This is a genomic window from Nocardia neocaledoniensis (genome assembly GCF_029868625.1).
Lineage (GTDB): Bacteria > Actinomycetota > Actinomycetes > Mycobacteriales > Mycobacteriaceae > Nocardia > Nocardia neocaledoniensis_A.
In genome coordinates this window covers 1-51,587 of sequence record NZ_JARWOJ010000058.1, presented here as the reverse complement: position 1 = coordinate 51,587, position 51,587 = coordinate 1, and the positions used below count along the sequence as shown (strand labels likewise).

The following is a 51,587-nucleotide window of genomic DNA, read 5'->3' as shown; positions in this document are numbered from 1 at the left end:
CCCGCGCCACTGGGGGGCCGCCCCGCGCCCGGGGGCCCGCGGCCGGGGGCCGCCTGGGGGGGGGGCGGGGGGGGGGGGGGGGGGGGGCCGGGGGGCGGGGCCCCCCCCGTGCCGCTGGTCTTCACCGTCACCAAGTTCTCGCTCGGCGCCGACACCGTGACGGTGAGCGCGGAGGCCGTGCTCGATCGCCGCCTGCTCGGCCTGCGGGCGCCGGAGTTCCTGATCGGGCGCTGCGTGACGATCGCGATCCACGTGGTCCTGCGCGCGGAGACGCCCTAGAGGTCGGCCAGGGCGAGACCGGTCAGCGGATTGCCGATCCGGACCAATTCGGTATCGGTGCCGCGGCCGACGTCGACGAATCGGATCGAGCCGCCGAGGTCGCTCACGTAGAAGGCACTGCCGAGACCGGCCAACCCGATGGCCTCGCGATAGCCGGTCGAGAGCACCTTCGGCGTGCCGACCTCGGGCTGCACGGTGGCCGCGTAGAGCGCGTTGCCGTGCGGTGCGGCGCCGCGGTCGGTCCAGACCAGATGGCCCGGGCCGTGCAGTTCCAGGTCGATCGGCTCCGGCAGGTCCTGCCACAACAACTCGAGGTCGGTGCGATCGGCGGGGCCCGCGCCGGCGGGCAGGTCGATCGGGGCGCGGAAGATGCGGCCATCACCCGCCTTGGCCGCGCCCTTCTGCGTCCAATAGACCAGGCGCCGATCCATATCCAGACAGATCCCGACACACCAGTTCCGCATCACCCGCGCGTCCGCCTCGCCCCGGCCGGTGACCACGATCGGGCGCAGGTCTGCGCCGTCGAGATCGCAACTGAGCACCGCCATGCCCTCGCGGTCGCACCAGTACAGGCGGCCCGATTCGAAATCGGCGGTGAGCTGCTTGCCGGTGGTGAACGCCCCGACCGGCACGATCGTGGTGCGGTTGCCGCCGTCCAGGTCGACCCGCTCGATCGAGCCGTTGCGGGTGAAGAACTCCGGTTCGGCGCCCGGCGCGGCGCCGGGATCGGGCCTGCCCATATTGGTCCAGTAGATATGGCCGCGCAGCTGGTCGACGACCACGCCGTCGGGAAACTCGTCCAGACCGTCGACGACGGTGCGCAGCGCGCCGGTGCCGAGCGACACCGCGTGCATCGCACGGGCTTTCAGGTCCAGCGCCAGCAGCAGCTCGGTCATCGGTTCGGCTTCGGGTAGTCGTCGTAGAAGCCCGCGCCCGTCTTCACGCCGAGCTTGCCCGCGTCCACGTAGCGGTGCAGGAGTTCGCGCGGGCCCGCGGGTAGGTGCGGGTTCTCCTTCGCGTAGTGCTCCTCGATATCGAGGACGACGTCGAGGCCGACCTGGTCCATCATCCGGAACGGCCCGGCCCGCGTGCCGAAATTGCGCGCGAACATCTCGTCGACGTCTTTCGGGACCGACACGCCCTCGTAGACCACCTCCAGCGCTTCGCGTTTGATCGCGGCCCAGATGCGATTGAAGATGAAGCCGGTGCTCTCCTTGCGGACCAGGAACGGATGTAATCCGTAGTCCGGGAACGTCTTCAGCACGAATTCCAGAATCTCCGGCGAGGTCACGCCGTCGGACATCACGTCGAGCACGGTCGAACCCGGCGGCATGTAGAAATGCGTGTTGAGCATCCGGTCGGCCGTCGCCAGCCCCTCGGTGAACAACCGGCTGGCGTACGACGAGGAATTCGACGCCAGGATCGCGTCGGCATCGGCGTCGCCCTCGAGCTGGGCGAAGATCTTCTTCTTCAGCTCGAGCACCTCGGGTACGGCTTCCACGACGAGCCACGCGCCCGCCACGGCGGTGGCCTGATCCGGCACGTACTCGACCGTGCCGGGAGAACCGCCAGGCACCTTCGCGGCCACGTCGGGGAGCTGTTCCTCGACGAAGGCCACCGCCGCGGCGCCCTGCTCGGCGCCGGGATCGGTGATGCGAACCAGCCCGCCTCTGGTGGCGAACATCAGGGCGATCCGTCTGCCCAGGGTGCCCGCCCCGACGACGGCGACCGGACGATCGAGATGATTGCGCGGAACACTGCTCACGACGACTCCCTCTGCGTGCGACGGCGGCAAGAACGGGTGACGCGGATATCGGTTCGATCAGCACTCCCAGCCTATCGCCGCGCCGAGGGCGAATCGCCCAGGACAGACCGTTCCGCCGTTGACACCCCGTCGCGACCGGTCAGAATGTGATTGCCTTATCCTCACGTTCTTCACGTTTTCGCGCGTCAGCACTAGGGGGCTCCTCGATGACCACACTGGCCTCCGGACTCTTCATCGATTGGGAAGAGCTGACGGGCCAGTCGAAATTCGTCGTCGAGCTGATCAGTTTCCCGATCTTCGCCGCGCTGGCCGGGTGGCTCACCAACTGGACCGGCGTGCTCATGCTGTTCTGGCCGATCGAGTTCAAGGGCTTCCGCGTGCCGATGCTGCACGTGCTCTACCCGTACCTGCCGCGCCGGGTGCAGGTGCTGCCCACGTTCTCCGGTGACGGCCGTAGGCTCGGTTTCCAGGGCTTCATCCCGGCCCGCTCCGAGAAGATGGCCAGCATCTGCGTGGACAAGGCGCTGATGCGCATCGGCAGCCCCCGCGACTTCATCCACGAACTCGACCTGGACGGGATCGGCGACTATCTCGCCGAACGGGCGCGCGATCAGGTGCAGCCCATCGTCGACGAGATCATGTACCGGGAGAACCCCGATCTGTGGCGGTCGTTGCCGCGACCGGTGAAGCAGGCCGTGTACCAGCGTGTCGACCGGCAGCTGCCCGCGCTGTGCAGACGCGCGTTCACCAGTCTCGGCGACAACATCGACCAGCTGCTCGACGTGAAGAACTTCGTCATCCGGTACCTGGAGAAGAACCCGTCGATTCTCAAGGACCTGACCACGACCATCGCGGCCCCGGAACTGAGGTTCATGGTGCGGATCGGTCTGCTCGGCGCGCCGTTCGGCCTCGCGCTGGCGCTGTACCTGCACGTGCATCCGCAGATTCCGTACTGGGGCCTGGTGCCCGCGTGGGTGATCGTGCTGCTGGCCTCGGCCGCGATCGGCGTGATCGTGAACATGATCGCGATCAAGATGGTGTTCGAGCCGGGCGATCCACAGCCGCGCTACAAGTACCTGTGGCGCCAGGCGCTGCTGGCCAAGCGGCAGCCGCAGGCGGCGACCGACCTGGCCCACATCCTGGCCTACCAGGTGCTGACCGTGGAGAACCTGTCGAACGAGCTGCTCGCGGGGCCGAACGGGGACAAGACCAAGCAGCTCATCGAGCGGGTGGTCGCCGAGGAGATCCGCGAGCAGCTCGGGCCGACGGCCTTCATGGTCCGGGCCGCGATCGGGCGCAAGGGCTACGACAACCTGGCCCTCGCCGGGGCGGGCGCCGGCCTGAGCCTGGCGCCGGGGATGGTCGACGACGAGAAGTTCGTCCTCGAGCAGGCGAAGAAGATCGACGCCTTCGCCGGGCGCAAGCTGCAGAAGCTGACGCCGGGGGAGTTCATGGAGATGTTCTACGCCTCGGTGGAGCAGGACGCGTGGCTGCTCTACCTGCACGGCGGCGTGCTCGGCCTCGGTGTCGGCGCCGTCCATCTGATCACCTTCGGCTGGTAGCCGACGAATAACAAGCACGCATGCTTGCATTTTTCTCGGCCCGCTGAGATTCTTGGTGACGAGGCGGACCGGACCTGGTCGCGCCACGATCGGCAAGGGAACAGATGGCTGACCTCGCACCGCTGCTCGACGACTTCGCCGCCGAATGCGCGGATCTGGAACACCTCGTCGCACCGCTGACCGCCGAACAGTGGCGCACCGCCACCCCGGCGCCCGGCTGGGACATCACCACCCAGATCGCCCACCTGACCTGGACCGACGAGGTCTCGGTGATCGCCGCCACCGACGGCGAGACCTTCACCGAACTGCTCACCGAAGCGGCCCCGAAGATGTTCACCTTCGTCGACGAGGCCGCCGAGGAGGTCGCGAAGACCCCACCCGCCGAACTGCTCGAACGCTGGCGCACCGGCCGCGCCGCGCTGATCAGCGCGCTGGCCGCCGTACCCGCGGGCACCAAGCTGCCCTGGTTCGGGCCGCCCATGAGCCCGGCATCGATGATCTCGGCGCGCATCATGGAGACCTGGGCGCACGGCCAGGACGTGGCCGACGCGCTCGGCGTCGACCGCACGCCCACCGCGCGGCTGCGCACCGTCGCCCACATCAGCGTCCGCACCAGGAACTTCGCCTACACCGTGCACGGCGAGTCCGGGCCGAGCGAGGAATTCCGGGTGGAACTGACCGCACCCGACGGCAGCCTGTGGACCTGGGGACCCGAGGACGCGAAGCAGCGCGTCACCGGCCCCGCGCTCGACTTCTGCCTGGTAGCGACCCAGCGGCGCCATCGCGAGGATACCGCGCTCGTCACCGAGGGGCCCGACGCCGAGCACTGGCTGAGCATCGCGCAGGCGTTCGCGGGCCCGCCCGGACCCGGCCGCGAAGCGGGCCAGTTCGCGTGACGACGAAGGAACAGGCGAGCGCCAGTCTCTGAGCGCCATTCGTGCCGACTGCCCCGGACTTCGTTGGCCGGGGGTTGGACCTCCGTGGCAGTCGCGAATGACGCTCGCCTGCTCCCTTGGGTTACCCATCGGGTGATGTGAGAAACAACCACGGCCGAATGGAAGCGCGCTGACCAGGGTGTATAGGTCGCGTGTCCAGGTGTGTGCCTGATCACATCCTTCGGAGAGTGCTAACTCCAGCTAGCACCCCGTACCGTGGAAATCAGCGCGTGGCTTTCAACGATGCGGGCCCCGTCCCCTCGGGTACACCCACAGGCACAGGAAGGACCCGCATCATGACCGCACATCGACCTGCGCAGATCGCGCGTCTGTCCGCCACTGTCGTCGCCGGGGCGGCCAGTCTCTGCCTGACCGTCGCCGCGGGCGCCTACATCGTCAACAACATGCCCGACCTCGCCCCCGCGCCCACCCGGGAACACGCGGAACCCGGCCAGCCACCCGCACCGGGAGGGCATCAGCCCGCGCTCGCCGAGGGCGGATCGCCGCGCTCGAGCAGCGAGTTCGTCCAGCTGGCCGCGTTCACCGAGCGGGCCGTCGCCGCGCCGGCCCAGACCCCGGTGACGACGCAGCGTTCCACCACCGCTGTGGCGCCGAATGATTCGACCCTGGCCGGGCGACTGCGGATCGGTACCACCTATGTCGGCGCGCAGGTCGCGCCGGCGCGCACCGACACGATCTCGTTCACCGTCGACACCAACGTGGTGACCATCGCGTCCAAATACCTCGGCGTGACGGCGGATCCGGCGGGCGTCACCGCGCTGCGCACCGAACTCGACACGCGCCGCGGCGAATTGGTGTTCGTGCTGTCGGACCCGGCGCTCGGCAGCCACACGCTGCGGGTCGAGCGGGTCCAGAAGCCGGGCACCGTACCCACCGACGAGGCGGCGGAACCGGCCGCCGACCAGGCCGAGTCACCGGCCGGCCAGGCGCCGACTACCGTCGGCGTGTGAGTTCTGGCGGCACCGGCGACGGTGTGTACGACTTCTGCGTGCTCGGCGGCGGCATCGTCGGCGTGGCGACCGCGCATCGCCTGCTGACGAAGTACCCCGGCGCGAGCCTGGCGCTGGTCGAGAAGGAATCCGCCCTCGGCGCGCATCAGACCGGGCACAACAGCGGCGTCATCCACTCCGGAATCTATTACCCGCCCGACAGTCTCAAGGCACGGTTGTGCCGCGCGGGCGCGCGCTGGACCAAGGAGTTCGCCGCCGCCAACGGCATTCCGTTCCGCGAGTGCGGAAAACTGCTGGTGGCCACCGACTCCGCCGAACTGGCGCGAATGCGCGAGCTGTACGAGCGCTCGATCACCAACGGCGTCGACGTCGAGGCCATCGACGCCGCCGAGCTGGCGCGGCGCGAACCCGGGATCACCGGCGTCGGCGCGCTGTTCGTACCCGCCACGGGCATCATCGACTACACCGGGGTCGCGGCGACCATGGCCGACCAGGTCGCGGCCATGGGCGGGCGGGTCCTGCTCGACACCCCGATCGAGGCGATCAGCGAAACCGACGCCACCGTCACGATTTCCGGCCCGACGACCTCGATCACCGCGCGCACGCTGGTGGTCTGCGCCGGTCTGCAGGCCGATCGGATGGCGCGCAAGGCGGGCATCCACACCGACTTCCGCATCGTCCCGTTCCGCGGCGAGTACTACCGGCTGCCCGCCGAACGCGCCGGACTGGTCCGCACCCTGATCTACCCGGTGCCCGATCCGGCGCTGCCGTTCCTCGGCGTGCATCTGAGCCCGACCATCGACGGTGAGCTGACCGTCGGGCCGAACGCGGTGCTCGGTCTCGCGCGCGAGGGCTACGCCAAGGGCAGCGTCAACGCGCGCGACGCCATCGACGTGCTGGGTTTCCGCGGCTTCCACCGGGTCGCGCGCACCCACGTTCGCACCGGCGCGCGCGAGCTGCGCAATTCGCTGTTCAAGCGCGGCTACCTGGCCGAATGCCGTAAGTACTGCCCGGAGCTCACCGTCGCCGATCTGCTGCCGCATCGGGCCGGGATCCGCGCCCAGGCGGTGCTGCGCGACGGCAGTCTGGTGCACGACTTCCTGATCGAGCGCACGCCGCGGTCGATCCACGTGCTCAATGCCCCGTCACCGGCGGCGACCTCGGCGATGCCGATCGCGGAATACCTCGTCGACCAGCTCTGACGCGCAAATCGGCAAATAAAGAGGATAGTTGTAGTACTTTTGTGCCCATCCGTGATCAGGGAGGTCCGATGGGCCACATCAAGTATGCGTGCGACGTCGGCGCACCCGTCGACGTCGCCTTCGCCTACGCCGAGAACTTCCGGTTCGTTCCGCACTGGATGTCCGGCGTCAGCGCGATCGAACCCGTCGGCGATCCCGATCGCGGGCTCGGTGCCGCCTTCGCGATGAAAGTCCGTCTCCTCGGGGCGATTCCGGTCCGATCCAGCTGTGAGATCACCGAATACCGGCGTAACGCGGTCATCGGGTATACCCTGCGTGGGCGGGTATACGGAACCGTGACCCTACGGTTCGACCCACTCGGCTACGAACGGTCGGTACTGACCTCCGAAGCCGACTATCCACCACCACGCGGTGTGTTCGGCCGCCTGTGCCACGGCCTCGTCGACGCGGCCGCGAGATCGGCACTGCGCCGGACGGAGTCGCGGTTGCGAAGGGAGATAGAGGCATTCCACGGTACCGATCTTGTCGGCCGCATCGCCTAGGGTGGCGGTCATGATCATCGTGAGCACCGACGGGTCCTGCCTGCGTAATCCCGGTGGTGCCATCGGCTGGGCCTGGGTGAACCACCAGGGACCGGCCGCCAGCGGGGGAGCGGTCACCGGAACGAACCAGATCGCCGAACTACGCGCGGTACTGGAAGCCATCCTCGCCCACCCCGGCGCCGAGCCGATGCTCATCGAGAGCGATTCCCTCTACGCCATCAAGTGCGCGTCCGAGTGGATCACCAGCTGGCGGCGCAACGGGTGGCGCACCTCCACCGGCGGCGCGGTGAAGAACGTCGAGATCATCAAGCAGATCGACCGTGCGATCACCACCCGCGAAGGGCCGGTGCGCTTCCGCTGGGTCCGCGGCCACGTGGGCAACTACTTCAACGAACAGGCCGACACCCTGGCCGGCGCGGCCGCGCGCGAAGCCGCCGCCCGCCCGCCCTCGGTGCCGGAGACCCCCAGACCGCGGACCTCAGGGAAGCCGGTCGAACCGGCCACACCGTCGGCAACACTCACCCTGTTCTGACGGGCAGGCACGACCGGGACGGTCCGCACGAAAAACGCCTCCGGCGGGCAGCGCACAGCTGCCGCCGGAGGCGTCTCGGATCGATCAGTTGCCGGGCGCCGGAGCCGGGGCCGGAGCCTCCTGCGTCGGCGCGGGCTGGCCGGGCACCGCGGCGCCGCCGCCCGCCTGGCCCTGGCCACTGTTCTTGAGCAGCGGCGAATCCAGCTTGCTCACCAGCCACTTGTCGCCGGACTTCTCGAGGGTCATCTCGATCGCGAACATCATCCGGTCGGGTTCGGTCTGGGTGAAGTTGGTCCGGTACTGCGTCATGGTGACCATCGACTTCACGTCCTCGGTGCTGCCCGAGACGTAGGCGCACTGCACGTCCTCACCGCGGGACTTCACCTGCGCCTGCACCATCGCGCCCTTGAGCGCGTCGCTGGCGTCGCTGAACTCCTTGAGGTAGTCGCCGGTGGCGCCCGCCTTCATCTGCTCGATGTAGCCGTCGAGGTTCTGCGAGTAGTCGTAGTTGGCGAGGATGTTGCCGTAGTCGCAGGCCGCCTTGGTCGACTCCGCGATGGCGTCGAGCTTGTCGGCCTTGTCATCGCTCTGCAGGAAGAACACCACGGCCGCGGTGGCCGCGCCGAGCGCGACCACACCGGCGACACCAGCGGCGATCCAGCCCGTCGAGCTCGATTTTCCGGCCGGCTCGGCCGCTGGAGCCGCCGCCTCGGACACGGTCGCCGCCTTCACGGTCGCCGCGTCGTCCTCCGGAGTGGCCGCCGCACCCTTGACGGTCGGGGCCGACTTGGCCAGGTCGGGCTTGTCCGCCGTGGCATCGTCCTTCTTGCTCTCGGCGTCGTCGCTGGTCATCGAATCAATCCTGCTCTTTCCCGGCACACGTATCGCACCGATTTCCTTCGCGGACCCGTGAGCCGGGCCACACGCTGTTCTCGTGCGAGTATGCCCGGTCCGGTGCGCGAGCGACCGGACCGGGGCAACAACTCACTTCACCGGCAGCGGCGTCCGTTCGTTCGGATCGACACCCGGCGGCATCTGCGCGCCGTTGTTCGGCACATTCGGCCGCGGCGCGTTCGCCGAACCACGGATCTGCTGGTCGGCGGGCGGGTTCACGCAGTAGTTCCACTTCGGGATGGTGCCGTCCTGGACCTCTTCGTTGCGGCGGTACTCCGTCGCGTAGTAGCAGGTCGGGCGGGGCCAGATATCGATGATGGTGTGGAACTCGCCGTCGTGGGCCGGGGCGCTGATCGAGCCGAGACCCAGCGCCAGCGACGGGAAGAGCAGCCGCAGGGCGGGCGTGCGCAGCTGCGCCGCCTTGGTGATGGCGACGAAGTTGGCCGCCAGGCTGCTGATCGGATCGGCCGTCTTGTCCAGCACGGCGCCGAGCGCCTCGAACTGCGCGGGCGCGTTGTCCAGGACACCCTGCAATTCGGCGTTGGCGTTGTTGAACTGGGTGAACAGCGTGCCCGAATTGCTGGTCAGGGTCTGCAGATCCGGCTGCGCGTTGGAGGTGGTCTCGGCGATCACCCGCAGGTTCGCGATGAGGTTCACCGTCTGCGGCAGCAGGTTGTCCAGCCCGGCCACGACCAGGCTGACACCGTTGATGAGGCCGCGCAGCTGATCGGGACCGCCGCCGAGCGCGGTGTCGAGCTCGGTCAGGATGGTCTTGAACTGCTGCGGGTTCACCTGCGAGATCAGCGCGCTGGTGTCGTCGAGCACCGCCCACACCGGGACCGGCGTCTTGATCTGGTCCGGGTTGTACTCGATCACCGCGCCGTCGCCGAGGAACGGGCCGACATCGGACTTCGGACGGAAGTCGATGTACTGCTCGCCCGCCGCCGACAGCGCCGCCACCTGGATCATGGTGTCGACCGGGATCTTGTAGCTCTTGTCGATCTGGGCCTTGGCCGCGATCGCCTGACCCTGGTTGATCAGCTCGACCGAGGTCACCTTGCCGATCCGGTGCCCGCGCAGGGTCACGTCGTTGCCCGGCTGCAGACCACCCGAGCGGTCGAGGGTCACCGTCACGTCGTACTCGGAGCGCAGCGGATTCACCCGCATCACGTTCACCAGCAGGTAGGTGGCGCCGACGATCAGCACGAGCACCAGCGCGGTGTTCGCCAGCACGATCTTGCTGCTGAAGAACTTCTTGGCCTTGCTCATCGGTGGCCTCCCACCCGGCCCTGAACGATCTGCAGCACCTGGATGAAGGTGCCGACGAAATCGTTCACATCCTTGAGATCCGGGAACTTGCTGTTCTCCGGAGCGGTGAGCAACCCGATGTCGAGGTTGGTCAGCGTCGCGTACGGCGCGAGCGACTTGCCCTTGAAGGTCTGGTTGGCGCCGGGGCGGATCGCGTGCAGCTGATCCATGACGTAACCGAAGTCGTCGCCGGTCGCGGCGAGCGCGTTCATCAGGTTGTCGAGATTGGTGAGCAGCTCGGAGAGCTGGTCACCGGTGGTGTTGGAATAGTCGCCGAGCGCGGCGCTGGCGGTGGAGACCTTGGTGAGCAGATCGCCGATGGCCCTGTTGTTCTCGGCGATCGCGCCGATCGCCTGCGGCAGGGTGTCGGCGACCTGGCCGAGCTGGGTCTTGTTGTTCTCGATCGTGTTGGCCAGGGTGTTGAACTCGCCGAGCACCGTGTCGATGCGGTCGCTGTTGTTGTTCAGTTCCCCGATGACCCCGGTCATCTCCATGATCAGGTGCGACAGGTTGCCGCCCTGGCCGTTGAGAATCGACCCGAGCTCGGTGCCCAGGCGGCTCAGACTCGCCACACCGCCACCGTTGAACAGCATCGAGACCGAGATCAGCAGCTCTTCCACCGTGGCGCCGGCCGAGGTGAACTCGCGGGTGAGGGTGTCGCCGTCCTGCAGCGAGGCACCGCCGCTCGTATCGTTCTTCGGCTTCGACAGCGCGATGAACACGTCACCGAGTGGCGTCGCCTGGCGCAGCTCGGCCGTACTGCCCTTGGGCAGCACGATGTCCTTGCTGATCTGCATGACGATATTGGCCTGGAAGTTCTTGGTCGTGATGCCGGAGACCACCCCGACATCGGAACCACCGATCTTCACCTTCGCCTGGTCGGGCAGGTTCAGCGCGTTGTCGAACTCCGCGTTGAGGGTGTAGGTGTCGCCCTCGGCGCCCGGCTTGGGCAGCGGCAGGTCCTCCACAGTGAATCCACAGCCGGAGGTGATCGCCACCGTGGCCACCGCGGCCGCGGCAACGACCGCGCGGCGGGCTTTCATCGTCATTCGTCGCGTCATTTCGTCAGTCCAAGGAGTGCGGCGGTCAGACCGTAATCGGGGCCGAAGTCCTGCATGTTCCCGGAGCGGCAGCCATCGGACTTCATCTGCACCCGCTCGCAGAACACGCTCACGATTTCGCCGGAGAGCGCGGTGCCGATCAGGCCGTGCAGCCGGACGAACCTGCCCTCCTTGTCGATGGCGCCGTCGATGTTCTGCATCAGCAGCGGCACGATGTCGACGATCTCGACCATCGCGCCCGAGTTGGCGCGCAACTGGTTGCTGACGTTGGTCAGCCCCGTGAGCGAGGCGGACAGCTCGTCGGCATGCTCACCGAAGGTGGTCGAGGTGTTGGCCAGGAACTGGTTGAGCTGGTCCAGCGTGGCCTGCAGGCCGGGCGCCTGCTCGGCGAGTAGGCCCGACATGGCGGTCACCCGGTTGCTGAAGTCGCGCACCGACTGGTCGTTGTCGGCCAGCATCGTCGTCAACTCGTTGAGCTTGATGATGATGTTGGAGATCGCGTCCTTGTTGTCGACACCGACCTTGAGCGCCGCCGACAACGCGTCCAGCGTCTCGCGGATCTTCTGCCCGTTGCCGTTGAGCACCGGGTAGAGCACGCGGCCCGAGAGCGGGCCGAGCCCTTCCTGGCCCTCTTCCGGCTTGAGCGAGGCGGAGAACTGGTCGATGGTCTTGATCATGGTGTCCAGCTCGACCGGGGTCCTGGTGCTGGCCTTGGTCAGATGCTGGCCCGACTCCATCTCCTCGCCGCCGGTGTAGGGCGGGGTGATCTCGATGTGCCGGTCGGTGACGATCGAGGGCGAGACGATCGCGGCGATCGCCTCCTTCGGGATCTTCACACCCGCGTCGATGGTCATGTGGACCTCGACGTAGGTGCCCTTGGGCACGATCTTGTCGACCTTGCCGACCGCGAGGCCGAGGACCATGACCTCGTTGCCCTCGTACATGCCCGCGATGTTCTCGAAGTCGGCGGTGATCTTGGTCGTCCGGCCGAGCGCGTCGTTCACCGAGCCGGGCATCAGCGAGCAGCTGCCCAGCGCCAGCGCCGTTGCGCCGATCATCAGGTACCGGCCCAGCGCCTTGCCGCTACGGAATGTCGAAGTCAGTTTCATCCTGCGCACCCCTGGATCACCTGAACGAAGCACAGCCAGTTGTCGGGGAACAACCACGGCAGCGAGACATCGCCGTAGTTACCGTTGCCGAGCGCGTTGTTGAAGTAGCGCGCGGTGGGCTGGCCGATCTGCAGCAGCCGGTCGAGGTTCTCCTTGTTCTTCTGCAGGCCCTCGGCCATCGTGTTGAGCTGGCCGATGGTGCCGCCGAACTGGCCACCGTTCTCGGCGCCGATCTCCTCCAGCTGACGGGTCAGCGTGGCGATGTTGTCGAGCAGCTGACGCAGCAGGTTCTGCCGCTCCATCACCCGGTTGGCGATGGCCTCGCCCTGGGTGATCACCAGCAGGATCGAGTTGCGGTTGTCGGCCAGCAGCTGGGTGACCCGGTTCAGGTCCTTGAGCAGGCTGTCGACCTCGCCCTTGCGCCGGTCGACAACCTTGGCCAGCGCGCCGACGCTGTCGAGCGCCTGCGCGACCAGCTGCGGGGAATCGCCGAGCTCGCCGTTGATGGTGTTGAGCGAGGCGGCCAGCTTCTTGGTGTCGAGTTCCTCGAACTTCGGCGTACCGACCTGCACGACATCGGCGATGTCGTAGGGCACGTCGGTGTTGGTGCGCGGGATCGTGTCGTCCTTCAGGCCCGATCCGTCACCGGGCTTCAGGTCGACGTAGCGAGCGCCGAGCAGCGTGGCCATCTTGATCGAGGCGTGCGCGTCGGGCCCGAACTTCAGCGAGTTGTCGACATCGAGGGTCACCACCACGTGATCACCCTCGATCTTCGCGCCGGTGACGGTGCCGACCTGCACGCCCGAGACCGCCACCTTGTCACCGGTCTTGATCCCGGCGGCCTGCACGAACTCCGCTTCGATGGACTGCCTGCCGATCCCGATGAACTGGTAGATCGTCGAGCCGACCAGCAGCACGATGATCACCAGCGAACCGATGACACCGAGCCAGAAGTTCCGGTTGCCGAGGAAGGACCTCTTCAGCTTGCTCATCGGCACACCGCCGAGTGCGAGTTGCCACCGATCTGGCTGAACAGGCCGCGCGGGAACAGCACGCCGTAGAGCGAGACGTCCAGGCCACACAGGTAGGCGTTCGCGTGGGTGCCCTCGGAGGTCATCCGGCCCAGGTCGGCGAGCATCGAGGGCATGTCGATCGCGGCCTGGTCGAGCTTGGCACCGTTGGCCAGCAACAGGTTCAGCGCCGCGGTGGACGAGTTCTGGGCCGCGGCCAGCTGGGGCTGGATCTTGCCGACCATGCTGACCAGCGAGGTGGTCGCGTCGGCCAGGATGACCGTCGAGTTCTGCAGCGACTGGCCCTGTTCGTAGAGCCCGCCGATCAGCGCCCGGGTCTGGGTAACCAGGGTCTCCAATTCATCCCCTCGCTTGGCCAACCCGGCCATGACGCCGGACAGGTTGGTGATCACGTCGGACAGAATCGCGTCCCGACGCTGGAAATCGGTGGCCAGCTGAGCCGCCTGCACGATGAAGGACGACAGCGAGACGCCGTCACCCTGCAGCGCCTGGATCAGCGTCTCCGACATCGCGTTGACCTGCGCGGGCTCCAGCGCCTGGAACAGCGGCTGGAATCCGTTGAGCAGCGCGGAGATGTCGAACGACGGTTCGGTGCGCTCGAGCGGAATGGTCGATCCGCTCTTCAGCGCCTGCGGGCTGGCCGCCTCACCAGGGGTCAGCGCGACGTAGCGCTGGCCGATCAGGTTCTGGTAGCGGACCAGCGCCTTGGTGTCGTCGAAGACCGTCTGGTCGCTCTGCACGATGAACGAGACCTTGGCGTCGTTCTTGCCGTCGAGCTCGATCTTCTCGACCTTGCCGACCCGGACGCCCGCCATGCGGACATCGTCGCCGGGCCGCAGGCCGAGGACGTCGGTGAAGATCGCGGTGTACTTGCGGGTGTCTCCGTCGACCGTGCGGGCGAGCGTGTTCCACACGACCACGATGACCAGCATCGAGACGAGCGCGAAGATACTGAACCCGATCAGTGGCTTACGGATGCTCATGCGCCACCCCCGTTTTCGGACACTTGCAGGGTTCCGCCCTTCAAAATCGGACCGAGCAGCAGGTATTCGGATGCCGTCGGCTTACGCCCCAGCAGTTGCGTCATCGCCGCTTCGCCCTGGTAGGAGATCGGCTTGCCGGACGGGGCCGAGGCGGGCTCCACCGGCGCGGGCTCCGGGGCGGGAGCCGCGGCCGGGGCGGGCGCGCCGCCGAGGATGCCGGGCAGGCCCGGGATCTGGATCGACGGCACCAGGCCCTCGAGCGGCGTCCCGGCGAACGGCTTGACCTCGGTGCCGTTCGCGGTCTGCATCGGCGCGATGCCCGGGGTGGTGAGGCCGGGGATCGCGGGCATGCCCGGGATCGCCACCAGCGGCGGCAGTCCGGCGGCCGAGTCCAGGGCGCGCGGGCGCACGCTCTCCGGCATCGGCGGGATGCTCACCTCGGCGGGCGCGGTGAAGCAGCTCGGGCCGAGCAGGTCGCCGTAGCGCGGGCATTCGGCGACGGTGTTCGGCTTGTACGGGGTGAACGTCAGGCCGGCGTTCCACACCATCTGCTTGCCGCTCGGGCCGCCGTGGAAGGTCGTGTTCAGCTGTGCCAGCGAGGGTCCGAACACGTCGAAGGTCTTCGTGATCGAGGCCGGATCGTCGGCGACGGCGCCGAGGGTGGCGTTCATGCCGGTGGTGACCTCCTTGCCGACGTCCGGGTTGGCCGCGAACAGGTCGTTGACCCGGTCGGTGGTGGCACTGGCGCCGGCGAGCAGCGCGATCAGCTGGTCGCGCTTGGTCGCGATGGTGTTCGCGGTCTGCACCGAGCTGCCGAGCACGTTGAGCAGTTCCGGCGCCGACTGGTTGAGCGCGTGCGCCGAGGCCGAGAAATTGTCGAGCATGCCGCCCAGGTTCGGCCCCGCGTCGGCGACCGTGGTCAGCCAGTGGTCGAGCCGCTGGATGGTCGAGCCGGGGACGCGGCCGCTGCCGTCGAGGGCCTGGGTGAGGGTGCCGAGCACCCGGCCCAGCTGCACCGGGTCGACCTCGTTGAGGATGTCGCGCACCGTGGTGAGCGTGTCCTGCAGCGCGATCGTGCCCTGGCTGCGGTCCTCGGGGATCTGCGAGCCCTCGCGCAGGTAGTCGTCGGACGCGCCGTTGAAGACCAGTTCGACCGAGGTGACGGCGAACAGGTTGCTCGGCACGACGCGGGCGGTGACGTTGCTCGGGATGTCGCCGGCGAACTCGGGCTTGAGCTCGATGTTCACCTTCTGGGTCTCGCCCTTGTCGACGATCTCGACGTCCTTGACCGCGCCGACGAGCACGCCGCGGAACTTCACGTCGGCGTCGGACGGCAGGCCGTCACCGGTGGTCGACAGGTTGGCGGCCACGTTCACCTTGGGCACGAAATAGCCCTGGTACCTGGCCATCAGGAAGCCGAGGATCACCGCGAAGACCACGAGACCGCAGGCTCCGGCGATGTACAGCTGTTTCATCGTGGGTCCGCGCCCACTGGGATCGATGATCATCGCGCGCCTACCCCGAGATCCTGATTCCGGGGTTGACGCCCCAGATCGCCAATGTCATGAACAGGTCGGCGAACACGACCAGGATGATGCACATCTTGATCGCGCGGCCCGCCGCGACGCCGACGCCCTCGGGACCACCCGAGGCGAAGAAGCCGTAGTAGCACTGGATGAACGTCGTGATCATGACGAACACGACCGCTTTGAGCAGCGAGTACAGCACGTCGGTCGGTACCAGGAATTGGTAGAAGTAGTGCGAATAGGTACCCGCCGCAGTGCCGCCGATCAACTGCACGGTGACCGAGCAGGACAGGTAGGCCATCACCAGGCCGATGCAGTACAGCGGCACGATCGCCATGACCGCGGCCATCATCCGGGTGCTGACCAGGTACGGCAGCGGGCGGATGGCGATGGAGTCGAGCGCGTCGATCTCCTCGGAGATGCGCATGGCGCCGAGCTGTGCGGTGAATCGACAGCCCGCCTGTGCCGCGAACGCGAGTGCCGCCAGCAGCGGGCCGAGTTCACGGGTGGTGGCGAAGGCCGAGATGGCACCGGTGATGGGGCTCAGGCCGAGCAGATTCAGCGAGGTGTGGCCCTGGATGGCCACCGTCATGCCGCCGAAGGCGCTGATGATCAGGATGACGCCGATGGTGCCGCCACCGACGACGATGTTGCCGTTGCCCCACGTGACGTCGGAGAGCAGCCGCCAGATCTCCTTCGGATACTGCTTGAACGCCAACGGGATCGAGCCGACGGACCGCAGGAAGAAGAAGACCTGGTGGCCGAGGCGGGCCAGCATGTCGATGGGCGCCTTGCCCGCGGCCTGGAGTTGCCGTAGCGGGCGCAGCAGGGGAGGTACATATGTTGATGACATGGCTCAGACCACCTGTGGGGGGAAGACGGCGGCGTAGATCTGCGTGATCGCCACGTTGACACCGAGCAGCATGACCATCGAGCTGACGACCGCCGAGTTCACCGCGTTGGCGACGCCACCGGGGCCGCCGCGCGCGTTCAGGCCGGAGTCGCACGCGATGATCGAGGCGATGAGACCGAAGATCACCGACTTGAGCAGCGCCACCGCGAGATCGCGGGTGACCGCGAACGAGGCGAAGGTGCTCATGTAGGAACCGGGCGTACCCGCCTGGGCGAAGATGTTGAACATGTAGCCGGTGATGAAGCCGACGAAGACCACGAAGCCGCACAGCAGGAAGCTGACGAGCATCGCCGCGCCGAGCCGGGGGGCAACCAGCCTGCGCAACGGGTCGACGCCCATCACCTTCATCGCGTCGATCTCTTCGCGGATGGTGCGCGAGCCGAGGTCGGCGCACACGGCCGAGCCGACCGCGCCGGCGATCATGATCGAGGTGACCAGCGGCGCGCCCTGCTGGATGATGCCGAGGCCGTTGGCCGCGCCGATGAACGAGGTCGCGCCGACCTGTCCGGCGACAGCGCCGACCTGAATCGACACGATGACCGCGATCGGAATGGCGACCAGTAGGGTCGGGGCGGCGGCCACGCTGGCCATGAACGCGCACTGGCGGACGAACTCGTCGAAGGGAAAGCGCCTGCGGAAGATCGCGACGATCAACTCCGTGACCGCTTCGATACCCATCGTGATCTGTCGACCGAAGGTCTCGAGTGACTTCTTCGGATGGTCGTCCCAAAGGCCCTTGGTCCAGTCGACAGCTTCACTGACGCGTGAACGGGCGGGCGGACTCTTGGTCGACTGCACTGCTTTTACCCCTCTCGACGCCAGGTCATCAACACCCCGACGACTTGTTTGCTTGACGCACCTTACTACGGAGTAGCGCAGAACACACCACCGACATGTGAGCGCTGTCATAGAGAGAGGTCACTGTCCGGAAACAGCAATGCGTCCTGCCACGTCGGACCATACAGCCCACAATTGTGCGGGTATGGCACTTACGTCAGATGTCGTTTTCCGGGCCGTATCCAGCATTGGCGGCGGTGCCGAATAAATATTGCGGAAAACTGTCATTCATAACGAGACCCCCGGGCGAATACCCCGACATGTCACAGGTTCGTATAAAACTGGACAATTGATCATTTGTATTGATAGAAGCCCGCTATCGCCGAACGTCGCTGGTGGCGGGGCGCGCCCGGGACGGAATACAGGCACGATAGGCAGACCGAATTGATATCGTGCGGACTTCCGACGTCTGGAGGGACATGTTCACCACACTCGCCAAGGTGGCCAACGCCGCCTTCGCCGTCGCCCTCGGTGCCGCGCTGCTCGGCACCGGCGCGGGCACTTCGCAGGCACAACCCGGCCCGCCGGTGATCGGCGGCGGCTCCGGAATCGTCATCGACAACACCTTCGAATGCACCGTCACCACCGTCGGCCACGACGGTGCCGGACGCCTCGTCGGCCTCACCGCGGGCCACTGCGGCGACGCGGGCGCGTCCGTCACCGCCGAGGTCGACCGCGGTTTCGGCGAGATCGGCCGGTTCGTCTACAGCAACCACGAACTCGACTACGCGGTCATCGAGTTCACGCCGGGGCGGATCATCCCGGTCAACCGGATCGGCAATGTCAGCATCACGGGCGTCGGCGGGCCCGCCCAGTTCCCGACGATCGTCTGCAAGGAAGGCCGCACCACCGGCAACACCTGCGGCATCACCTGGGGCGATGTGTTCCAGACCAACACCGAGACCTGGTCGCAGATGTGCGTGGTCGAAGGTGATTCCGGCGCACCGGTGGTCGTCGGCTCGACCCTGGTCGGCATGGTGAACGCCTACCTGGCCGTGGCCTGCTTCGGTCCCGAGGTCGGCACCAACATGAACTCGATCATGGACGACATCAACGCCCGCGGCGGCGTGGGAGCGGGCTACCGGCCTGTGTAGATGGCGGCTGGCGCCGGCGGGTTCGCGGCCCCCGGCTGTCTCGCGTCCGAGGGGCGATACTGCGGCTTCGCCGTTATGTCTCGCCCCTCGGACGCGAGACGGGCCGCGAACGTGGTGGCCGGCCCGAGGTGGTCGGCGCCAGCGCGGGGCCATCGGAGCCCGCGCAGTGCGGGACACAGTCGACCCGCTCCGGCGCTGGCGTCTGACGCGGGACCCGCAGCAGCACACCGGCGATGACGGCGCCGACGAGCAGCAATACCGCGCACCAGCGCATCGCGGTATCGAAGCCGGCGGCGAATCCGACCGGGTCGCCGAAATCGCCGGACAACCCCGCCAGGCCGGGAAGCGCAGCGACAGCGAGCAATTGAGCCGTCCTGGCCACCGCGTTGTTCACCCCCGACGCGATCCCCGCGTCGGCGACGGGCACCGCCGCCAGTACCGCGCCGGTCAGCGGGGCGACCATGACCGCCAGGCCGAGGCCGAAGATCAGCACGCCGGGCAGCACATCGGTGAGGTAGTTCGCCTCGGCGCCGACCCGCTGCAACGCGAACACGCCGACCGCGGCCAGCAGCGGGCCCGCGGTCATCGGCAGGCGCGGGCCGTGCCGCTGCGCCCAGCGTCCGGCGGGCGCCGAGAGCACCAGCATCAGCAGCGTCACCGGCAGACTGGCCGCGCCCGACGCCATCGGCGAATAGCCCGCGACCAGCTGCAACTGCAACACCAGCAGGAAGAAGACGCCGCCGAGCGCGGCGTAGACGAACAGCGTCACCAGGTTCGCGGCGGTGAACACGCGCGAGCCGAACAGCGACGGCGGCACCAGTGGATTCGGGCTGCGCAGCTCGACGAGAACGAACCCGGCCAGGCCGAGGACGCCGATCCCGATCAGCACCGGATAGCCGTCGATCAGGCCGAGGGTGAGCGCGCCGAGGGCGCAGGCGACGATCACCGCACCCGGCACGTCGATCCGGGCCGGCGCGGCGGGATCACGGCTCTCCGGCACCCACCGCACCGCGATCACCGCGACGACCAGCGCCAACGGCACGTTCAACAGGAAGATCGCGCGCCAGCCGACCAGATCGATCAGCCCGCCGCCGAGCAGCGGACCCAGCGCACCGGCGACGCCGCCGAGCCCGGACCACAGGCCGATCGCACTGCCCTGATCACGCTCGTCGAGCGAGGCCGAGATCAGCGCCAGACTGCCCGGGGTGAGCAGCGCGCCCGCGACGCCCTGCAACAGGCGCGCGACGACCAGCATCTCGATGTTCACCGACACCGCGCACAACAGCGAGGTGAGGGCGAATCCGACGATCCCCCAGACGAACACGCGCCGCCGCCCGAGCCGGTCCCCGAGGGAGCCGCCGAGCAGGATGAACGAGGCGAGGGTGAGGGTGTAACCGTTGACCGTCCACTGCAAGCCGGCGACATCGGTGTGCAGCGATTCGCCGATGCGTGGCAGCGCGACCGAGACGACGGTGGCGTCCAGCGACGCCATCGAGGAGCCGAGGATGGTGGCGAGCAGAATCCACCGTCCGGAGGCTGACTTCAGCCGAACCGTCCTGATCGGGGGCACCCGTCCAAACTAGCCGTTCGGCAGACCCGGCACCGGGTTACAGGCTCTCCACACAGACCACGACCTGTCGCTCTTCGTACTTGAAGCCCGAATCGGCGGCGTCGGGGCAGGAGTCGACGCTGTCGGTGCCGTTCTTGATGGTGATCACCTTGACCGGCTCCGAACCCGGCTCGCTGCACTCGATGCGCTTGGGCTCGTCGCCGCCGACGTCCATGCAGCCGCCGACCACCCAGTCGATGTCGAGGCACAGCGCGCCGGTCTCGATGCCGTTGAGGGTCTCGGCGTAGTAGTTGTCGCGGTCGCTGACGCAGCCGCTGCTGGTCGGCGCCTTGCCGATGACCTTGTAGTTCGACGAGCGGCTGCCGCAGGAGGCCTTCTCGATCGTCGCGTCGGTGACGGTGCCGCCGAGCGAGACGCAATCGCCGATGTTGGCCTGGAAGTCCGTGTCGCCGCCCTTGCTCGAGGTCGGCGCGGGTTTGCTCGTCGTCGGCTTGCCCGGCTTCGTGGTCGGGCTGCCGGTGCTGGTCGCGGGGACCACATCGATAGCGGGTTGCGCGTGGCCGTCGATGGTGCCACCGCACCCGGTCGCGACGAACGCGGTCACGGTGATGGCGACGGCGCCGACGATCCGGCCGATGGGCAGGTCTGCAAACACCTACTGTGAATACACCACCGGAGCCACCCGCGTCGACTCGATCCCGCCGGGCGGTCGCCGGTTACCCTTGGTCTTCGGCCTCCCGGCCGAACCTGCATCAGGAGGTGAACCCGATGGTGGCAGCAACGGCGGGAGATTTCGGCCCCCGGACCAGGCGTGGTGGCGAGCCGCTCGCGGCGCCGCGGCAGATGCGGGTGGATCCGCGGTTCATCCGGCTGGCCGATCACTTCTTCGGACTCTTCCCGCAACCCCACCGCGGCGGCGGCGCGCTCGCCATCTATCTGGACGGCAAGCCGGTGGTCGACATCTGGGCGGGCTGGGCGGCCAAAGATCAGCGCTGGAACGGCGAGCACGTCGCACTCACCTTCTCCACGGGCAAGGGTGTCGCGGCCACGGTCGTGCACCGGCTGGCCGAGCGCGGACTCATCGACTACGAGGCGCCGGTCGCGCGGTACTGGCCCGAGTTCGCCGGGCACGGCAAGCACGACATCACCGTGCGCGACGTGCTCTCGCACCGGGCCGGACTGCACCGGGTGCGCGGGCTGGTGCCCGGCCGCGAGGGCATCCTCGACTACGACGCGGTGATCACCGCGCTCGCCGAGAGCCCGGCCGATCCGCGCCGCATCCGGTCCTCGGGCTATCACGCGATCACCTTCGGCTGGCTGGTCGCCGAGATCGTGCAGCGCGTCACCGGCGAACCGTTCACCGAGGTATTGCGCCGAGAAGTGGCCCAGCCCTTGGAAACCGAGGAATTCTGGTTCCAGGTCCCGTCCGCGCAGCGGCACCGGATCGCCAAGATCTTCCCGCATCTCGCGCCGCCGGGGATCCGCTGGAACACCGCGTCCTCGGTGCTGTCCTGGGTGCGGCCGATCCGCGGGCTGGCCGAGGCCGGGATGCCGGAAAGTTTCGACGAACTGGTGCGCGACCCGCGCGTGCACGACGCGGTGATGCCGGGCTGGAACGGAGTCTTCTCGGCGCGGGCGCTGGCCAGGATGTACGGCGCCCTCGCCAACGACGGAGTGGTGTACACCGGCGACGACGAACCGGTGCGATTCCTGCGCCCGGAGACGATCGCGACCGTCAACCGGACCCAGCAGACCGACAGCCGCGACTACGTCCTCGGCCTGCCGCTGCGGTTCACCCTCGGCTACCACCGTCCCGTGCTGATGACCAAGCAGCAGCCGCGACATGCGTTCGGGCACTACGGGATCGGCGGATCGGGTGCCTACGCCGACCCTGATCTGCGGATGTCGATCGCCTTCGTCACCAATCGGCTCGGCAACGCCGTCACCGCGCTCGGTGACGCGCGGCTGGCGAAACTGTCGGCCATCGCGCAGGGCACCGTGCGCAGGCTGCGCGCGAGCGAGCCCTAGCCAACATCGAACCGGTGGGCGCGGCGGACCGTAGTGCAAGGCATGAACGGACGGAGGAGGCGGACGGTGACCTCGCGGCGGATGGGCACCCCGCGTCCACCGCGCTGGTCGTTGCCGCACGGACTGGCCGCGGCCTGGGATCTGGACGGCTACCTGCGGCGGCGCGCCCGCCACGGCGATCCGTTCGCGGTGGGTTTCCCCGGATTTCCGCCGGTGCTGTTCACCGGCACGGCCGACGGCGCGCGCGAACTGTTCCGTATTCCTGTGTCTCTGGTGCGGCCGCCCGGCCCTAATCCGATCGAGCCGATGGTGGGCGCCGCGTCGCTGATCCTCAGTTCCGGATCCCGGCACCGGACCGACCGAGCCCTGCTCGCGCCCGCGCTGCACGGGGCGCGCACGAAGGAGCTGGCCGGGGTGATCCGCGAGGCGACCCTGGCCGAGCTCGAAAGTGGTTCCGGCGCAACGGGTCCGTGGCGTATCGGTAGCACGATCGATGCCTTGGCCGCGGCGCGGTCGATCACCCAGCGGGTCATCCTGGCCACCGCGTTCGGCCCGACCGCCCGTGCCACGCCTGACTCGGCTCGCCTGCGGACCGATCGCGCGGCCGAATACGCCGCTGCCATCGGCGATTTCCTCGCGTCGTTCACCACGCCACTGCTCGCGGCACCGGTATTACGCCGTGGCCCAGCGGGATTCGGGCCGTGGGGGAGATTCGTCGCCGCCCGCGCCCGGCTCGATCGATTGATCCAGCGCGATATCGATCGACGGCGCGCCGACGGCCCCGGCGACGGCGGCCTGCTCGACGTGCTCCTCACCACCCGCTACGCCGACGGCGCCACCATCACCGATACCGAACTGCGCGAACAGCTGCGCACCCTGCTCGTCGCCGGCCACGAGACCACGGCGACGACCCTGACCTGGGCGCTCTACCACCTGCACCGCGAGCCGGGGTTGTGCGCTCGGCTCACCGCCGAACTCGCGAACGCACCCGACGATCCCGAGGAACAGGCGCGACTGCCCCTGCTCGGCGCCCTCTGCCAGGAGACCCTGCGTTTGCACCCACCGGTGCCGATCGTGCTTCGCACCCTCACCGAACCGTGGCGCTGGCGCGGGCTCGACCTCCCCGCCGGACAGACCATCGGCTTGGCCGTCGGCGTCCTGCACAGTCAGCGGTCGACGTGGCCCGCGCCGCGCCTGTTCCATCCCGATCGCTTCCTCGACCGCAAGATCGGGCCGTTCGACTACGCGCCGTTCGGTGGCGGCCACCGCCGCTGTATCGGCGCGACACTGGCCGAACACGAGCTGCGCGTCGTCCTGGCCACACTGCTGACCGCGACGGAGCTGCGGCTCGAGCCCGCCCTCGCGCTCGGCAAGCGGCCGCGGGCCGTGCCCCGGAACCTCGCGACCGCTCCCGGCCGCCCGATCCGGTTCGTCCGCGTCGCCTAGCAGTTTCTCAGTATCAAATTCTCATAACATCAGGTTTTGAGACAGCGATAGACCGTCGCCCTGGACACCCCGAACCTGGCCGCGATCTCCTCGGCGCCCACGCCTTCGGCATGGAGCGCTTTCACCCGGTCGACGCGATCGGCGGCGAGTTTCGCCGGCCGCCCGCCGGCCCGTCCGCGCGCACGGCTCCGCGCAGCGCCGGCGGCCGGCGCGCCGAGCAGCACCCGGGCGCCGTCGAGGATCAGCTCGCGCAGCGTCGCGGCGGGCGTGTCGCGGAACAGCACCACCGGGTCCGCCAACCCGGCCACCACCTGCGCGGCCCTGACCCGCTCCGCGATCCCCGCCGCCGGACCCGCGACCAGCTCGTTGGCCAGCGCGATCGCGGCGCGGAACCGATCGGCGATCGGGGCTTGCACCAGCAGCGTCATGTCCTTGACCAACATGGTGAGTGTGTGTCGATGGCGCAGGTGCACGTCGACATAGCCCTCGATCGCCCGCCACCGCACCTGCTCGGGGTCGCCGTTCGCCTCGGCCGCGGCCAGCACCGCCTCCAGCTCGTCGAGCAGCGGCACCGTCAGCCGCTGGAGGATCGCCTCTTTGGAATCGAAGTGGTAGTAGAGCGCCGCTTTGGTGATGCCGACCTCGTCCGCGATGGCCTGCATGGGCGTGGCGCGGTAGCCGCGCGCCGAGAACAGCGCACCGGCGGCGGACAGAATCCGCTCGGATGTCGTCACGATGTACTTACCTCAGGTCAGTCGATGGGGTAGATTGCCGACCAAGGGTCAGTCTATTGCCGCGGAGTTGGTCAGCATGGGGAGCACGGTCACATTCGATGTCGCGGGGGCCCGGTGCGCCGGGCGCCTCTGGCTGCCCGCCGGCCCGGAGACGGTGCCGTGCGTGGTGCTCTGTCACGGTTTCAGCGGAACCATGGACCGGCTGTTCGACTACGCCGAGCGCTTCGCGGCGGCCGGTTTCGCGGCCCTCGTCTTCGACTATCGCGGTTTCGGCGCGAGTGGTGGCGAGCCGCGACAGGCGCCGACGATCGGCGGCCAGCTCGACGACCTGCGCGGCGCCGTCGCCTTCGCCCGCGCGCACCCGCGTATCGATGCGGAACGCATTGTCCTGTGGGGTAATTCGCTGGGTGGCGCGCACGCGGTGACGGTCGCCGCCGACGATCCACGGATCGCGGCCGTGGTGGCGCAGATCCCCTTCAACGGTTTCCCGAAGAAGGTGGCCGGCCGCTCCGCCGCCGACACCCTGCGCCTGCTGACGGCGATCGTGGACGACGCCGCGCGCGGCGCGCTCGGGCTGCGGCCGCGCTACATCCCGATGGTCGGCGCGCCCGGCACGACGGCCGTCACCACCACCGCCGAGGCCGAACAGCACATCCGCACCCTGACCGGGGACGGGGAAACCAGCTGGCGCAACACCGTCGCCCCGCGTGCGCTGCTCACGATGATGACGCGCTATCGCCCGGCCGAGTCGGCGGCCCGCCTGCGCTGCCCGCTGCTCGTCTGCGCCGCCGCCGACGACCACGAAACGCCCCTGGAGACCAGTCGCGCGCTGGCCGACCGCGCGCCGCACGGCGAACTGCGGGTCTACCCGGGCACGCACTTCAGCTTCTACACCGACCCGTCCCTGCGCGAGCGCGTGGTCACCGAGCAGATCGCGTTCGCCCGCGCGGCGACGACAGCGCATCCGTAGCGAGCCACTTCACAATCGCCGAGTGATTTCGGTCACTTGACGTTTGAAGCTCACACGGATGTGCTTCGACCGGCCCCGAGATCACTCCCGTCGACTCGCCGCCGTGAGCGTGGCGTTTGACGAAACCCGGTGGATCACAGCGCGTTATGTGATCCAGGGCACAGAGTTGCCGAGTCGTTATCGCCACGCAACGGCGCTGGCACGTTGTCACCCCGGCCAGGTAGGAATGGACGGTCAGGGTCGGGGAGTAGTAACGCGTCAATCACGAAGATCTCGTGGCGCCTCGTGCGGCACGGGAGATGGAATGGACGAGAAACCTATGCACTACGAGGCACATACGCAGCGATCGCGTCGGCTTCGCCGGGGCCTGCTGCTGTCGGCGGCCATCGCGACGACCGGCGCCCTGCTGGTGATCCCCGCGCAGGCCGAGCCGACCCTCCCGGGCTCCGGTTCCAGCCAGCCCGCGGTGGACGCGCCCGCCACCCAGGCGCCGTTCGCGCCGCCGAACATCAACATCGCCGACGGCGAGACCGTCGGCGTCGCGCAGCCGATCATCATCACCTTCAAGGAGCCGGTCGCCGACCGCGCGGCCGCGGAGAAGGCCATCAAGGTCACCTCCAACAACCCCGCGCCCGGCCACTTCTACTGGACCGGTGAAAAGCAGGTGCGCTGGAAGCCGAACGAGTTCTGGCCGGCCAACACCGACGTCACCGTCGCGGCGGGCGGCACCACCAGCTCGTTCCACATCGGTGACGCGTTCGTCGCCTACGTGGACGACAACACCAAGATGATCACCGTGACGGTCAATGGCGAGACGGTGCGCGAGATGCCGACCTCGCTCGGCAAGCCGGGCTACGAGACCCCCAACGGCACCTACATCGTGGGCGAGCGCCTCGAGAAGATGACCATGGACTCCTCCACCTACGGCGTCCCGGTCACCGATCCCGAGGGCTACAAGCTCGAGGTCGAGTACGCCACCCGCCTGTCCAACAGCGGCATCTTCGTGCACGCCGCGCCGTGGTCGGTCGGCCAGCAGGGCTACTCCAACGCCAGCCACGGCTGCCTGAACGTGAGCACCGAGAACGCCAAGTGGTTCCTCGAGAACGCCAAGCGCGGCGACGCGGTCATCGTCTCCAACACCCAGGGCCCGACCCTGAGTTCCGGTGACGGACTGGGCGACTGGAACTGATTCGCTGAACAAAAGCCGAACAATACGATCAATCGCGATCGTGTTGTTCGGCTTTTTGCTGTACTCAGCCCTGTGCGCCCGATGTTCAGAAGATCGGCGGCCAGGGTTAACCAACAGTTCGCCATGCGCCGTAAAACTGCCGCGGTGCGAAGCAGTCCAGAGCGGGTCCTCCCCGCGCCACGAGGCCGCGGGCTGAAAAGCCGCCCGTGGCAGGACTATGCGCTGTTCCTGGTCCTGGTCGTACCGAATCTGGTGCTGCTGACGCTGTTCGTTTACCGGCCGCTGGCCGACAACATCCGGCTGTCGTTCACCGACTGGAACATCGCCGATCCCGTCGCCACCCCGGTGGGTTTCGACAACTACCTCGAGTGGTGGCAGCGCGACGACTCATGGAAGGTCGTCTCCAACACGGTGATCTTCACCGTCGCCGCGGTCGTGGTGAGCATGGCCCTCGGACTCGCGCTGGCACTACTGCTCGACCGAAAGCTCTTCGGGCGCAATGTTGTTCGCTCCGCCATTTTCGCGCCGTTCGTGATCTCGGGCGCGGCCATCGGCGTCGCCTTCCAATTCATCTTCGACCCGAGTTTCGGACTGGTCCAGGACGTACTGCACCGGCTCGGGGTCGAGCGGGTGCCGGACTTCTACCAGGACCCGCACTGGGCGCTGTTCATGGTGACGATCACTTACATCTGGAAGAACCTCGGCTATACCTTCGTCATCTATCTGGCCGCGTTGCAGGGTGTGCGCGCCGAGTTGATGGAGGCGGCCGAAATGGACGGCGCGAGCCGCTGGACGACTTTCACCAAAGTGCTTCTCCCGCAATTACGTCCGACTACCTTCTTTCTATCGATCACCGTGTTGCTGAATTCGCTCCAGGTCTTCGACATCATCAATGTGATGACCCGCGGTGGACCGCTCGGCAACGGCACCACCACCATGGTGTTCCAGGTCTACGAGGAATCGTTCCGCAATTTCCGGGCCGGTTACGGCGCCACCGTCGCCACCATCATGTTCCTGGTGCTGCTGGTGGTCACGCTGATCCAGGTGCGCGTGATGGATCGGGGTGAGCGATGAGACACGTCGGCCCACAGACGCTCTCGTACCGCAGACGGGAACGCGCGATCACCGCGCTCGGCTACGCCGCGATGGTGTGCGTGCTCATCCTGATCGGCGTGCCGCTGTTCTGGATCCTGATCACCTCGGTCAAGGACCGGCCAGACATCTACACCCAGCCCGCGGTGTACTGGCCGCGCACCTGGCATCCGGAGAACTACGGCGAGGCCACCACGACGGTGCCGTTCTGGACGTTCCTGCGCAATTCGGTGATCGTCACCGGCATCGTGTCGGCGGTGAAGTTCGTGCTCGGGGTGTTCAGCGCGTACGGGCTGGTGTTCCTGCGCTTCCCAGGCAAGAACATCGTGTTCCTGGTGATCATCGCGGCCCTGATGGTGCCCAACCAGATCACCGTCATCTCCAACTACGCGCTCATCGCACAGCTGGGCTGGCGGAACACCTTCCAGGGCATCATCATCCCGCTGTGCGGGGTCGCCTTCGGCACCTTCCTGATGCGCAATCACTTCCTGTCGCTACCCGCTGAGGTCATCGAGGCGGCGCGGATGGACGGCGCGAACTGGTGGCGGCTGCTGACCAGGGTGGTGCTGCCCATGTCCGGGCCGACGATGGTCGCGTTCGCGGTCGTCACGCTGGTCAACGAATGGAACGAGTACCTGTGGCCGTTCCTCATGGCCGACTCGGCCGAGGTAGCCACCCTGCCGGTGGGCCTCACGCTGCTGCAGAACACCGAGAACCCCTCGGTCACCAACTGGGGTCCGGTGATGGCGGGCACCGTGCTCACGATGCTGCCGATCCTCATCGTGTTCCTGGCCCTGCAACGTCACATGATCAAAGGCCTCACCTCCGGTGCGGTCAAGGGTTGATTCTCGAACGGAGATCCACGTTGTCCACAACACGATTCCCGGCGCTGAGCCGCCGCGGCTTCCTCGGTCTCACCGGCGCCGCCGCCGCGGGTCTGGCGCTGACCGCCTGCGCGGGCACCGGCGGCGGATCCGGGTCCGGCGGCGACGCCAAGACCATCACCTTCTGGTCCAACCACCCCGGCACGTCCAAGGAACTCGAACTGGAGCTGATCAACCGCTTCACGGCGAAGTACCCCGACCTGACGGTCAACCTGGTCGACGCCGGCAAGAACTACGAGGAGGTGGCGCAGAAGTTCAACGCCGCGCTCACCGGCGGCGACCTGCCCGATGTCGTCGTGCTCTCGGATGTCTGGTGGTTCAACTACGCCCTGACCAAGGCGATCGAGCCGCTCGACGGGCTCTTCGGCGCGGCGGGTGTGCAGCTCGACGACTACGTCGACTCGCTCGCGGCCGACTACCTGTTCGACGGCAAGCACTACGCCCTGCCCTACGCCCGCTCGACCCCGCTGTTCTACTACAACAAGGACGTGTGGGCGAAAGCCGGTCTGCCCGACCGCGGTCCGAACTCCTGGCAGGAATTCGACGAGTGGGGTCCGAAGCTGCAATCTGTCGTGGGCGCCGACAAGTTCGCGCACGCCTGGGGCGACGCCAAGAACTACCTGGGCTGGACCTTCCAGGGCCCGAACTGGACCTTCGGCGGCGCGTACTCCGACAAGTGGACGCTGAAGTTCACCGACCCCGGCTCGATCGCCGCGGCCACCTACCTGCGCGACTCGATCAACGTGAAGAAGTACGCGGCGATCCGCCCGCAGATCGCGGTCGACTTCGGCACCGGCGTCGCGGCCTCGACGATCGCCTCCACCGGTGACCTCAAGGGCATCAAGAAGAACGCCGACGGCAAGTTCGAGCTGGGCACCGCCTTCCTGCCGCACCCGAACGGCCCCGGCGTCACCACCGGCGGCGCAGGCCTGGCCATCCCGTCGCGGATCTCGGACGAGCGAAAGGCCAACGCGCTCAAGTTCATCGAGTTCGTCACCAACGCGGCCAACACCGCGTACTTCTCGCAGAACACCGGGTACATGCCGGTGCGCAAGTCGGCGGTCAACGATCCGTCCGAGGTGGACTTCCTGGCGAAGAACCCGAACTCGAAGGTCGCCATCGACCAGCTCGCGGTGACCAAATCGCAGGACTACGCGCGGGTGTTCGTGCCCGGCGCCGATCAGATCATCGGCACCGGCTACGAGCAGATCGGTCTCCAGAACGCCGATCCCGCGGCGGTTCTGGCGAAGGTCGCCGCCGACGTGCAGGCGATCATCGACCGGCAGATCACCCCCAAGCTGCCGAAGTAGTTCTTGCCGACCCCAGGAGTATTCGCCATGGCGACAGTGCAGTTCGACGGTGTGACGCACCGTTACCCCGGCGCCGACAGCCCCGCTGTCGACGCGCTCGACCTGGATATCGCCGACGGCGAATTCCTGGTGCTGGTCGGGCCGTCGGGCTGTGGCAAGTCGACCAGTCTGCGGATGCTCGCCGGGCTCGAATCGGTGGAGGCCGGGACGATCCGGATCGGTGACCGCGACGTCACCGGCCTCCCACCGCGCGCCCGCGACGTGGCGATGGTGTTCCAGAGCTACGCCCTCTACCCGAACATGACCGTCGCCGAGAACATGGGCTTCGCCCTGCGCAACGCGGGAATGAGCAAGGCCGACACGCTGGTTCGCGTCCGCGAGGCCGCGGCCATGCTGGAACTGGAGCCCCTGCTCGACCGCAAACCGGCCAAGCTCTCCGGTGGTCAGCGCCAGCGCGTCGCGATGGGCCGGGCGATCGTGCGCAGGCCACAGGTGTTCTGCATGGACGAGCCGCTGTCGAACCTGGACGCCAAGCTGCGGGTGAGCACCCGCTCCCAGATCGCCGCGCTGCAGCAGCGGCTCGGCACCACCACGGTCTACGTCACCCACGACCAGGTCGAGGCGATGACGATGGGGCACCGCGTGGCCGTCCTGCGCGACGGCACGCTCCAGCAGATCGCCTCGCCCCGCAAGCTCTACGACAACCCGGTCAACACCTTCGTCGCCGGCTTCATCGGCTCGCCCGGCATGAACCTGCTCGAGGCGCCCGTCACCGACGGCACCGCCGTGCTGGACGGCCTGCGAATCCCGGTTCCGCGCACCGTCACCGGCAAGCGCGTCGTCCTCGGCATCCGCCCCGAATCCTGGGAGGTCACCACCGATCCCCAGGGCATCACCGTCGTCGCCGAACTCCTCGAAGAACTCGGCGCCGAATCCTTCGTCTACACCCACGGCGCCGGCACCGACTGGTCCACCCGCTCCGGCAAGATCGTCATCCGCGTCGACCGCCGCTTCCACACCACCCTGGGCGAAACCCTCCACCTACGCCCCAAGCCCGACGAGATCTTCTATTTCGACGCCGAATCCGACCTCCGCCTGCGCTGATTCGCGTCAGGTGAGTGACACGGCTGTGCGTTTGCCGATCGCCGCACTGAGCGAATCGAGTTCGGCGAGGATGTCGGTCGCGGCCCAGACGCGATTTCGCTTGGATTCGGAAAGGACCACGAGCACGCCGGCATCGGTGAGCCGGTCGAGGGCTCGATAGGTGCTCGCCTCAGTGGTGCCGGTCAGCCGGTGCGCGATGTCGATATTGAGGATGGGGTTGTCCAGCAGGTTCGCCAGCAGAGTCTCGTCGGAGGAACCCGACCTCGGCTTCGCGGTCGCCCGCCAGTGTTGCGGCAGCGATGCCAGCGCGCGTGCCGAATCCATCGCGGCCACACTGGAATGCACCGCCGCGAGCGCGACATATTCCACGAACTCGTCGACGCCGCCCGCGCGGTAGCCGGTCAACTTGTCGAAGTACCGAGCCGTGTTCGCCAGCATGACCGAAGCCATGGGAACGGTCACCCGGTCGGTCAGGCCGCGGTGGCGAAGGATCGCGCTGATGAGGGCGCGGCCGATCCGCCCGTTGCCGTCGACGAACGGGTGGATCGACTCGAATTGGGCGTGCGCGATCGCCGCTTGTGCGAGAACCGGCAGATCGCGACGGCTCGCGAACGTCAACAGATCGTCCATGAGCTCGGGAACGAGGTCTGGCGGTGGCGGCACGTACAGTGCGTCGATCGGGGTGTAGTCACTGCCGCCGATCCAGTTCTGCACGTCTCGGAACCGGCCGGAATCCCTGGCCCCGTAATAGTCCGGTGCCATCAGCAGTCCGTGGGCGCGAAGCAGGTCATCGACCGTGGTCGGTCTGCGACCGGCCGCGTCGACCAACGCTGTCAGCGCCTGCACGGCGGCGAGCTGGGCACGAGCCTCATCACTGGCCTTGGCACCGCCGATCGCCTTACCGAAGGCACGCCATCCCGCATCGATGTGTTCGATCTTCGATGAGGCGACGGATTCGCTGCGCAGCAGGAAGTCGCCCAGTGGCGCGAGGTACTGGCCGTGACCGGCCTCGAGGCGTGCGACCGCGATCACCGCATCCTCTTGGACACGCGCCACCGCGCCCGCGGCGTTGTAGTCGAGGTCGGCGATGCGCGGTGGAATCGCCACTTCGATGCGCTCGAGTGTCCGATCCGCGCGGGAGCCCTGTCGGTGCTGCGGCGTCCACGCACGTTCCTCGATCCGGTGCGCGGGCCACGGGGTGGTCATGACTTGTCGCAAAGTACAGTAGCCATCCATTTACTATACTTTAACTATCACAAACGCGACTTCATGGCTGAGTACTCGCGTTTGACGAAGCCGTTATTTGCGTTGTTGGGGGGCGATTTCCCTGGCACGCGCCACCGCTTCGGCGATGCCTTCGCTCCACACGGGGCCGTGGCCGGGGAGGACGAGGTCGGCTGGGAGTGATTCCAGGGTTGTGAAGGCGGCGATGGTGGCCGGGGTGTCGTGGTTGAAGAAGTTGGGGAGGGGTTGGGGGCCTTGGAGTTTCGAGGTGGGGTGGGCGGTGACCAAGGTGTCGCCGGTGGCCACGGCGCCTGCGGCGGGGAGGTGGAAGGCGGAGTGGCCCGAGGTGTGGCCGGGGCAGGGGATCGGGACCGGGCGGCCGGGGAGGTCCAGCGGGTCTTCGGTGGGGAAGGGCTGGATGTGAGGGACGGTGTTCTTGCGGAGGCCGCCCGCGGCCGTGATGCGCGCGGCCCAGGCGATGGTGTCGCGGTCGGTGAGGCGCTTGATCACGTCGAGCGGAGTCGCGGACTCGTGGCGCTCGCCGCGGGCATGGGCCACCTCGATCGCGCTGGTGTAGGCGGGAATCCCATAGCGGCGGTGCAGGTGGTTCAGCGCGCCGACATGATCGAGATGCGCATGCGTCAGCAGGATCGCGGCGATGTCCTCGGGACGGTGACCGAGCGCGCGGATCGCCCGCTCGATCGTCGCGGCGTCGCCGTACCAGCCCGCGTCGATCAGGGTGAGATCCCGACCGTCGCGCACGAGGTACATGTTGACGTGCGTACCGCCGATGACGAAGACGTCATCGGCCACTTGCTGCCAGGCCATCACCACTCCATCGCGTTCTGCTACCGCCGCGCCATCGGACCGGTCACACCGTGCGAGCGCCGGTCAGTGCATCCAGATCGACGGTCAACGGGAACGGCGCCGCCAATGTCACCGATCCAGTTGCCCGCGGCGTGATGCGGTACTCGCCCTGGTCGAGGGTGTATACGGTGAGACCGACCGAAGACGGGTCGAGGATATCGATCACCCAGTAGTGCGTAATCGAATTCGCCGCGTACTCCCCCGCTTTGACCGCATAGTCGCGCACCGCGGATTCGCCGGACGTGGCGATCTCGATAGCCACCTCGATCTGGTCGGCGCGTACCCGCTGCTGCTCGCCTACCGCACTGTCAGCCACCACGACATCCGGCACCCGACGAGGTGAACGGCCGATCAATTCGGCTTCCAGCTCCGCGAATGCCTCGTACCCGACCGGCAGTTGGCTGTCGAGCTGGATGAGCAGACGCTTGATCGCCCGGCTGTGCGGCGCCGCTGGTCGCGCGTTCACGAGCAGGAAACCATCCTCGATCTCGTAGCGATGTGTCGAGTCGATCGGCAAGGCATCGAACTGTTCGGCTGTGATCGGCCGCCTACGCGGTGCCGATGCTGTTTCAGCCATCACCTACCACCTCTGCTTCTCACCGCCCGGCGATGCGTCGAGCTCCATCATCGCACCCCACGGTGGCTACCAGATCGTCACGCGCTCCTCGGGCGCCAGGTACAGCTTGTCGTCGGAGGAGACGTCGAAGGCTTCGTAGAAGCTGTCGATGTTGCGGACCACGGCGTTGCAGCGGAACTCCGGCGGGGAGTGCGGGTCGACGGCGAGGCGGCGGATGGCCTCCTCGGGGCGGGCCTTGGTTCGCCACACCTGGGCCCAGCCGTAGAACACGCGCTGCAGGCCGGTGAGGCCGTCGATCACCGGCGGCTCGGCGCCGTCGAGCGAGATCTTGTACGCGGCCAGCGCGATCGACAGGCCGCCCAGGTCACCGATGTTCTCGCCGATGGTGAACTCGCCGTTGACCTTGTGCTCGTCGGCAAGGTCGGCGGGGGAGAGCACGCTGTACTGGTCGATCAGCGCCTTGGTGCGCTTGGCGAACTCGGCGCGGTCGTCGTCGGTCCACCAGTCCTTCATGTTGCCGTCGCCGTCGTACTTGGCGCCCTGGTCGTCGAAACCGTGGCCGATCTCGTGGCCGATCACCGCGCCGATGCCGCCGTAGTTGGCGGCGTCGTCGGCGTTCATGTCGAAGAACGGCGGCTGCAGGATCGCGGCCGGGAAGACGATCTCGTTCATGCCGGGGTTGTAGTAGGCGTTCACCGTCTGCGGGGTCATGAACCATTCGCCCCGGTCCACCTCGCCACCCAGCTTTCCCAGGTCGCGGTCGTGATCGGCGGCGTAGCCCCGGCGGTAGTTGCCGACCAGGTCGGCCCGGTCGATCTCCACCGCGGAGTAGTCGCGCCAGGTGTCGGGGTAGCCGATCTTGGGGGTGAACTTCGCCAGCTTGGTCAGCGCGGCGGCCCTGGTGTCCGGGCCCATCCACTCCAGCTCGGCGATATTGCGCCGGTAGGCCTCCTGCAGGTTCGCGACCAGCTCCACCATCCGCGCCTTGGCCTGCGGCGGGAAGTGCTTGGCCACATACAGTTTGCCCACGGCCTCGCCGAGCAGGTCCTGCACCAGCGATACGCCGCGCTTCCAGCGTTCCCGGTTCTCCTGCGCGCCGGTGAGGGTGCGGCCGTAGAAGTCGAAGTTCTCCTCGACGATCTCGTCGGTGAGGAACGCGGCCCTGGCGTGCAGCACCTGCCAGCGCGCCCAGTCCTGCCAATCCGCGTGCGGCACGGCGGCCCACGCCTGCGCGAACGCGCGCACGTAGTCGGGCTGGCGGACCACCAGCTCGGCGAACAGTTCCGTGCCCGGCCGGTCGAGACCGGCGGAGACGGCGTCGACCCAGGCGGCCCAATCGAATTCGGGGTTGCGCGCGACGAGGTCGGCGAAGGTGACGAGGTTGTAGCTCTTCTCGGCGTCGCGGCGGCGCACCACGTCCCAGTGCCCGGCCGCGAGCGTGCGCTCCAGCTCGAACACACGGCGGGCGGCGTCGTCCGGATCGGCGGGCAGCAGCCCGGCCAGGGCCGGATCGGCGGCGGCGATGGTGAACATCTTCGCGATGTGGGCCTGGTAGGCGGTGCGGATCTCGGCGAACTCGTCGGACCGGTAGTACGACTCGTCCGGCAGTCCGATGCCGGACTGGGTGGCGTGCACCAGGTAGCGGGTGGAGTCCTTGTCGTCGGTGTCGACGTAGTAGCCGAGCGCGCCGCGCACCCCGGTGCGCTGCAAGCGGCCGAGCAGGGCCGCGAACGCGCTCTGATCCGCCACCTCGGCGATCTCGCGCAGCTCGGCGGCGATCGGCGTGAACCCGGCCGCGGCCACCGTCTCGGTGTCCATGAAGCTCGAGTACAGGTCGCCGATCTTGCGGGCGTCGGCGTCGTCGGAGGTGCCCGCCGCGCTCTCGGTGATGATCGCCTGCACATCGAGCTCGGCCTGGTCGTAGAGCGTGCGGAAGGCGCCGTCGACCGCACGGTCGGCCGGGATCTCGTACTCGGCCAGCCACTGACCGTTGACGTGCGCGAACAGATCGTCCTGCACCCGCACATCCTGGTCACGGAAGGACAGGTCGATACCGGAGGGAGCGCTCAGATCGGAAGTCACGCGCTCCAGTATGCAGAATTCGCGGCATCCGGTGGGCCCGGTGAGCCGTCACGAACCGCCGGGGCACAACGCGTGGTCGATCAGGGCGGCCGCCGCCCGCTCCTGTTCGAGAATGTGTTCCGGGGTGTCGCCGAGCGCCTCGGACATCGACACCACGGCGCTGCGGGCGCCGTCCTCGGTGACGCCGTTGAGGGTGATGTACCCACCGTCCCCGCCCTCATGACTCCAGTAGGTTCCGCCGCAGCTCAGCGGGCGTTCGAGCAGGCCGAGCCCGTACCGGCCGCCCGGCCACATCGGCTCGATCTCCGCGCTCACCGGGACGCCCCGCTTCATCTCGGCCAGTTCCCCCGGCGCGAGCAGCCGGCCGCCGAGCAGCGCGCGGAAGAAGTCGTTCTGGTCCCGCGTGGTCGTCACCCAGGACAGCGCGTGGCCCACCGGGATTTGCTCGGTGACATCGATCTCGGCGCCGGGACCGAAGAACTCGTAGGCCCGCGCGTGGGGCGTCGGCAGCGTCGGCGAGGTGCCCGTCCAGCGGGTGTCGTCGAGGCCGAGCGGACCCACGATGCGTTCTTCGATCGCCCGGTGACCCGGTCCGCCGGTGACCCGTTCGATGATCATGTCGAGCAGGAGGTAGCCGGTGTTCGAATACGCCCACACCGCACCGGGAGCGGAGCCGGGCGCGTTCGCCAGGGTGCGCGCCACCAGTCGCTCCGCGCTGTGCTGGTCGTAGCGCTGCTGGAGGTATTCGTCCGGGGTGGTGTAGCCGGGCAGGTCGTCGCGGAGACCGCTCGTGTGCTGGAGCAGCTGGCGGATCGTGGTGGCGGTGCCGTCATGTCCGTTGCCGAGCACGGTTTCCGGCAGCCAGCGGTCCACCGGGTCGTCGATGGACAGCGCGCCTTCACCGGCCAGTTGCAGCACCACAGTGGCGACCATGGTCTTGACCGTGCTCGCCATTCGGAAGTAGCCGTCGGCGGCGACCGGGGCGCCGGTGCTCAGGTCGGCGGTGCCTGCCGTGGCGACCGTCTGGCCGCCGTTCGGCGCGACGACGCGGGCCTGAATCCCGCTCACCCCGAGGGCGTGGATGGCCGCGACGTCTTCGCGTAGCCGCTGCTCGACGGAAATCGGCTCCGGCCCAGCGCATCCGGCGACGACGAGCGCAGCCGACCCGAGAGCGGCCATACGCCACCGCCACGATGTCGAAGTCATCACCGAACACTAATTTCGGACCGGCCCCGGCACATCCGGCACAACCCTGGGATCGCCCCGGGAAATCACCCGGAAGCGATCCGCTCCCGGGTGTATCGGACCAGGTGGCGACCCGTGGGCAACCGGCTTTCGCTACTAGGCGCAGACGAATTCGTCGTCGCGGACGCCGGCGACGAAAGCCTCCCACTCGGCGGGGGTGAAGCGGAGCAGGACATCCTCGTGGCGGAGTGTGGCCGAGCCGTCGACGGAGACGTGGGCAACCAGTTCGGGGTGGCGGCGGGAGCTCAGCAGGCAGTGTAAGAACGCGGTCCACACCTCGGCGTCGACGGTGATGATCGGCTCCTCGGAACCGATGTTCATCGGATTGCGACGGAATTTGCTGTCACGTATCTGAACGATGTCGCCGTCGAATCGAACCTCGACACATTGATTGCCGTTGTTCGAACGCGACGAAGTGAACCAGCCGTGATCGGCCGGGCGGCGACGAGCGGTGGTGGACATACCTTGAATCCTACACTCTCGCATAGTCCCTGATCAGGGCAAGAGAATCGGCGCGGGACAGCGATCGGTCCCTGGCACGCACGTACGCGAAGCCCAGATCGCGGACCTGCTCGGCATCGTCGACCGGACCGCCGAACACCGCGCTCTCCGCCCACGCGAAGGTAGGTAGCTGATCGCTTGCGAAGTCGAGCAGATGGAAGCTGGAACCGCCGAGAACGGCACCCTCCGGCGCGCTGAACGGGATCACCCGCACGTCCACGGTGTCGAGCTCGCCCATCAGGTCGACGAGGTGGCGCAACTGCCCGCGCAGGACCTCCGGCCCGCCGGTCTGCTGCCGCAGCGTCGCCTCGCCGAGCACCGCGGTGAGTTCGAGCGGATCGGGCCCGCGCAGCCGCTGCTGCCTGCGCATCCTGATCGCGACCAGCTGGTCGACCTGCACCGGCCGGATCATCACATCGGCGCTGATCAGGGCACGCGCGTAGGCCTCGGTCTGGAGCAGTCCCGGGACGATGAGGCTGTCGTAGCTGCGGATGCTCTGGGCGCCTGCCTCCATGCCGTACAGGCGTTGCAGTTCCGGGCCGATCAGCGTGGCCGAGGTGGACCACCAACCGCGCTGCTTGCTCGCCTCCAGCAGCGCGAGCAGTTCCGCGCGCTCCTCGGCGTTCACGTCGAGCACGTCGAGCACCGGTTCGATGGTGGTGCGCGTGAGCACCCGCCGCCCCTTCTCCACGTGCGACCAGTTGGCGGGGGTGAAGCCCACCCGACGGGCGAAACCGGCCGAGTCGAAGCCACGCTGCTCGCGAAGTTCACGCAGTCGTAGTACGAGTTCCCAGCGCGCCGCGGTCGGCGAAAGGGGGGCCATGGGCGAATATGGTACGCCGTCGACACACCCGCTACTGACTATTGTCACTGCGGTTGTGCGGCATTAGGCTGTAGATCTAGCGAACACACAGCTACATCGAGTCAGCGTCGACAGAGACGAGGTCGTGATGAGCACGTCGCGCACGGAAGAAGACAAGGGCGGGTATACCGCGGCCGAGGAATACTCGGCCACCCAGGATGCGCTCTCGCGCTGTCGTCACTACCGCAAGCACAACGGGCTCTACGGCATCGTCGACGCCTCGATGGGCAGGATCATGCTCGAGATCGGCGCGGTCGGCGCCGTGGTGATGCCCTCGACCCTCGGCGAGCGGGTGCGCGGCCTGCTGACCGGACGCGGCCTGCGCTGCGGCCCGATCATCGCCCACCCCCGCTCCGGACGCTGGACGTTCCTGACCGGCCCCACCGACAACTCCTACCTCGACACCGTGCTGTTCGCCGACCTGTTCCGCGTCTGCGCCTCGGTGGCCCTGCCGGGCAGCGAGATCGTGCTGCCCTCACCGGCCGACGAACGCACCGGCTACCGCACCTGGATGCAGGAACCCGAGGGCGACTACCGGCCCGACTTCGCCCAGATCGTCGCCGCGACCCGCACCAACGCGCGCACGGCGCTGCTCCAACGCGACGGCTCGGCCTGACTCACGCGCCGCCGAGGCGCGCGTGCATCTCCCAGACCAGCACCTCGGCATCGCCGTGTGGGCGCAGCAGCTGCCCACCGGAGCGGGTCAGGCGGACCGCGTCGCCCTGCGACAGCGTGCCGAGACCTTCCATGTCGATCTCCCCGCGCGCCACGAAGACATGCAGGTAGGGGGCATCGGGCAGGGTGACGCCGGGGCTGTCGGCCGGCATCCGGGCCACGTGCATGGCCGCGTGCGAGGAGTTGATGGCGATGGCGGTGCGATCGCGATAGCGGGGTAGGCCGGAGGCGACCGTCACCAGGTCACCGCGCGCCAGCTCGTCGTCGATCTCGAGCTGCTGATAGCCGGGATCGACGCCGGGCTCGTCGGGCACCACCCACATCTGGACGAAATGCACCGGCTCGTCGTGCTCGGGCAGCTTGCCGTCCAGTCGCCACGAATCGTTCTTCTCCGAGTGCAGGATGCCGGTGCCGGCGCTCATCCGCTGCGCCAGGCCCGGATAGATGACGCCGCTGTGGCCGAGCGAATCCTGGTGCACCAGACTGCCGCCGAGCACCCAGGTGACGATCTCCATGTCCCGGTGCGGATGGGTGTCGAAGCCCTCTCCCGGCAGCACCACGTCCTCGTTGTTCACCAGCAGCAGGCCGTGATGGGTGTTGTCGGGGTCGTAATGCTCTCCGAAGGAGAACGAATGTTTGGAATCGAGCCACGAGATCCGGGTCTTCATCCGGTCACCGCCGCGATGGAGTTCGATGGTCATGACGTTCCTCCTGCTCGCACCCGTACCGCCGCCCCAATTCTGGCACCACTATTCTCGCGTGGTGTCGACTCATCGCCCAGACGGCTCCACACCGGCGGATGAGTCACCGGTCTCGCTGCGTCATCTGATCCGCGAGAGCCGGGGCGTGGCGCGCCGCAATCCCCAGATGCCCCGGCTCGCGCTGCTGCGGCTGGCCGCCCAGTTCGGCGACGGGATGTTCCAGGCCGCGCTGTCGGGCGCCATCCTGTTCAATCCCGAACGCGAGACCGATCCACTCGCCATCGCGGCCGGATTCGCGGTGCTGCTGCTGCCGTATTCGGTCCTCGGGCCCTACGCGGGCGCGCTGCTCGACCGCTGGGACCGGCGCAATGTCCTGCTCACCGCCAGCGCGGCCCGTGCCGTGCTGATCGGGCTGGCCGCGATCGGGCTGTTCTTCGGCATCACCGAGACGCCGCTGCTGATCCTGGCACTGGCCACCGTCGGCATCAGCCGGTTCGTGCTCGCGGGCGTGTCGGCGGCGTTGCCACGGGTGCTCGAACAGCGGTGGCTGGTCCCGATGAACTCGGTCCTGGCGACGGTGGCGTCGGTCTGTGCCGGAGTCGGCGCCACCGCGTCGGTCGCCGTGATCGCGCTGCTCGGCGCCGGAGACGCGGCCTCGGCGGTGGCCGTGGCGCTCAGCGGCATCGGATCGATCGTCGGCGCGCTGCTCGCCCTCGGCTTCCGGCCCGGCGTGCTCGGGCCCGAGAGTGGTTCGGCGACTTCGGAGAGCACGGTGCACGCCATCGCGACCGGCCTGCGCACCGGTGCCGTCGCGGTGTGGCGGTCGGCGCAGGTGACGACGGCGATGATCGGCATCGGCGCGCACCGCGTCGTGTTCGGGATGAACACGCTGATCATGGTGCTGGTGCTGCGCCAGCCCAGCGTCGACATGAGCGGTGGCCTGGTGGGATTCGGCGTCGCGATCGGGTTCGCGGCGGCGGGCATGCTGCTGGCCGCGATCCTGGCGCCGGTGCTGATCCCGCGCCTGGGCAGGCCGCGCACGGTGCTGCTCGGGCTGGTCACCGCGGTCCTCGTCCAGCTGACGCTGGTGACCCCGATCGCGCTGGCCACCGGCGCGGCCGTGGACAACGCGCACCGGCTGCTGCTGGCCGGCGCGTTCGGGCTCGGCCTCGCCGGCCAGACGATCAAGCTCACCGGTGACGCGAGCATGCAGATCGACATCGACGACGATCAGCGCGGACAGGTGTTCGCCCTGCAGGACACCGTGTTCAACATGACCTTCGTGCTGGCCATCGCGGTCGCCGCGCTGGTGGTGCCTGCCGACGGCCGCTCGATCGGCGTGGTGCTCGCCGGCGCGGGCGTCTACGCGCTCGGCATCGTCGCCATCGCGCTCAACGCCCGCCGGGCCAGGGCCGCCTGACTGGTCGAATGCACTGTGACGGCGCCCGTTTCCGGTAAGTTCTCACAGCATGCGCCCCACGCTGGTACCGCACTCGACGGCACTCGGTGCGTTCCTCGCGGTGCTGCTCGCCGTGCCGGCGCAGGCGACCCCGTTCCCGTGGGCGCCGCCGCCCGTGAACATCTGTGGCGAAACGGGTTTCGACCCGCTCGCGCGTGAACCCGATCCGGCCGCGCCGGACCCGCCGCCGGTCCCGGCGCTGCCACCGACCATCGACATCCCGATCCCGGTGCCGCAGCTGACCCCGGTGCCGCTGCCCGATCCGCCGCACGACAACACGCGTGTCGCGCAGCTGCCGCTGCCGTCGGACCCGTGCCGCAACCCCTGCCCCGACGTGCGGGACACGCCGGAACCGGAACCGGAAACCGCGGAAACCGATGGCACGTCGACCGGTTCGGCGATCGCGTTGCCGCGGATCCAGATCCGGCCCGAATTCGAACCCATCCCGATCCCGGTGCCCGGCGGCGAGGGCGAACCGCCGCAGGAGGCGCCCGAACCCGTGGTGCGACCCGTCGAACCGGGACCGCTGCGGCCCGCGGTGGCGCGGCCGGTGGTGGAGTCGGTGCGCCTCGTGGAGCAGGTCACCGGGCACGGGTCGAGCAACCGGACCGACATGCGCTGGCAGGTCGACGGCACCGACCTCGGCCTGTTCTGGGAGACCGAACCGGGCAAGGTCGCCATGGTCTTCGGCGACACCTTCGGCGAGGGCTGGGTCTACGGCGGCGCGGGCGCCGACACGGCCGACTGGCGCTCCAACGTGCTCGCGTACAGCACCGACAAGACGCTCGACGACGGCATCGTCATCGACTCGATGGTGCAGAACAGTCCGTGTCACGCCGCCGAACTGCTCGGCAGCCGCAAGATCAGGAACTGGGAGACCACCACCATCCCCACCTCGGGATTCGCCCTGGGGCGCAGGCAGTTCCTGAGCTACATGTCGGTGAACCACTGGTCGAAGGTGCCCGGCATGTGGCTGACGAACTACGGCGGCCTCGCCTACTCCGACGACGGCGGCCAGACCTGGACCAAGGATCAGCACGCCCGCTGGGAGAACATGTTCGGTGTCGGCCGATTCCAGGTGGCGGCGATGGTGCCGCACGGCGACTACGTGTACATGTTCGGCACGCCCAACGGGCGGATCGGCGTGATCGGCCTGGCCAGAGTGCGCAAGGACGACGTGCTCAACAAGACGGCCTACCAGTACTGGGTAGACGGCAACTGGGCGCCCGCCGCGGAGAATTCGGCGACGCCGCTCGTCCTCGGCATGGCCAGCGAGCTGTCGGTGCGCTTCGACGCCGAGAGCGGGCGGTGGCAGATGGTCTACCTCGATTCGGCCGCAGGCCAGATCGTGCTGCGCACCGCCGCGGAACCGCAGGGCCGCTGGACCGACGCGGCGCCCCTGGTCTCCACCACCGACTATCCGCGGGCCTACGGCGGGTTCATCCACCCTTGGTCGACCGCGCGCGACCTGTACTTCACCATGTCGGCGTGGGACAGCTACAACGTGTATCTGATGCACGCGCGGCTGCGCTGATCACTCCACCGACACGAACCGCAGCCGCTCGCCCGGCCTGGCCTGCGCCACCCGGTCGACATCCGCGTCGACGACGACGGCGATCACCGGATAACCGCCGGTGATCGGGTGATCGGCGAGGAAGACCACCGGCTGACCGCTCGGCGGCACCTGGACCGACCCGAGCGCGACGCCCTCCGCGGGCAATTCCCGGGTGATCGACCGGACCAGCGGGGCGCCCTCGGCCCGATCGAGGCGGGCGCCGATCCGGTCGGTGTCGGGGGAGACCGACCAGGAACCACGGAACAGCTCGTCGGGGTCGGCGAACCACTCCGCGCGCGGGCCCGGCACCGCCCGCACCGTCAGCAGCTCCGGCGGCACCGGCACCGGCGCGAATTCCACGGTCGGCAGGGTGCGTGGGGAGGGTCCGACGGGGAGTTGGGTGCCCACCCGCAGGGGATCGGGGCCGATGCCGGACATGGTGTCGCGGCTGCGCGAACCGAGCACCATCGGCACGTCGATGCCGCCGCGCACCGCCACATAGCTGCGCAGGCCGGAGGTGGCGTAGCCGAGGCGAAGCACCTGGCCCTCGGCCAGTTCGAGCACGCTGGCATGGCCGACCGGGGTGCCGTCGACGGTGGCGGGAGTGACGGCACCGGTGACGGCGACCGTGAGATGACCATCGGCGCGCAGGGCGAGTCCACCGAGCAGCACCTCGATCGCGGCCAGCTCCTCCGGGTTGCCGACCAGGCGATTGGCCAGGCGCAGCGAAGCGCGGTCGGCCGCGCCCGCCTGACCGACGCCGGAATCGAACCAGCCCGGCCTGCCCAGGTCCTGGACCGTCGCGAGCGGCCCCACCCGCTCGATGAAGATCAGCATGCGATCACTCCCCGATTCGCTGTCGAGGCGGCGCACCGTTGAGCAGCCCTGGTGTTATTCAGCTGTCGCCGTGTCGACGAACCGTACCGCCGTACCCGCCCGCACCAGCGCGGGTGGATCGCGGTCGACCGCCCACATCCGCAGATCCGTGCTGCCGATCAGCTGCCAGCCGCCCGGCGTGCCCCGCGGATACACCGCCGAATAGCCGCCGGCCAGCGCGACGGCGCCCGGCGGGATGGCGGTGCGTGCCTGCGCGCGGCGCGGCACGGTGAGCCTGCCGTCCGGCGAGGTCAGGTAGCCGAAACCGGGCGCGAAGCCGACGAAGGCGCACCGCCAGAGGGTGCCCGTGTGCTGGGCGATGACCTCCGCGGTCGACAGCTCGAGCATGCGGGCGACGCCGGGCAGGTCGGCGCCGTCGTAGCTGACCGGGATCTCCACCACGTCGTCGGGCGACTCGTCCGCGGGCACTGTTCCACGGGAAACATCCGGCGAAACCGCCTGTGGCTGTTCCTGATCCAGCCGGTCGAGCAGGGCGACCAGTTCGCGCCGGACCTGGATCCCGTAGCTCACCGAATGCATGGTGACCAGCACGGTTTCGGCGGCAGGCAGCACATCCTGCACGCCCGCGATGGCGTGCACGCGCAACGCGGAGGCCAGCCGCTGCACCGGGCGTGGGTCGTCGAGGGTGATGAGCACGGCACGGTCACCCGCGGGACGGATTCGCGTGTTCCAGTCGGTCATCTGGCCTCCCACCCTCAGCCGAACGGCTCCACCGGTATCCCCGCCTCGTCGAGCGCCCGCCGGATGCGACGGGCCATCTCCACGGCGGCGGGGGAATCGCCGTGGACGCACACGCTGGCCACGGACACGGCGACCGTACCGGGACCGTCTACGGTACGCGCGGCCCCCGACACCGCAAGGGCTACCGCCTGCGCCACGGCGTCGTCGGGCGCCAGCACCGCACCGGCTACTCCGCGCGGGGCCAAGGTGCCGGTGGCGGTGTAGGCGCGGTCGGCGAAACCCTCGCCGACGAAGCGCGCGCCAACGCGGGCCGCGGCCTTTTCCAGCTCGGTGCCGGCCGGGCCGAGCAGGGCCAGCCCCGGTTCGGCCTCGGCCACGGCGGCCAGTACCGCGTCGGCGAGCAGGCGATCGCGGGCCGCCGCGTGATAGAGCGCGCCATGGGGCTTCACGTAGCGGACGCGGTCGCCCGCCGCCCGCGCGAAGGCCGCGAGCGCGCCGATCTGGTACAGCACCTCGTCGCGCAGGTCGGCCGGGGCGATCGCGATATCGCGGCGGCCGAAGCCGACCAGATCCCGATAGCCCACATGCGCGCCGATCCGCACACCCTTGGCGACGGCGAGCTCGCAGGTCCTGCGCATGATGGACGGGTCACCGGCGTGGAAACCGCAGGCGATGTTGGCGCTGGTGACGATGTCGAGCATCGCGGCGTCGTCGCCCATCCGCCACGGGCCGAAGCCCTCGCCCAGATCACTGTTCAGGTCCAGCGGCATCCGATGCCCTCCGTCGCTCCCAGGTGGATGTGCCCCGGTGATTCGAGCATGAACGATTCCGTTCGTGTCGTCATCACCGGGGCAGCGTTTCAACAGGCGTATACCCGCACCTCGGTGGCTTTGACCACGAAATACACCGTGGCGCCCGGCGTGAGGCCCAGGTGCGCGACCGCGGCCGGGGTGAGGTCGGCGTCGAGCGATCCGGCCGGGCCGAGTGCGCCGCGGATCCGGACGATACCGCCGTGATCGGAGATGTCGGCGATCTCGACGGCGAAGACATTGCGGGGGCTGCCATCGGGTCGGGAGGTGAACACGGCCACCGACGCGGGGGAGAAGACCGCGGCCGCGCTGTCGCCGGGACAGAAGTCACCGACCGAGCAGCCGTCGACGCGGAGTCCGGCGGCCTCGACCGTGCCGAACGCGGACGCCGCGCGCCGGGCGGGCAGGCCGGTGGCGCCTTCCGCTGGCTCGACATCGGCGGGTTGATACTCGATCGCGGTGCCGCGCAGGAGGTTCAGGCCCGCCACGCGTGCCGCGAACGGGCTGCGTGGATGGGACATCACGTCGGCGACCGGGCCCGCGTCGACGATGCGGCCCGCCTCGAGGATGACGAGGCGGTCGGCGAGAGTGATGGCGTCGATGATGTCGTGGGTGACCAGGACCGCGCAGCGGGGGTGGGCGCGGCCGGGCTCGTCGCGCAGGACACGGCGCAGGAGGGAGCGCATGGCGGGGGCGACGTCGACGTCGAGGGCCGACATGGGTTCGTCGAGCAGCAGCAGGTCGGGGTCGACGGCGAGGGCGCGGGCCAGCGCGACGCGCTGCGCTTGCCCGCCCGACAGCTCGCCGGGGTGTCGACCGGCGAGGTCGACGGCGTCCACCGCGGCGAGCCATTCGTCGGCGATCGACTGTGCCGCAGGCTTTCTCGCGCCGCGACTGCGCGGTCCGAAGGCGACGTTGTCGCGCACGCTGAGATGCGGAAACAGCAGCGGATCCTGCGCCAGCAGCGAGATCCCCCGCCGATGCGCCGGTACCGCGACACCGTTCGCCGCGTCGCTGAGCGTGCGCTGCCCGAGCCGCACCCATCCTTCGTCGGGCGCGACCAGCCCCGCGATCACCTGCAACAGGCTGGACTTCCCCGCCCCGTTCGGACCGAGCACCGCGAGCACTTCCCCCGGACCCACCTCGATCCCCACATCGAGTCCACGCCCGCCGATCCGCACGGACACCGACAACCCGCCGCGCGTGCCATCGCCGCTCGCGGCGCCGCCCGCCGACCCGCCCCTGATCATCGCGGCACCAGCCGTACCGCCCCGGGGGCCGACGTCTTCCCGCGGTGGCTGCGGGTCACCCCGACCGGGTTCGACACGAAAGGCGACGCTCCGTCATTCCCCGTGCCGTCGGGGACGCCGCCAGCACGCGCCGCGCCGTCCCCCGTCGCAGTACTGCGCACCCCGTCGACCGGAGCCGGTCGATGGCGAGGAACACGGTCGCGCAGCACGCGAGTAGCAAAGTCCCGCCCGGTGCCGTCCAGCGCTGTACCGCCCTGACGCACACCGTCGCGAAGTGCGCCTTCGAGTGACGAGTTGCCCTGAGTCATCGCACCGTATCCGGCTCTGCTCGTCGGGGCGTCGGGCTGCGCAGTTGGGTGCCGGGGATCGGGCTGGTCCGCCGGTAGGCCAGCAGGACGATGACGATCGCGATGACGATCAGGACGACCGAGAGCGCGATGGCCGCGTCCGCGTCGGCTTCACGCTGGAGGTAGATCTCGAGGGGGAGGGTGCGGGTGCGGCCCTGGAGGCTGCCCGCGAAGGTCAGGGTGGCGCCGAATTCGCCGAGGGCGCGGGCGAAGGCGAGCACGGCGCCGGAGATCAGCGCTGGTCGCAGCAGTGGCAACGTGATCCGCCACCAAACGGTGCTCGGCCCGGCACCGAGGGTCGCGGCGATCTGCTCGTAGCGACTCCCCGCCGTCCGCAGCGCGCCCTCGAGTGTGAGCACCAGAAACGGCAGGGCGACAAAGGTTTGCGCCAGCACGACAGCGGTGGTGCTGAACGCGATCCGGATCCCCGCCGCCTCCAGATGCTCGCCGAGCAACCCCTGCCGACCGAAGGTGTACAGCAGCGCGATACCACCGACGACCGGCGGCAAGACCAAGGGCAACAACACCAGTGCGCGCAGCACCGGCATCCCACGCCACCGCGCCCGCGCCAGCACCGCCGCCATCGGCACGCCGAAAACCAGGCACAGCGCGGTACTCGCGGTCGCGGTCCGCAGACTCAGCCACAGCGCGTCTCTGGACTCCGCGGTGCTGATCAACTCGGCGAACCGCCCCCACTCCACCCCGGCCGCCAGCGCCACCAGCGGCACCACCACCAGCGCGAACCCAACGACCGCAGGCGCGAGCACCCACCGCGGCACCCCGCCGGTCATCCGCGACCGCCCCACCCGCGCACAGTGACAGGATGGGCCACGCCCCACAGCCACAGCGGCCGCGCGACACCAACCACCCCACCCGTCAGCGGCACCGCCGCCGGCTCACGCACCCACCGCCGGACCCCGCCGGTCATCCGCGACCACCCCGCTCGCGCGGCGACGGAATGAGCCGCGCCCCAGAGCATCTCGACTCTCCGCTGGGGCGCCAAGCCAGGCGCTCGGCGCCTGCCCGACACCGCGTCCCTGATCAGCGGGTTGCGCGCAGGCACGGTCGAGGTGGCCGGCCGGCTCATGGCGCGCCGAACCCCGCCGCTGTCAATGCGGCTCGGCCGGTGGGGCCGGTGACGAACTCGGTGAATTTCGCCGCCGCAGGCTGCTTCGAATCCGCCACGACCGCAATCGGATACGTGTTGACGGCAGCCGAGGCCTGGGGAATCGCGACCGTGCTCACCTTCGATCCGGCGGCCGTCGCGTCGGTGACGTAGACCAGGCCCGCGTCGGCTTGGCCCGAGGTGACCTTGGTGAGCACGTCGGTGACAGAGGATTCCTCGCTCACCGGACGCAATTCGGTGCCCGCCGCCTGGGCGACCTGCTGGGTGGCCCGGCCGCACGGCACCTGCGGTGCGCAGACCACGACGGTGGCGTCGGCGAGGTCGTCGATTCCGGTGATGCCCTTGGGGTTTCCCGGCGCGGTGACCAGCGTGAGGACGTTCGTGGCGAACGTCGTCGGCGTCGCGGTGATCCGGCCGCCCCGCACGACCTTGTCCATGGTCGGCTGGTCGGCGGACGCGAACACGTCGGCGGGTGCCCCGGCGAGCAGCTGGGCGGCCAGGTCGGAGGAACCCGCGAACGAGAATCGCACGTCGACACCGGGATTCGCGCCCTCGAACTCCTGCTCCAATCCGGTGAACACGCTCTTCAACGAGGCGGCGGCGAAGACGGTGAGCGTGCCGTCCGACGCGGAATCACCACTGCCGCACGCACTCACCGTCACCAGCAGCAGCGCCGCACCGAGCGCGACCCGGCCGATCATCCGGCGGCCTTCTCGACCACGACCGTCGTCGCCTTCACACTCGCCAGCGCCACGCTGCCGGGCTCGAGCCCCAGCTCGCGCACCGCTTCGCTGCTCATGAGCGAGACCACCGTGAACGGACCGCATTGCATCTCCACCTGTGCCATCACCGTGTCGGCCACCACGCGGGTGACCAGTCCGGGAAACCGATTACGCGCCGAACTGGCACTGCCGACCGAGGTGTGCGGCGGCCGGGCCTGCTCGACCGCCATCGCCGCGAGCTCGCGGCCCTCGATCACCAGCCGGCCGGCGGAGTCCTTGGTCGCGGCCAGGGTGCCCGCGTCGATCCACCGCCGCACGGTGTCGTCGCTCACGCCGAGCAGATCGGCCGCTTCCTTGATGCGCAGTGTCGCCACCGCTTCAGGATAGTTCCGCATATTCGGACAGAACAAGAGAATTTCCCCGCATATTCGGAACTCTCCGGCCGTGATGCGCGGCCAACACGCCGCGGAGCATGGCCGCCGGACCCGTGGCCAAGTACGCTCGGACCATCATGGCCACGTATTTCGATCCGAAGTCCTGGTCACTGTCGGGCGCTGTCGATCTGGGCAAGCGCCTGCTCGACCCGTCATGGATCGACCAGTGGCTCGGCTTCACCACGTCCTGGGCCGATCCCGTCGCCGATCTGGGCTCGGGCACCGTCACCGCGCTCATGCCCGACGTGCTGATGACCGTCCTCAGCGAAGGCATCCTCAGCCGGTTCGGCGGCCAGCGGGTCGACGCCACGCTGCTCGGCCACGAGCTCACCGCCACCCTCGACGTCTTCAAGGTGCGCCGCCGCGGCGCCCATTTCCAGAGCAAGACCGTGCTCTCGGACCTGGTCTGGGACTCGCATCCGTTCGACAACGTCACCGTGATCGCCCACGGCGTGCGGCTCATCCCGGGCGTGCCGACCAAGATCCGCGCCCAGCAGCTCGATGTCGAGGGCGTCATCGGGATCGACGCGCTGGTCGCGTGGGTGGACGAGCAGAATCTCGACTGGCGGGTGAGCCTCGACGAGCGGGGCCGCATCGTCGCGTCCCATCGGACGCGCAAGATGCGCGCCATCGTCGACGCGCAGGTCTACGACAACCTGCTCACCATCGACATCCGCAAGGCCAGCTGGCTCGGCATCCGGCTACCCCGCCGCGCGGTCCAGGCGCCCGCGCTGCTGCTGGACGACCTGCCGAACCGGGCGAGCATCACCTACGCGCACCGGCGCGGCGACAAGGTCCGCTTCCGGATCGAACTGCCCGAGACGACGGGCTCGTTCGACCTGGCCCAGATCAGATCGGCGATCGTCGCGGGGACCACGCTGATCGTCTTCTGATCAGGACTGCCCGGCCCACCATTCGAGCAGGGCGGCTTCGGCTTCCTCGCGCGTCATCGGGCCGCGGTCGAGGCGCAGGTCCTTGAGGTATTTCCACGCCTTGCCGACCTGCGGGCCCGGCGGCAGACCGAGCAGTTCCATGATCGCGTTGCCGTCCAGGTCCGGCCGCACCCGCGCGAGGTCCTCCTGCTCGCGCAGCTTGGCGATGCGCTCCTCGAGCTCGTCGTAGGTGGCGCGCAACGCGGCCGCCCTGCGCTTGTTGCGGGTGGTGCAGTCGGCGCGGACCAGCTTGTGCAGGCGATCGAGCAGGTCGTCGGCATCGGTGACGTAGCGGCGTACCGCCGAGTCGGTCCACTGCCCCTTGCCGTACCCGTGGAAGCGCAGGTGCAGGAACACCAGGCGCGCCACGTCCTCGGTGAACGCCTTCGGGTACTTCAGCGCGCGCATGCGCTTGCGCACCATCTTCGCGCCGACCACCTCGTGGTGGTGGAAGCTCACGCCGCCGCCGGGCTCGTTGCGTTTGGTGTCGGGCTTGCCGATGTCGTGCAGCAGCGCCGCCCAGCGCAGCACCAGGTCGGGGTCGCCGTCCTCCTGGTCGATCGCCTGTGACAGCACGGTCAGCGAATGCTGGTAGACGTCCTTGTGCTGGTGGTGCTCGTCGATCTCGAGCTTCATCGCGGGCACCTCGGGGAGGACCCGCTGTGCCAGGCCGGTGTCGCACATGAGGTTGATGCCGTCGATCGGATGGTCGGCGCCGATCAGCTTGTCGAGCTCGGTGCGCACCCGTTCGGCGGTGATCCGGTCGATCTGCTCGGCCATCTCCACGATCGCGGCACGCACCCGGGGCGCGACGTCGAAGCCGAGCTGGGCGACGAAGCGGGCGGCGCGCAGCATGCGCAGCGGGTCGTCGTCGAACGAATCCTGGGGCGCGGCAGGCGTATCGAGCACGCCGGCGAGCAGCGCGTCGAGCCCGTTGAGCGGGTCCACGAATTCCTGCGACCCGTCGGCGGCGATCTTGACCGCCATCGCGTTCACGGTGAAATCGCGGCGGACCAGGTCGCCGTCGAGGGTGTCGCCGAAGGTCACCTCCGGGTTGCGCGACACGCGGTCATAGGTGTCGGCCCGGAAGGTGGTGATCTCGAGCTGCTGACCGTCCTTGGCGGCGCTGACGGTGCCGAAGGCGAGCCCCCCGGTATCCCACAGCTGATCGGCCCATCCCCGCATCAGCTCCTGCACCACCTCGGGCCTGGCGTCGGTGGTGAAGTCCAGATCGTTGCCGAGCCGGCCCAGAATCGCGTCGCGAACACTGCCGCCCACCAGATAGAGGGAATGGCCACGCTCGGCGAACATCTTCCCCAGCGGCGTCAGCACATCCGAGAGCTGCCCCAACGTCACCGCCGCACCGGCCAGCAGTCGAGCACGACGATCCGCGACAGCATCAGGGGCGACGTCAGGAGAAACCACGCACAGCAGCTTACTGACCACGTCGAATCAGTAATCCGCCCTCCCGGCCACTTGCGGAGAAGCGAGGCAGCCGCGACCACCACACGCTCAGCCCCGCCCCACACAGAACACCCAATCCGCCATGACCGCACTCCCAGCCCCGCACGACCCGACCTCGAGGAGGGTCCGCCGACGCAGTCGGCGGGGGGGGGGGCGGGCGGGGCGGCGCGCCGCGCCCGCGCCGGCCTCGGCCTGGGTGGCGGTCCAGCAGATGTTGGTTGTGTCGCGGGAGGCCGAACTGCTGTTTCCGCTTGCGCTCACCGCCTATTCCTATCTCGTGGGGTTTTTCGCCCGCGGGACCAGGGG

Annotated in this window: 50 protein-coding genes; 20 read left to right on the top strand and 30 right to left on the bottom strand. The window is 68.6% G+C overall.

The features are described from left to right. Positions 1–279: hypothetical protein (locus QH270_RS03605; protein WP_280338878.1), on the top strand; the 279-nt coding region annotated here is incomplete at its 5' end. Here QH270_RS03605 and QH270_RS03600 read toward each other — a convergent pair. Then, positions 276–1,175 (bottom strand): hypothetical protein, encoded by a 900-nt coding sequence (locus QH270_RS03600; RefSeq protein WP_280338877.1) that lies wholly within the window; start codon positions 1,173–1,175, stop codon positions 276–278. The two genes, QH270_RS03605 and QH270_RS03600, sit on opposite strands and share 4 nt — an antisense overlap. Further along, positions 1,172–2,044, bottom strand: a complete 873-nt coding sequence (locus QH270_RS03595) for a 3-hydroxyacyl-CoA dehydrogenase family protein (protein ID WP_280338876.1) — start codon at positions 2,042–2,044, stop codon at positions 1,172–1,174. Before QH270_RS03595 ends, QH270_RS03600 begins: the two co-directional genes overlap by 4 nt. Before the next feature lie 206 nt (positions 2,045–2,250). Between QH270_RS03595 and QH270_RS03590 the strand changes: the two genes are divergently transcribed. The 6 genes from QH270_RS03590 to QH270_RS03565 all read left to right on the top strand — a co-directional run bounded on the left by QH270_RS03590 (position 2,251) and on the right by QH270_RS03565 (position 7,788). After that, entirely contained in the window at positions 2,251–3,606 is a 1,356-nt protein-coding gene (locus QH270_RS03590; RefSeq protein WP_280338875.1) for a hypothetical protein, read from the top strand. A 104-nt stretch (positions 3,607–3,710) separates the two neighbouring features. Continuing rightward, a complete protein-coding gene (locus QH270_RS03585; protein ID WP_280338874.1) occupies positions 3,711–4,502 on the top strand; it encodes a TIGR03084 family metal-binding protein in 792 nt (263 codons plus the stop codon). 335 nt (positions 4,503–4,837) lie between these two features. Beyond that, a complete protein-coding gene (locus QH270_RS03580) occupies positions 4,838–5,512 on the top strand; it encodes a hypothetical protein (RefSeq protein ID WP_280338873.1) in 675 nt (224 codons plus the stop codon). Continuing rightward, entirely contained in the window at positions 5,509–6,714 is a 1,206-nt protein-coding gene (lhgO, locus tag QH270_RS03575) for an L-2-hydroxyglutarate oxidase (RefSeq protein WP_280338872.1), read from the top strand. Before QH270_RS03580 ends, lhgO begins: the two co-directional genes overlap by 4 nt. Before the next feature lie 68 nt (positions 6,715–6,782). Continuing rightward, positions 6,783–7,256, top strand: coding sequence for an SRPBCC family protein (locus QH270_RS03570; protein WP_280338871.1), 474 nt, complete (start codon positions 6,783–6,785; stop codon positions 7,254–7,256). Between the two features lie 10 nt (positions 7,257–7,266). Next, entirely contained in the window at positions 7,267–7,788 is a 522-nt protein-coding gene (locus QH270_RS03565; RefSeq protein WP_280338870.1) for a ribonuclease H family protein, read from the top strand. Between the two features lie 84 nt (positions 7,789–7,872). Here the strand turns inward: QH270_RS03565 and QH270_RS03560 are convergent, their stop codons facing one another. From QH270_RS03560 to QH270_RS03520, 9 genes are all read right to left on the bottom strand, one after another. After that, entirely contained in the window at positions 7,873–8,640 is a 768-nt protein-coding gene (locus QH270_RS03560) for a hypothetical protein (RefSeq protein ID WP_280338869.1), read from the bottom strand. Positions 8,641–8,772: 132 nt separating this feature from the next. Next, a complete protein-coding gene (locus tag QH270_RS03555) occupies positions 8,773–9,951 on the bottom strand; it encodes an MlaD family protein (protein ID WP_280338868.1) in 1,179 nt (392 codons plus the stop codon). Then, positions 9,948–11,051, bottom strand: a complete 1,104-nt coding sequence (locus QH270_RS03550) for an MCE family protein (protein WP_280338867.1) — start codon at positions 11,049–11,051, stop codon at positions 9,948–9,950. Before QH270_RS03550 ends, QH270_RS03555 begins: the two co-directional genes overlap by 4 nt. Further along, positions 11,048–12,160, bottom strand: coding sequence for an MlaD family protein (locus tag QH270_RS03545; protein ID WP_280338866.1), 1,113 nt, complete (start codon positions 12,158–12,160; stop codon positions 11,048–11,050). Before QH270_RS03545 ends, QH270_RS03550 begins: the two co-directional genes overlap by 4 nt. Then, on the bottom strand, positions 12,157–13,152 hold the full coding sequence (locus tag QH270_RS03540) for an MCE family protein (RefSeq protein WP_280338865.1): 996 nt from the start codon (positions 13,150–13,152) through the stop codon (positions 12,157–12,159). Before QH270_RS03540 ends, QH270_RS03545 begins: the two co-directional genes overlap by 4 nt. Beyond that, positions 13,149–14,174: an MCE family protein gene (locus QH270_RS03535; protein ID WP_232995894.1), complete on the bottom strand. Its 1,026-nt coding sequence runs from the start codon at positions 14,172–14,174 to the stop codon at positions 13,149–13,151. The genes QH270_RS03540 and QH270_RS03535 overlap by 4 nt, the downstream gene beginning before the upstream one ends. Beyond that, positions 14,171–15,649 carry an MlaD family protein gene (locus QH270_RS03530; protein WP_280338864.1) on the bottom strand — a complete coding sequence of 493 codons (1,479 nt, stop codon included), beginning with the start codon at positions 15,647–15,649 and terminating at the stop codon, positions 14,171–14,173. Before QH270_RS03530 ends, QH270_RS03535 begins: the two co-directional genes overlap by 4 nt. A 40-nt stretch (positions 15,650–15,689) precedes the next feature. Then, positions 15,690–16,553, bottom strand: coding sequence for an MlaE family ABC transporter permease (locus QH270_RS03525; RefSeq protein WP_280338863.1), 864 nt, complete (start codon positions 16,551–16,553; stop codon positions 15,690–15,692). Positions 16,554–16,556: 3 nt separating this feature from the next. Beyond that, entirely contained in the window at positions 16,557–17,411 is an 855-nt protein-coding gene (locus QH270_RS03520) for an MlaE family ABC transporter permease (protein WP_110037904.1), read from the bottom strand. A 458-nt stretch (positions 17,412–17,869) separates the two neighbouring features. Between QH270_RS03520 and QH270_RS03515 the strand changes: the two genes are divergently transcribed. After that, positions 17,870–18,544: a serine protease gene (locus QH270_RS03515; protein WP_280338862.1), complete on the top strand. Its 675-nt coding sequence runs from the start codon at positions 17,870–17,872 to the stop codon at positions 18,542–18,544. A 73-nt stretch (positions 18,545–18,617) separates the two neighbouring features. On the opposite strand, the gene QH270_RS03510 is transcribed toward QH270_RS03515, so the two are convergent. Then, entirely contained in the window at positions 18,618–20,114 is a 1,497-nt protein-coding gene (locus QH270_RS03510) for an MFS transporter (RefSeq protein WP_280338861.1), read from the bottom strand. 37 nt (positions 20,115–20,151) lie between these two features. Then, positions 20,152–20,769, bottom strand: a complete 618-nt coding sequence (gene lppU / locus QH270_RS03505) for an LppU family putative lipoprotein (protein WP_280338860.1) — start codon at positions 20,767–20,769, stop codon at positions 20,152–20,154. 188 nt (positions 20,770–20,957) lie between these two features. On the opposite strand from lppU, the gene QH270_RS03500 reads away from it, so the two are divergent. Together QH270_RS03500 and QH270_RS03495 are read left to right on the top strand one after the other, a co-directional pair. Then, positions 20,958–22,142, top strand: coding sequence for a serine hydrolase domain-containing protein (locus QH270_RS03500; RefSeq protein WP_280338883.1), 1,185 nt, complete (start codon positions 20,958–20,960; stop codon positions 22,140–22,142). A gap of 66 nt (positions 22,143–22,208) precedes the next feature. After that, positions 22,209–23,588 (top strand): cytochrome P450, encoded by a 1,380-nt coding sequence (locus QH270_RS03495; RefSeq protein WP_280338859.1) that lies wholly within the window; start codon positions 22,209–22,211, stop codon positions 23,586–23,588. Positions 23,589–23,617: 29 nt separating this feature from the next. Here QH270_RS03495 and QH270_RS03490 read toward each other — a convergent pair whose 3' ends face one another. Further along, positions 23,618–24,322 carry a TetR family transcriptional regulator gene (locus tag QH270_RS03490; protein WP_280338858.1) on the bottom strand — a complete coding sequence of 235 codons (705 nt, stop codon included), beginning with the start codon at positions 24,320–24,322 and terminating at the stop codon, positions 23,618–23,620. Positions 24,323–24,398: 76 nt separating this feature from the next. On the opposite strand from QH270_RS03490, the gene QH270_RS03485 reads away from it, so the two are divergent. The 6 genes from QH270_RS03485 to QH270_RS03460 all read left to right on the top strand — a co-directional run bounded on the left by QH270_RS03485 (position 24,399) and on the right by QH270_RS03460 (position 30,871). Continuing rightward, the gene (locus QH270_RS03485) at positions 24,399–25,292 is read left to right on the top strand and encodes an alpha/beta hydrolase (RefSeq protein WP_280338857.1); all 894 of its coding nucleotides are present in this window, start codon (positions 24,399–24,401) and stop codon (positions 25,290–25,292) included. Between the two features lie 304 nt (positions 25,293–25,596). Next, positions 25,597–26,481 carry a L,D-transpeptidase gene (locus QH270_RS03480; RefSeq protein WP_432420287.1) on the top strand — a complete coding sequence of 295 codons (885 nt, stop codon included), beginning with the start codon at positions 25,597–25,599 and terminating at the stop codon, positions 26,479–26,481. A gap of 123 nt (positions 26,482–26,604) precedes the next feature. Continuing rightward, the gene (locus QH270_RS03475) at positions 26,605–27,555 is read left to right on the top strand and encodes a carbohydrate ABC transporter permease (protein WP_432420288.1); all 951 of its coding nucleotides are present in this window, start codon (positions 26,605–26,607) and stop codon (positions 27,553–27,555) included. Then, positions 27,552–28,418 carry a carbohydrate ABC transporter permease gene (locus QH270_RS03470; RefSeq protein ID WP_280338855.1) on the top strand — a complete coding sequence of 289 codons (867 nt, stop codon included), beginning with the start codon at positions 27,552–27,554 and terminating at the stop codon, positions 28,416–28,418. Before QH270_RS03475 ends, QH270_RS03470 begins: the two co-directional genes overlap by 4 nt. Positions 28,419–28,438: 20 nt before the next feature. Continuing rightward, the gene (locus tag QH270_RS03465; RefSeq protein ID WP_280338854.1) at positions 28,439–29,767 is read left to right on the top strand and encodes an ABC transporter substrate-binding protein; all 1,329 of its coding nucleotides are present in this window, start codon (positions 28,439–28,441) and stop codon (positions 29,765–29,767) included. Positions 29,768–29,794: 27 nt separating this feature from the next. Beyond that, positions 29,795–30,871: an ABC transporter ATP-binding protein gene (locus tag QH270_RS03460; RefSeq protein WP_280338853.1), complete on the top strand. Its 1,077-nt coding sequence runs from the start codon at positions 29,795–29,797 to the stop codon at positions 30,869–30,871. 6 nt (positions 30,872–30,877) lie between these two features. On the opposite strand, the gene QH270_RS03455 is transcribed toward QH270_RS03460, so the two are convergent. The 7 genes from QH270_RS03455 to QH270_RS03425 form a co-directional block, all read right to left on the bottom strand. Continuing rightward, positions 30,878–32,077, bottom strand: coding sequence for a Fic family protein (locus QH270_RS03455; RefSeq protein ID WP_280338852.1), 1,200 nt, complete (start codon positions 32,075–32,077; stop codon positions 30,878–30,880). Positions 32,078–32,170: 93 nt separating this feature from the next. Next, entirely contained in the window at positions 32,171–32,923 is a 753-nt protein-coding gene (locus tag QH270_RS03450; RefSeq protein WP_280338851.1) for an MBL fold metallo-hydrolase, read from the bottom strand. Positions 32,924–32,966: 43 nt separating this feature from the next. Next, on the bottom strand, positions 32,967–33,539 hold the full coding sequence (locus QH270_RS03445) for a Uma2 family endonuclease (RefSeq protein ID WP_280338850.1): 573 nt from the start codon (positions 33,537–33,539) through the stop codon (positions 32,967–32,969). Between the two features lie 66 nt (positions 33,540–33,605). Next, positions 33,606–35,621 (bottom strand): M13 family metallopeptidase, encoded by a 2,016-nt coding sequence (locus tag QH270_RS03440; protein WP_280338849.1) that lies wholly within the window; start codon positions 35,619–35,621, stop codon positions 33,606–33,608. Between the two features lie 48 nt (positions 35,622–35,669). After that, the gene (locus QH270_RS03435; RefSeq protein ID WP_280338848.1) at positions 35,670–36,827 is read right to left on the bottom strand and encodes a serine hydrolase domain-containing protein; all 1,158 of its coding nucleotides are present in this window, start codon (positions 36,825–36,827) and stop codon (positions 35,670–35,672) included. A gap of 135 nt (positions 36,828–36,962) precedes the next feature. Further along, a complete protein-coding gene (locus tag QH270_RS03430) occupies positions 36,963–37,328 on the bottom strand; it encodes a DUF397 domain-containing protein (protein ID WP_280338847.1) in 366 nt (121 codons plus the stop codon). Between the two features lie 10 nt (positions 37,329–37,338). Then, positions 37,339–38,190 (bottom strand): helix-turn-helix domain-containing protein, encoded by an 852-nt coding sequence (locus QH270_RS03425; protein ID WP_280338846.1) that lies wholly within the window; start codon positions 38,188–38,190, stop codon positions 37,339–37,341. Between the two features lie 127 nt (positions 38,191–38,317). Between QH270_RS03425 and QH270_RS03420 the strand changes: the two genes are divergently transcribed. Beyond that, entirely contained in the window at positions 38,318–38,845 is a 528-nt protein-coding gene (locus tag QH270_RS03420) for a hypothetical protein (RefSeq protein WP_280338845.1), read from the top strand. Position 38,846: 1 nt separating this feature from the next. Here QH270_RS03420 and QH270_RS03415 read toward each other — a convergent pair whose 3' ends face one another. Further along, entirely contained in the window at positions 38,847–39,605 is a 759-nt protein-coding gene (locus QH270_RS03415; RefSeq protein WP_280338844.1) for a pirin family protein, read from the bottom strand. Positions 39,606–39,771: 166 nt separating this feature from the next. On the opposite strand from QH270_RS03415, the gene QH270_RS03410 reads away from it, so the two are divergent. Together QH270_RS03410 and QH270_RS03405 are read left to right on the top strand one after the other, a co-directional pair. Next, entirely contained in the window at positions 39,772–41,025 is a 1,254-nt protein-coding gene (locus QH270_RS03410; protein ID WP_280338881.1) for an MFS transporter, read from the top strand. Between the two features lie 49 nt (positions 41,026–41,074). Next, positions 41,075–42,598: a DUF4185 domain-containing protein gene (locus QH270_RS03405; RefSeq protein WP_280338843.1), complete on the top strand. Its 1,524-nt coding sequence runs from the start codon at positions 41,075–41,077 to the stop codon at positions 42,596–42,598. On the opposite strand, the gene QH270_RS03400 is transcribed toward QH270_RS03405, so the two are convergent. The 7 genes from QH270_RS03400 to QH270_RS03370 all read right to left on the bottom strand — a co-directional run bounded on the left by QH270_RS03400 (position 42,599) and on the right by QH270_RS03370 (position 48,846). Further along, positions 42,599–43,456, bottom strand: a complete 858-nt coding sequence (locus tag QH270_RS03400; RefSeq protein WP_280338842.1) for a biotin-dependent carboxyltransferase family protein — start codon at positions 43,454–43,456, stop codon at positions 42,599–42,601. It lies immediately after the preceding gene. 54 nt (positions 43,457–43,510) lie between these two features. After that, a complete protein-coding gene (locus tag QH270_RS03395) occupies positions 43,511–44,197 on the bottom strand; it encodes a 5-oxoprolinase subunit B family protein (protein WP_280338841.1) in 687 nt (228 codons plus the stop codon). A 14-nt stretch (positions 44,198–44,211) separates the two neighbouring features. Beyond that, positions 44,212–44,967: a LamB/YcsF family protein gene (locus tag QH270_RS03390; protein ID WP_280338840.1), complete on the bottom strand. Its 756-nt coding sequence runs from the start codon at positions 44,965–44,967 to the stop codon at positions 44,212–44,214. Positions 44,968–45,056: 89 nt separating this feature from the next. Then, on the bottom strand, positions 45,057–46,256 hold the full coding sequence (locus tag QH270_RS03385) for a sulfate/molybdate ABC transporter ATP-binding protein (protein ID WP_280338839.1): 1,200 nt from the start codon (positions 46,254–46,256) through the stop codon (positions 45,057–45,059). 304 nt (positions 46,257–46,560) lie between these two features. Next, a complete protein-coding gene (locus QH270_RS03380) occupies positions 46,561–47,394 on the bottom strand; it encodes an ABC transporter permease (RefSeq protein ID WP_280338880.1) in 834 nt (277 codons plus the stop codon). Positions 47,395–47,686: 292 nt separating this feature from the next. Next, a complete protein-coding gene (gene modA / locus QH270_RS03375) occupies positions 47,687–48,430 on the bottom strand; it encodes a molybdate ABC transporter substrate-binding protein (RefSeq protein WP_280338838.1) in 744 nt (247 codons plus the stop codon). Continuing rightward, entirely contained in the window at positions 48,427–48,846 is a 420-nt protein-coding gene (locus tag QH270_RS03370; RefSeq protein ID WP_432420286.1) for a TOBE domain-containing protein, read from the bottom strand. The genes modA and QH270_RS03370 overlap by 4 nt, the downstream gene beginning before the upstream one ends. 77 nt (positions 48,847–48,923) lie before the next feature. On the opposite strand from QH270_RS03370, the gene QH270_RS03365 reads away from it, so the two are divergent. Beyond that, positions 48,924–49,778, top strand: coding sequence for a hypothetical protein (locus QH270_RS03365; protein WP_280338837.1), 855 nt, complete (start codon positions 48,924–48,926; stop codon positions 49,776–49,778). Here the strand turns inward: QH270_RS03365 and QH270_RS03360 are convergent, their stop codons facing one another. Beyond that, positions 49,779–51,242, bottom strand: coding sequence for a CCA tRNA nucleotidyltransferase (locus tag QH270_RS03360; protein ID WP_280338836.1), 1,464 nt, complete (start codon positions 51,240–51,242; stop codon positions 49,779–49,781). Positions 51,243–51,587: the final 345 nt, after the last annotated feature.

Bases quoted from the DNA above. Each gene is read 5' to 3' on its own strand.
- QH270_RS03400 (WP_280338842.1), bottom strand. From the start codon at position 43,456: ATGCTGATCTTCATCGAGCGGGTGGGGCCGCTCGCGACGGTCCAGGAC.
- QH270_RS03390 (WP_280338840.1), bottom strand. From the start codon at position 44,967: ATGCCGCTGGACCTGAACAGTGATCTGGGCGAGGGCTTCGGCCCGTGG.
- QH270_RS03455 (WP_280338852.1), bottom strand. From the start codon at position 32,077: ATGACCACCCCGTGGCCCGCGCACCGGATCGAGGAACGTGCGTGGACG.
- QH270_RS03425 (WP_280338846.1), bottom strand. From the start codon at position 38,190: ATGGCCCCCCTTTCGCCGACCGCGGCGCGCTGGGAACTCGTACTACGA.
- QH270_RS03565 (WP_280338870.1), top strand. From the start codon at position 7,267: ATGATCATCGTGAGCACCGACGGGTCCTGCCTGCGTAATCCCGGTGGT.
- QH270_RS03430 (WP_280338847.1), bottom strand. From the start codon at position 37,328: ATGTCCACCACCGCTCGTCGCCGCCCGGCCGATCACGGCTGGTTCACT.
- QH270_RS03450 (WP_280338851.1), bottom strand. From the start codon at position 32,923: ATGGCCTGGCAGCAAGTGGCCGATGACGTCTTCGTCATCGGCGGTACG.
- QH270_RS03560 (WP_280338869.1), bottom strand. From the start codon at position 8,640: ATGACCAGCGACGACGCCGAGAGCAAGAAGGACGATGCCACGGCGGAC.
- QH270_RS03535 (WP_232995894.1), bottom strand. From the start codon at position 14,174: ATGAGCATCCGTAAGCCACTGATCGGGTTCAGTATCTTCGCGCTCGTC.
- QH270_RS03485 (WP_280338857.1), top strand. From the start codon at position 24,399: ATGGGGAGCACGGTCACATTCGATGTCGCGGGGGCCCGGTGCGCCGGG.
- QH270_RS03445 (WP_280338850.1), bottom strand. From the start codon at position 33,539: ATGGCTGAAACAGCATCGGCACCGCGTAGGCGGCCGATCACAGCCGAA.
- QH270_RS03515 (WP_280338862.1), top strand. From the start codon at position 17,870: ATGTTCACCACACTCGCCAAGGTGGCCAACGCCGCCTTCGCCGTCGCC.
- QH270_RS03420 (WP_280338845.1), top strand. From the start codon at position 38,318: ATGAGCACGTCGCGCACGGAAGAAGACAAGGGCGGGTATACCGCGGCC.
- QH270_RS03435 (WP_280338848.1), bottom strand. From the start codon at position 36,827: ATGACTTCGACATCGTGGCGGTGGCGTATGGCCGCTCTCGGGTCGGCT.
- QH270_RS03385 (WP_280338839.1), bottom strand. From the start codon at position 46,256: ATGATCAGGGGCGGGTCGGCGGGCGGCGCCGCGAGCGGCGATGGCACG.
- QH270_RS03415 (WP_280338844.1), bottom strand. From the start codon at position 39,605: ATGACCATCGAACTCCATCGCGGCGGTGACCGGATGAAGACCCGGATC.
- QH270_RS03545 (WP_280338866.1), bottom strand. From the start codon at position 12,160: ATGAAACTGACTTCGACATTCCGTAGCGGCAAGGCGCTGGGCCGGTAC.
- QH270_RS03395 (WP_280338841.1), bottom strand. From the start codon at position 44,197: ATGACCGACTGGAACACGCGAATCCGTCCCGCGGGTGACCGTGCCGTG.
- modA (WP_280338838.1), bottom strand. From the start codon at position 48,430: ATGATCGGCCGGGTCGCGCTCGGTGCGGCGCTGCTGCTGGTGACGGTG.
- QH270_RS03480 (WP_432420287.1), top strand. From the start codon at position 25,597: ATGGACGAGAAACCTATGCACTACGAGGCACATACGCAGCGATCGCGT.
- QH270_RS03470 (WP_280338855.1), top strand. From the start codon at position 27,552: ATGAGACACGTCGGCCCACAGACGCTCTCGTACCGCAGACGGGAACGC.
- QH270_RS03590 (WP_280338875.1), top strand. From the start codon at position 2,251: ATGACCACACTGGCCTCCGGACTCTTCATCGATTGGGAAGAGCTGACG.
- QH270_RS03585 (WP_280338874.1), top strand. From the start codon at position 3,711: ATGGCTGACCTCGCACCGCTGCTCGACGACTTCGCCGCCGAATGCGCG.
- QH270_RS03405 (WP_280338843.1), top strand. From the start codon at position 41,075: ATGCGCCCCACGCTGGTACCGCACTCGACGGCACTCGGTGCGTTCCTC.
- QH270_RS03570 (WP_280338871.1), top strand. From the start codon at position 6,783: ATGGGCCACATCAAGTATGCGTGCGACGTCGGCGCACCCGTCGACGTC.
- QH270_RS03380 (WP_280338880.1), bottom strand. From the start codon at position 47,394: ATGACCGGCGGGGTGCCGCGGTGGGTGCTCGCGCCTGCGGTCGTTGGG.
- QH270_RS03550 (WP_280338867.1), bottom strand. From the start codon at position 11,051: ATGACGCGACGAATGACGATGAAAGCCCGCCGCGCGGTCGTTGCCGCG.
- QH270_RS03475 (WP_432420288.1), top strand. From the start codon at position 26,605: ATGCGCCGTAAAACTGCCGCGGTGCGAAGCAGTCCAGAGCGGGTCCTC.
- QH270_RS03410 (WP_280338881.1), top strand. From the start codon at position 39,772: ATGCCCCGGCTCGCGCTGCTGCGGCTGGCCGCCCAGTTCGGCGACGGG.
- QH270_RS03500 (WP_280338883.1), top strand. From the start codon at position 20,958: ATGCGGGTGGATCCGCGGTTCATCCGGCTGGCCGATCACTTCTTCGGA.
- QH270_RS03580 (WP_280338873.1), top strand. From the start codon at position 4,838: ATGACCGCACATCGACCTGCGCAGATCGCGCGTCTGTCCGCCACTGTC.
- QH270_RS03525 (WP_280338863.1), bottom strand. From the start codon at position 16,553: ATGTCATCAACATATGTACCTCCCCTGCTGCGCCCGCTACGGCAACTC.
- QH270_RS03530 (WP_280338864.1), bottom strand. From the start codon at position 15,649: ATGAAACAGCTGTACATCGCCGGAGCCTGCGGTCTCGTGGTCTTCGCG.
- QH270_RS03555 (WP_280338868.1), bottom strand. From the start codon at position 9,951: ATGAGCAAGGCCAAGAAGTTCTTCAGCAGCAAGATCGTGCTGGCGAAC.
- QH270_RS03370 (WP_432420286.1), bottom strand. From the start codon at position 48,846: ATGCGGAACTATCCTGAAGCGGTGGCGACACTGCGCATCAAGGAAGCG.
- QH270_RS03365 (WP_280338837.1), top strand. From the start codon at position 48,924: ATGGCCGCCGGACCCGTGGCCAAGTACGCTCGGACCATCATGGCCACG.
- QH270_RS03540 (WP_280338865.1), bottom strand. From the start codon at position 13,152: ATGAGCAAGCTGAAGAGGTCCTTCCTCGGCAACCGGAACTTCTGGCTC.
- QH270_RS03460 (WP_280338853.1), top strand. From the start codon at position 29,795: ATGGCGACAGTGCAGTTCGACGGTGTGACGCACCGTTACCCCGGCGCC.
- QH270_RS03600 (WP_280338877.1), bottom strand. From the start codon at position 1,175: ATGACCGAGCTGCTGCTGGCGCTGGACCTGAAAGCCCGTGCGATGCAC.